This is a genomic window from Stenotrophomonas sp. KH_029 (assembly GCF_057839765.1).
In genome coordinates this window covers 3,878,121-3,934,753 of sequence record NZ_CM174498.1, presented here as the reverse complement: position 1 = coordinate 3,934,753, position 56,633 = coordinate 3,878,121, and the positions used below count along the sequence as shown (strand labels likewise).

Annotated in this window: 49 protein-coding genes, 2 tRNA genes and 1 pseudogene (1 of these 52 only partly in view); 34 read left to right on the top strand and 18 right to left on the bottom strand. The window is 66.6% G+C overall.

What is annotated here, in order from left to right:
• From AC3ITM_RS17690 to AC3ITM_RS17645, 10 genes and pseudogenes are all read left to right on the top strand, one after another.
• Nucleotides 1–78, top strand: the end of a protein-coding gene (locus AC3ITM_RS17690; RefSeq protein WP_489266897.1) for a type I restriction endonuclease subunit R. Its footprint begins 2,907 nt before the window's first position; only the last 78 of its 2,985 coding nucleotides appear in the window; its start codon lies off the left edge, out of view; it ends in the stop codon at nt 76–78.
• 2 nt (nt 79–80) lie between these two features.
• The gene (locus AC3ITM_RS17685) at nt 81–1,316 is read left to right on the top strand and encodes a restriction endonuclease subunit S (RefSeq protein WP_489266895.1); all 1,236 of its coding nucleotides are present in this window, start codon (nt 81–83) and stop codon (nt 1,314–1,316) included.
• Nucleotides 1,313–2,413 carry an AAA family ATPase gene (locus tag AC3ITM_RS17680; RefSeq protein ID WP_489266893.1) on the top strand — a complete coding sequence of 367 codons (1,101 nt, stop codon included), beginning with the start codon at nt 1,313–1,315 and terminating at the stop codon, nt 2,411–2,413. The genes AC3ITM_RS17685 and AC3ITM_RS17680 overlap by 4 nt, the downstream gene beginning before the upstream one ends.
• Nucleotides 2,410–2,898: pseudogene (locus AC3ITM_RS17675) on the top strand (virulence RhuM family protein); the annotation flags it as partial. The gene AC3ITM_RS17680 and the pseudogene AC3ITM_RS17675, both read left to right, overlap by 4 nt.
• Nucleotides 2,899–3,001: 103 nt before the next feature.
• Nucleotides 3,002–3,418: a RhuM family protein gene (rhuM, locus tag AC3ITM_RS17670; protein ID WP_489266891.1), complete on the top strand. Its 417-nt coding sequence runs from the start codon at nt 3,002–3,004 to the stop codon at nt 3,416–3,418.
• Complete coding sequence (locus tag AC3ITM_RS17665; protein ID WP_489266889.1) at nt 3,415–5,028, top strand: type I restriction-modification system subunit M; 1,614 nt, start codon at nt 3,415–3,417, stop codon at nt 5,026–5,028. Before rhuM ends, AC3ITM_RS17665 begins: the two co-directional genes overlap by 4 nt.
• Before the next feature lie 150 nt (nt 5,029–5,178).
• Entirely contained in the window at nt 5,179–5,757 is a 579-nt protein-coding gene (locus AC3ITM_RS17660; protein ID WP_489266887.1) for an anthranilate synthase component II, read from the top strand.
• 32 nt (nt 5,758–5,789) lie between these two features.
• A complete protein-coding gene (gene trpD / locus AC3ITM_RS17655) occupies nt 5,790–6,821 on the top strand; it encodes an anthranilate phosphoribosyltransferase (RefSeq protein ID WP_489266885.1) in 1,032 nt (343 codons plus the stop codon).
• Nucleotides 6,822–6,884: 63 nt separating this feature from the next.
• Nucleotides 6,885–7,679 (top strand): indole-3-glycerol phosphate synthase TrpC, encoded by a 795-nt coding sequence (gene trpC / locus AC3ITM_RS17650; protein WP_489266883.1) that lies wholly within the window; start codon nt 6,885–6,887, stop codon nt 7,677–7,679.
• Nucleotides 7,676–8,392 carry a haloacid dehalogenase-like hydrolase gene (locus AC3ITM_RS17645; protein WP_489266881.1) on the top strand — a complete coding sequence of 239 codons (717 nt, stop codon included), beginning with the start codon at nt 7,676–7,678 and terminating at the stop codon, nt 8,390–8,392. Before trpC ends, AC3ITM_RS17645 begins: the two co-directional genes overlap by 4 nt.
• A 51-nt stretch (nt 8,393–8,443) precedes the next feature.
• On the opposite strand, the gene AC3ITM_RS17640 is transcribed toward AC3ITM_RS17645, so the two are convergent.
• The gene (locus AC3ITM_RS17640) at nt 8,444–9,211 is read right to left on the bottom strand and encodes a sulfite exporter TauE/SafE family protein (RefSeq protein WP_489266879.1); all 768 of its coding nucleotides are present in this window, start codon (nt 9,209–9,211) and stop codon (nt 8,444–8,446) included.
• Between the two features lie 263 nt (nt 9,212–9,474).
• Nucleotides 9,475–10,164 carry a cAMP-activated global transcriptional regulator CRP gene (crp, locus tag AC3ITM_RS17635; protein WP_228885888.1) on the bottom strand — a complete coding sequence of 230 codons (690 nt, stop codon included), beginning with the start codon at nt 10,162–10,164 and terminating at the stop codon, nt 9,475–9,477.
• A 147-nt stretch (nt 10,165–10,311) separates the two neighbouring features.
• Between crp and speD the strand changes: the two genes are divergently transcribed.
• Both speD and sugE read left to right on the top strand, forming a co-directional pair.
• Nucleotides 10,312–11,106 (top strand): adenosylmethionine decarboxylase, encoded by a 795-nt coding sequence (gene speD, locus AC3ITM_RS17630; protein ID WP_228885889.1) that lies wholly within the window; start codon nt 10,312–10,314, stop codon nt 11,104–11,106.
• A gap of 240 nt (nt 11,107–11,346) precedes the next feature.
• On the top strand, nt 11,347–11,664 hold the full coding sequence (gene sugE, locus AC3ITM_RS17625) for a quaternary ammonium compound efflux SMR transporter SugE (protein ID WP_228885890.1): 318 nt from the start codon (nt 11,347–11,349) through the stop codon (nt 11,662–11,664).
• A 117-nt stretch (nt 11,665–11,781) separates the two neighbouring features.
• Here sugE and coq7 read toward each other — a convergent pair whose 3' ends face one another.
• Nucleotides 11,782–12,423 (bottom strand): 2-polyprenyl-3-methyl-6-methoxy-1,4-benzoquinone monooxygenase, encoded by a 642-nt coding sequence (gene coq7, locus AC3ITM_RS17620; protein WP_489266876.1) that lies wholly within the window; start codon nt 12,421–12,423, stop codon nt 11,782–11,784.
• Nucleotides 12,424–12,605: 182 nt separating this feature from the next.
• Here coq7 and rplM point away from each other — a divergent pair, with 182 nt between their 5' ends.
• Nucleotides 12,606–13,034, top strand: a complete 429-nt coding sequence (gene rplM / locus AC3ITM_RS17615; RefSeq protein ID WP_038685795.1) for a 50S ribosomal protein L13 — start codon at nt 12,606–12,608, stop codon at nt 13,032–13,034.
• A gap of 2 nt (nt 13,035–13,036) precedes the next feature.
• Nucleotides 13,037–13,429 carry a 30S ribosomal protein S9 gene (gene rpsI, locus AC3ITM_RS17610; protein WP_017354549.1) on the top strand — a complete coding sequence of 131 codons (393 nt, stop codon included), beginning with the start codon at nt 13,037–13,039 and terminating at the stop codon, nt 13,427–13,429.
• Nucleotides 13,430–13,883: 454 nt separating this feature from the next.
• Here the strand turns inward: rpsI and AC3ITM_RS17605 are convergent.
• A tRNA-Gln gene (locus AC3ITM_RS17605) sits at nt 13,884–13,958 on the bottom strand.
• A gap of 50 nt (nt 13,959–14,008) precedes the next feature.
• Nucleotides 14,009–14,085 (bottom strand) — tRNA-Met (locus AC3ITM_RS17600).
• 119 nt (nt 14,086–14,204) lie between these two features.
• On the opposite strand from AC3ITM_RS17600, the gene AC3ITM_RS17595 reads away from it, so the two are divergent.
• From AC3ITM_RS17595 to bfr, 3 genes are all read left to right on the top strand, one after another.
• The gene (locus tag AC3ITM_RS17595) at nt 14,205–14,825 is read left to right on the top strand and encodes an RNA pyrophosphohydrolase (protein ID WP_489266873.1); all 621 of its coding nucleotides are present in this window, start codon (nt 14,205–14,207) and stop codon (nt 14,823–14,825) included.
• Between the two features lie 126 nt (nt 14,826–14,951).
• Entirely contained in the window at nt 14,952–15,161 is a 210-nt protein-coding gene (locus AC3ITM_RS17590) for a (2Fe-2S)-binding protein (protein ID WP_489266871.1), read from the top strand.
• Nucleotides 15,162–15,434: 273 nt separating this feature from the next.
• Nucleotides 15,435–15,905 (top strand): bacterioferritin, encoded by a 471-nt coding sequence (gene bfr / locus AC3ITM_RS17585; protein ID WP_489266869.1) that lies wholly within the window; start codon nt 15,435–15,437, stop codon nt 15,903–15,905.
• Nucleotide 15,906: 1 nt separating this feature from the next.
• On the opposite strand, the gene AC3ITM_RS17580 is transcribed toward bfr, so the two are convergent.
• Genes AC3ITM_RS17580 through AC3ITM_RS17570 form a run of 3 tightly spaced genes read right to left on the bottom strand, consistent with a single transcriptional unit; the run spans nt 15,907 to nt 20,762 of the window.
• Entirely contained in the window at nt 15,907–18,201 is a 2,295-nt protein-coding gene (locus tag AC3ITM_RS17580; RefSeq protein WP_489266867.1) for an ATP-binding protein, read from the bottom strand.
• Between the two features lie 2 nt (nt 18,202–18,203).
• Nucleotides 18,204–20,075 carry an EAL domain-containing protein gene (locus AC3ITM_RS17575; protein WP_489266865.1) on the bottom strand — a complete coding sequence of 624 codons (1,872 nt, stop codon included), beginning with the start codon at nt 20,073–20,075 and terminating at the stop codon, nt 18,204–18,206.
• A gap of 45 nt (nt 20,076–20,120) precedes the next feature.
• Nucleotides 20,121–20,762 carry a DUF4126 domain-containing protein gene (locus tag AC3ITM_RS17570; RefSeq protein ID WP_489266863.1) on the bottom strand — a complete coding sequence of 214 codons (642 nt, stop codon included), beginning with the start codon at nt 20,760–20,762 and terminating at the stop codon, nt 20,121–20,123.
• Between the two features lie 187 nt (nt 20,763–20,949).
• Here AC3ITM_RS17570 and AC3ITM_RS17565 point away from each other — a divergent pair, with 187 nt between their 5' ends.
• From AC3ITM_RS17565 to ampE, 5 genes are all read left to right on the top strand, one after another.
• Nucleotides 20,950–21,702, top strand: coding sequence for a DUF6776 family protein (locus tag AC3ITM_RS17565; RefSeq protein ID WP_489266861.1), 753 nt, complete (start codon nt 20,950–20,952; stop codon nt 21,700–21,702).
• A gap of 4 nt (nt 21,703–21,706) precedes the next feature.
• Nucleotides 21,707–22,168: a bactofilin family protein gene (locus AC3ITM_RS17560; RefSeq protein WP_228885898.1), complete on the top strand. Its 462-nt coding sequence runs from the start codon at nt 21,707–21,709 to the stop codon at nt 22,166–22,168.
• Between the two features lie 47 nt (nt 22,169–22,215).
• Nucleotides 22,216–22,605 (top strand): iron-sulfur cluster insertion protein ErpA, encoded by a 390-nt coding sequence (gene erpA / locus AC3ITM_RS17555; protein ID WP_489266859.1) that lies wholly within the window; start codon nt 22,216–22,218, stop codon nt 22,603–22,605.
• A gap of 71 nt (nt 22,606–22,676) precedes the next feature.
• Complete coding sequence (gene nudC, locus AC3ITM_RS17550; RefSeq protein WP_489266857.1) at nt 22,677–23,582, top strand: NAD(+) diphosphatase; 906 nt, start codon at nt 22,677–22,679, stop codon at nt 23,580–23,582.
• A 114-nt stretch (nt 23,583–23,696) separates the two neighbouring features.
• Entirely contained in the window at nt 23,697–24,590 is an 894-nt protein-coding gene (gene ampE / locus AC3ITM_RS17545) for a regulatory signaling modulator protein AmpE (RefSeq protein WP_489266855.1), read from the top strand.
• A 50-nt stretch (nt 24,591–24,640) separates the two neighbouring features.
• Here ampE and AC3ITM_RS17540 read toward each other — a convergent pair whose 3' ends face one another.
• The 7 genes from AC3ITM_RS17540 to AC3ITM_RS17510 all read right to left on the bottom strand — a co-directional run bounded on the left by AC3ITM_RS17540 (nt 24,641) and on the right by AC3ITM_RS17510 (nt 37,896).
• On the bottom strand, nt 24,641–25,063 hold the full coding sequence (locus AC3ITM_RS17540; protein ID WP_489266853.1) for a DUF2752 domain-containing protein: 423 nt from the start codon (nt 25,061–25,063) through the stop codon (nt 24,641–24,643).
• Nucleotides 25,063–25,422, bottom strand: a complete 360-nt coding sequence (locus tag AC3ITM_RS17535; RefSeq protein WP_489266851.1) for a CD225/dispanin family protein — start codon at nt 25,420–25,422, stop codon at nt 25,063–25,065. The genes AC3ITM_RS17540 and AC3ITM_RS17535 overlap by 1 nt, the downstream gene beginning before the upstream one ends.
• A gap of 194 nt (nt 25,423–25,616) precedes the next feature.
• A complete protein-coding gene (locus AC3ITM_RS17530) occupies nt 25,617–27,506 on the bottom strand; it encodes an MFS transporter (protein WP_489266849.1) in 1,890 nt (629 codons plus the stop codon).
• A gap of 203 nt (nt 27,507–27,709) precedes the next feature.
• Nucleotides 27,710–29,887 carry a YccS family putative transporter gene (gene yccS, locus AC3ITM_RS17525; protein ID WP_489266847.1) on the bottom strand — a complete coding sequence of 726 codons (2,178 nt, stop codon included), beginning with the start codon at nt 29,885–29,887 and terminating at the stop codon, nt 27,710–27,712.
• A gap of 273 nt (nt 29,888–30,160) precedes the next feature.
• Nucleotides 30,161–33,283, bottom strand: coding sequence for an efflux RND transporter permease subunit (locus AC3ITM_RS17520; RefSeq protein ID WP_489266845.1), 3,123 nt, complete (start codon nt 33,281–33,283; stop codon nt 30,161–30,163).
• Nucleotides 33,284–33,317: 34 nt separating this feature from the next.
• A complete protein-coding gene (locus AC3ITM_RS17515; protein WP_489266844.1) occupies nt 33,318–36,548 on the bottom strand; it encodes an efflux RND transporter permease subunit in 3,231 nt (1,076 codons plus the stop codon).
• A gap of 88 nt (nt 36,549–36,636) precedes the next feature.
• Entirely contained in the window at nt 36,637–37,896 is a 1,260-nt protein-coding gene (locus tag AC3ITM_RS17510) for an efflux RND transporter periplasmic adaptor subunit (RefSeq protein ID WP_489266843.1), read from the bottom strand.
• Between the two features lie 229 nt (nt 37,897–38,125).
• Here AC3ITM_RS17510 and AC3ITM_RS17505 point away from each other — a divergent pair, with 229 nt between their 5' ends.
• The 11 genes from AC3ITM_RS17505 to AC3ITM_RS17455 all read left to right on the top strand — a co-directional run bounded on the left by AC3ITM_RS17505 (nt 38,126) and on the right by AC3ITM_RS17455 (nt 49,833).
• On the top strand, nt 38,126–39,457 hold the full coding sequence (locus AC3ITM_RS17505; RefSeq protein ID WP_489266842.1) for a M20 family metallopeptidase: 1,332 nt from the start codon (nt 38,126–38,128) through the stop codon (nt 39,455–39,457).
• A 327-nt stretch (nt 39,458–39,784) separates the two neighbouring features.
• Nucleotides 39,785–40,603 (top strand): NADPH-dependent 7-cyano-7-deazaguanine reductase QueF, encoded by an 819-nt coding sequence (queF, locus tag AC3ITM_RS17500; protein ID WP_489266840.1) that lies wholly within the window; start codon nt 39,785–39,787, stop codon nt 40,601–40,603.
• 193 nt (nt 40,604–40,796) lie between these two features.
• Nucleotides 40,797–41,090 carry a LysM peptidoglycan-binding domain-containing protein gene (locus AC3ITM_RS17495; RefSeq protein ID WP_259210166.1) on the top strand — a complete coding sequence of 98 codons (294 nt, stop codon included), beginning with the start codon at nt 40,797–40,799 and terminating at the stop codon, nt 41,088–41,090.
• A 43-nt stretch (nt 41,091–41,133) separates the two neighbouring features.
• A complete protein-coding gene (locus AC3ITM_RS17490; protein ID WP_489266838.1) occupies nt 41,134–41,637 on the top strand; it encodes a hypothetical protein in 504 nt (167 codons plus the stop codon).
• 481 nt (nt 41,638–42,118) lie between these two features.
• The gene (locus tag AC3ITM_RS17485) at nt 42,119–44,350 is read left to right on the top strand and encodes an NADP-dependent isocitrate dehydrogenase (protein WP_489266837.1); all 2,232 of its coding nucleotides are present in this window, start codon (nt 42,119–42,121) and stop codon (nt 44,348–44,350) included.
• Nucleotides 44,351–44,650: 300 nt separating this feature from the next.
• The gene (locus AC3ITM_RS17480; RefSeq protein ID WP_489266835.1) at nt 44,651–45,607 is read left to right on the top strand and encodes a hypothetical protein; all 957 of its coding nucleotides are present in this window, start codon (nt 44,651–44,653) and stop codon (nt 45,605–45,607) included.
• A 1-nt stretch (nt 45,608) separates the two neighbouring features.
• Nucleotides 45,609–46,157 (top strand): GTP-binding protein, encoded by a 549-nt coding sequence (locus AC3ITM_RS17475; protein WP_489266834.1) that lies wholly within the window; start codon nt 45,609–45,611, stop codon nt 46,155–46,157.
• Nucleotides 46,150–46,638: a roadblock/LC7 domain-containing protein gene (locus AC3ITM_RS17470; RefSeq protein ID WP_489266832.1), complete on the top strand. Its 489-nt coding sequence runs from the start codon at nt 46,150–46,152 to the stop codon at nt 46,636–46,638. The genes AC3ITM_RS17475 and AC3ITM_RS17470 overlap by 8 nt, the downstream gene beginning before the upstream one ends.
• On the top strand, nt 46,614–46,973 hold the full coding sequence (locus tag AC3ITM_RS17465) for a hypothetical protein (RefSeq protein WP_489266830.1): 360 nt from the start codon (nt 46,614–46,616) through the stop codon (nt 46,971–46,973). Before AC3ITM_RS17470 ends, AC3ITM_RS17465 begins: the two co-directional genes overlap by 25 nt.
• A gap of 222 nt (nt 46,974–47,195) precedes the next feature.
• A complete protein-coding gene (gene aceK, locus AC3ITM_RS17460) occupies nt 47,196–48,908 on the top strand; it encodes a bifunctional isocitrate dehydrogenase kinase/phosphatase (protein WP_489266828.1) in 1,713 nt (570 codons plus the stop codon).
• A 49-nt stretch (nt 48,909–48,957) separates the two neighbouring features.
• Nucleotides 48,958–49,833 carry a TonB family protein gene (locus AC3ITM_RS17455; protein WP_489266826.1) on the top strand — a complete coding sequence of 292 codons (876 nt, stop codon included), beginning with the start codon at nt 48,958–48,960 and terminating at the stop codon, nt 49,831–49,833.
• A 132-nt stretch (nt 49,834–49,965) separates the two neighbouring features.
• On the opposite strand, the gene AC3ITM_RS17450 is transcribed toward AC3ITM_RS17455, so the two are convergent.
• The 3 genes from AC3ITM_RS17450 to trxA all read right to left on the bottom strand — a co-directional run bounded on the left by AC3ITM_RS17450 (nt 49,966) and on the right by trxA (nt 54,200).
• Entirely contained in the window at nt 49,966–51,552 is a 1,587-nt protein-coding gene (locus tag AC3ITM_RS17450; RefSeq protein WP_489266825.1) for a sensor domain-containing diguanylate cyclase, read from the bottom strand.
• Nucleotides 51,553–51,863: 311 nt separating this feature from the next.
• Nucleotides 51,864–53,648 (bottom strand): transcription termination factor Rho, encoded by a 1,785-nt coding sequence (gene rho / locus AC3ITM_RS17445; protein WP_489266823.1) that lies wholly within the window; start codon nt 53,646–53,648, stop codon nt 51,864–51,866.
• Between the two features lie 222 nt (nt 53,649–53,870).
• Nucleotides 53,871–54,200 (bottom strand): thioredoxin TrxA, encoded by a 330-nt coding sequence (gene trxA, locus AC3ITM_RS17440; RefSeq protein ID WP_019183509.1) that lies wholly within the window; start codon nt 54,198–54,200, stop codon nt 53,871–53,873.
• 543 nt (nt 54,201–54,743) lie between these two features.
• Between trxA and rhlB the strand changes: the two genes are divergently transcribed.
• Nucleotides 54,744–56,468: an ATP-dependent RNA helicase RhlB gene (gene rhlB, locus AC3ITM_RS17435; protein WP_489266822.1), complete on the top strand. Its 1,725-nt coding sequence runs from the start codon at nt 54,744–54,746 to the stop codon at nt 56,466–56,468.
• Nucleotides 56,469–56,633: the final 165 nt, after the last annotated feature.

The following is a 56,633-nucleotide window of genomic DNA, read 5'->3' as shown; positions in this document are numbered from 1 at the left end:
ATGCGGGAGCTGCTGCCACTGCTGCGCAAGCGAGCTGGACGGCGCGAGATCGCTGGGCTAAAGGCCTACGAGGAATGACGATGAACAAAGAGAATGCGAAGACGGTCGAACCGAAGTTGCGGTTCCCCGAGTTCCGTGTGGATGGTTGGACTCTCACGTCGGGTGAGGAGCTCTTTGATTCAATTAGCAACCGAGAGGCCGAAGCTGGCCTCCCACTTCTTGCAATTACCCAAGAGTATGGTGCGATCCCGCGGGATCTGATTAATTATCACGTTTCCGTTACCGAAAAGAGCGTCGAAAGCTACAAGGTTGTCGAGCGAGGGGACTTCATCATCAGCCTTCGATCATTCCAAGGTGGTATTGAATACTCCAACTACCGCGGCGTCTGTAGTCCGGCGTACGTGATTCTGCGGCGGAAAGGGGCAGGTTGCGACCAGTACTTCAAGCATTTCTTCAAGTCGCACAGCTTCATTCGGCAAGTAACTCGCAATATTGAGGGACTTCGCGATGGGAAGATGATCACATACAGGCAGTTTTCGGAGCAGCTGTTCGCAGTGCCGTCGCCGGAAGAGCAAATAAAGATTTCGGACTGCCTAGCGTCGCTGGATGAGGTAATTATCGCTCAGGTGCGCAAGGTGGGGGCACTAAAGGCGCACAAGAGCGGCCTCATGCAACAGCTCTTTCCCTGCGAAGGCGAGGCCCGGCCGCGGCGTCGCTTGCCCGAGTTCCGCGATGCACCAGCGTGGGACGTTGTTACGATTGGCGATCTTGGTGAAGTGGTAACGGGAAGCACTCCAGCTACGGCCCAGCAAAACTACTACGGCGGAAACGACATGTTCGTATCACCGGCGGATATTTCTGGTTTTCGTTATGTCGAATCTACGAAAACAACCTTGAGCAAGGAAGGGTTGGCCCAAAGTCGGCCGATCCCAGCGTTCAGTGTGCTATTTGTATGCATTGGATCAACCATTGGAAAGGTTGCTCAAAACTCCAAGGAGTGCGCGACCAACCAGCAGATCAATGCCGTTGTGGTCAGCTCGAGGTTTTCGTCGGACTTCATTTACTACTTGCTGAGCGCGGCGTCTGCAAGGATCGCGAGGATGGCGGGAAGGCAGGCGGTTCCAATCGTCAACAAGAGTTTGTTTTCGTCAGTGACTGTCGTGGTGCCAAAGCTTGGGGAACAACAACGCATCGCCGATTGCCTATCTTCCGTCGACACCAAAATCACTAGCGAATACCATCAGCTCGAAGCAATGAAGGCACACAGGAAAGGCCTTATGCAGCGATTGTTTCCTTTGGGGGAGGGTGAGCTTTGACTCTGAACGAGATTGCCCACACTCTGCGCGATAGTGATGCTCGAGTCACCCTTGTCTATGCATTCAACGCAACGGGAAAGACGCAGCTTTGTGTCGCCTACAAGAACGCGACAAAGCAGGCGGGGGGCGCCCATTCCGGCGTTTACTACAACGCGTACAGCGAAGACCTCTTTGTCTGGAATAACGATGAGGAGAACGAAGGGTCCAACGTCCGGTTGACCGTGTTGCCGAGTAGCCTGAGTCGGTTCCATACATTGCTGACCGAAGACAATATCCGAGACAAGCTAAAAGCTTACGGGCCAAAGTTCGGGTTCGCTCTGAATTTTTACGCTGATAATCCGGAAAGGGGAATTGAGTCAATCGCCTTCTTCGTTCCGAATCAGAATCCGGATATTCCGCAGAAGTCCATCAAGATTTCTCGTGGTGAAGAGCGCATCTTCGTCTGGTGTCTTTTTCTTGCCTTGTTCGAGGTGGAAGGGTGGGCTGACAAGCAGGCAAGTCATTTTTTCATTGATGATCCTGTGTCAAGTCTGGATGATCACAACATATTCGTGACGGCGGCGACACTATCTGGTCTTATCGAAACTCATTTCAATAAGCGTAAAATAATCGTCACCACGCACCATCTCGGTCTCTTTTCAATACTAAGCGATTGGCTCAGCAAAGGCGATCAGAAAGAAAGGTTCGTAAAGAATGGCAGGCCTCTGTACAGGCTCAATATTCTGACCTCCAAGTCAGGCCGGCTTGAATTGGAGAGCTGTCGAAAGGGCGCATTTCTTTATCATCTGCGCATTCTTCAAATGCTCACTGCCGCCCGCAATGCCAACGATGTCGGTGCATACCACTTTGCATTGCTTCGTCAAGTTCTTGAGAACGTGGCGTCGTTTCTCGGTGTTGGGCAGTTCGGGTATGTTCTGAATCAGATTGGAATCATCGAGCCAAATCGTGTCGCAGATATAATCAACTCCCTGTCACACAAGAAGGTTTATTACTACGAAACAAACTTTGTGGTTGAGGACAACTTGCGCATTTTTAATGAAGTAGTGGATGGACTCCTTGCAAAGTACAGCTTCGTATTGCATGAGGCCGAGGCATGAGTAGCCTGATCCTCTACACCAGTGAAGACGGCAAGAGCCGGATCCAGCTGCGCGCCCAAGGCCAGACCGTCTGGCTGACGCAAACGGAGATGGCGGAGCTGTTCGACGTCACCACTGACAACATCAGCCTGCATCTGAAAAACATATTTTCAGACAATGAGTTGCAGCCTGAACGAACTACCGAGGAATCCTCGGTGGTTCAGCGGGAGGGTGGGCGCGCAGTGCGCCGGCCAATCACGCTCTACAACCTCGATGCCATCCTGGCCGTCGGCTACCGGGTGCGATCAAAACGAGGCGTGCAGTTCCGCCGCTGGGCAACCACTGCGCTCAGCGAATACCTGCTGAAGGGCTTCGTCATGGACGACGAGCGCTTGAAACACCCGGACGGCCGCCCCGACCATTTCGACGAGATGCTGGCGCGCATCCGCGACATCCGGGCCTCGGAAAAGCGCTTCTATCAGAAGGTGCGGGAGCTGTTCGCCTTGAGCGTGGACTACGACAAGACCGATCGCGCCACCCAGGCGTTCTTCGCCACCGTACAGAATCTGCCGCTATGCGGTGACCGGGCAGACAGCCGCCGAGCTCATCATGGCGCGCGCCAACCCCGACGATTTGCATTTCGGGCTGCGCGCATGGAGCGGTGGGCGGGTCCGCAAACAGGACATCCAGATCGCCAAGAACTACCTGAGCAAAGACGAGATCGACACCCTCAACCGGTTGGTGGTGATCTTCCTTGAAACTGCGGAGCTGCGCACCAAGAGCCGTCAGGAGATTGCCATGCGCTTCTGGATAGAAAATGTGGGGCAGATCATCAGCTTCAACGGCTTCCCCTTGCTGTCCACTTCCGGCACCGTCAGCCACGCGCAGATGGAAACGGCGACCAACGCGCGCTATGCCGCGTTTGATGAGCAGCGTAAGCAACAGGGCGCGCGGGCCGCCGATGCCGCTGACGAGGCCGAGTTGGCCGCCATCGAAAACAAGATCAAACGACGTATGAAGCCATGACTGAGAACGACCAGAAACAACTTGGCAAGACCCTGTGGGCCATCGCCGATCAACTGCGCGGAAGCATGAATGCGGACGACTTCCGCGACTACATGCTGTCCTTCCTGTTCCTGCGCTACCTGTCGGATAATTACGAGGCGGCGGCCAAGAAGGAACTCGGTCCTGACTTTCCGAAGATCACCAAAGACGAGGCCATTACGCCGCTGCAGTTGTGGTACGAGGCGAACGAGAGCGATATCGTCGAATTTGAGCAGCAGATGCGCCGCAAGGTGCACTACGTCATCGAGCCGCAGTACCTGTGGGGCAACATCGTCCAGTTGGCAAAGGAGCAGAGTGATGAGCTGCTGAATACTCTGCAGAAGGGCTTCAAGTACATCGAAGAGGAGTCGTTTGAAAGCCAGTTCCAGGGCTTGTTCTCGGAAATCAACCTCGCCTCGGACAAGCTGGGCAGGAAGTACGCCGATCGCAACACCAAGCTATGCTCGGTGATCAGCGAGATCGCCCGCGGCATGTCGTTGTTCTCCACCGACATTGATACGCTGGGAGATGCTTACGAATACCTGATCGGCCAGTTCGCTGCCGGATCGGGCAAGAAGGCAGGCGAGTTCTATACGCCGCAGCAGATCTCCAACATCCTGTCCGCTATCGTCACCCTCGACAGTCAGGAGCCGAGCACTGGCCCGCGCGCCAAGTTGGATAGCGTGTTTGATTTCGCTTGCGGCTCCGGCTCGCTGCTGCTCAACATTCGCCATCGCATGAAAGGTGCCGGCGGCACCATTGGCAAGATCTACGGGCAGGAATACAACGTCACCACCTACAACCTTGCGCGCATGAACATGCTGCTGCACGGGGTAAAGGACACCGAGTTCGAGATCTATCACGGCGACACGCTCAAGAACGACTGGGATTGGCTGCGTGAAACTAACCCGGCGAAGAAGCCCAGGTTTGATGCGGTGGTTGCAAACCCCCCATTCAGCTATCGCTGGGAGCCGGGCGATGCGATGGCGCAGGACGCGCGCTTAAAGAATCACGGTGTGGCCCCCAAGAGTGCGGCTGATTTCGCCTTTTTGCTGCACGGCCTTCACTATTTGAAGGACGACGGCGTAATGGCGATCATCCTTCCGCACGGCGTGTTGTTCCGTGGCGGTAAGGAAGCAGACATCCGCCGCAAGCTGCTGGAGGATGGACACATCGATACGGTGATTGGACTCCCGGCCAACCTGTTCTATTCCACCGGTATTCCGGTATGCATTTTGGTGTTGAAGAAATGCAAGAAGCCGGATGACGTTCTGTTCATCAACGCTGGCGATCAGTTCGTCAAAGGCAAGCGCCAGAATCAACTGACCGACGAACACATCCAGCGGATCGTCGGTACGTACCAGAATCGGAACAATCAGGATCGCTATTCCCGACGTGTGTCGATGAAAGAGATTGCCGACAACGACTACAACCTCAATATTTCGCGTTACGTAAGCACCGCCGAGGCCGACAAGGAAATCGATCTCCAAGCCGTGCACGCTGATTTGAAGGCGATCGAGGCGAAGATCCAAGAGGCAAAGAAGCGCCACAACGCGTTCCTCGCCGAGTTGGGGCTGGAGCCGTTGCCGTGACCTTGGATCCTGAATAACGAAGCCTCGGTCGCAAGATGATGCCCCCCACGGCTGCTACACGGCTGGTGAAGTGTGCAACTGAGTGTGCATAAGTATCCATATTGCGGGTTCTCAGAAAAACTCTTTTGAAATCTATTGGATGGTAAAGACATGTTGTTGATGCTCGACAACTACGACAGCTTCACCTACAACCTCGTGCAGTACCTGCAGACGCTCGGTGCTGAGGTGAAGGTGGTGCGCAATGACGCCATGAGCGTCGATGAAATCGCCGCGCTGGCGCCCGAGCGCATCGTGATCTCGCCCGGCCCGTGCACGCCCAATGAAGCGGGCGTGTCGCTGGAGCTGATCGGCCGGCTCGGCCCGACCACGCCGATCCTGGGCGTGTGCCTGGGCCACCAGGGCATCGGCCAGGTCTACGGCGGCGATGTGATCCGCGCCGGCACGATCATGCACGGCAAGACCTCGGCGATCCGGCACGAGGGCAAGGGGGTGTTCGCCGGCCTGCCGGACCGCTACCAGGCCACCCGCTACCACTCGCTGGTGGTGGACAAGGCCACCTTGCCCGACTGCCTGGAAGTCACCGCGTGGACCGAGAACGACGATGGCACGGTCGAGGAAATCATGGGGTTGCGCCATCGCCAGTACCCGGTCGAAGGCGTGCAGTTCCATCCCGAGTCGATCCTCACCGAGCACGGCCACGCCCTGTTGAAGAACTTCCTGCTGCGCTGAGGCGCCGCACCCGTACCGCAAAGGAACCCCGCATGACCTTCTCCCCCCAGGAAGCCCTGCAGCGCACCATCGAGCACCGCGAAATCTTCTTCGATGAAATGGTCGACCTGATGCGCCAGGTGATGCGCGGCGAGGTATCGCCGGTGATGACCGCCGCGATCCTCACCGGCCTGCGGGTCAAGAAGGAAACCGTGGGCGAGATCGCCGGTGCGGCCACGGTGATGCGCGAGCTGGCGCTGGCGGTGCCGGTGGCGGACAAGACCCACCTGGTCGACATCGTCGGCACCGGCGGCGATGGCTCGCATACCTTCAACATCTCCACCTGCGCGATGTTCGTGGTGGCCGCCGCCGGGGCCAAGGTGGCCAAGCACGGCAACCGCAGCGTGTCGTCCAAGTCCGGCAGCGCCGATGCGGTCGAAGCGCTGGGCGCGGTGATCGACCTGCGCCCGGAACAGGTGGCGCGTGCGATCACCGAGACCGGGATCGGCTTCATGTACGCGCCGATGCACCACCCGGCGATGAAGGTGGTGGCCCCGGTGCGCCGCGAAATGGGCGTGCGCACCATCTTCAACATCCTCGGCCCGCTGACCAATCCGGTCGGCGCCACCAATGTGCTGATGGGCGTCTTCCATCCGGACCTGGTCGGCATCCAGGCGCGCGTGCTGCGCGAGCTGGGCGCGCAGCGCGCACTGGTGGTATGGGGCCGCGACAACATGGACGAGATCTCGCTCGGCGCCGGCACCCTGGTCGGTGAACTGCGCGACGGCAAGGTGCGCGAATACGAGATCCACCCGGAGGATTTCGGCATCGCGATGTCGGCCAGCCGCAACCTGAAGGTGGACAACCCCGAACAATCCATCGCCATGCTGCGCGCGGTATTGGACAACCAGCCCGGCCCGGCGCTGGATATCGTGGCGCTCAATGCCGGTGCGGCGCTGTACGTGGCCGGCGTGGCCGACAGCATCGCCGACGGCCTGGCCCGTGCCCGCGCGGCGATCGCCGACGGCAGCGCGAAGTCGCGGCTGGCCCAGTACGTGGCGGCCACCCAGCGCATCCGTGATTGAGTGCGCAATTCGCGCCGTACCCCGGTCTGGCCGATAATGGCCGGCCTGAAGGACCCGAACGATATGAGCGACATCCTCGATACCATCCTGGCCCGCAAGGCCGAAGAAGTCGCCCAGCGCCGTGCCCAGGTGCCGCTGGAGGCGCTGATCGCGCGTGTCGGGCAGGCTCCGCCGGTGCGAGGCTTCGCCGAGGCGCTGCGCGCCTCGGTCGCGGCCGGCAACCCGGCGGTGATCGCCGAGGTCAAGAAGGCCAGTCCGTCCAAGGGCGTGATCCGTGCCGATTTCCATCCGGCCGATATCGCCGTCAGCTACGAATTCGGCGGCGCCAGCTGCCTGTCGGTGCTGACCGACGTGGATTTCTTCCAGGGCAGCGATGCCTACCTGCAGCAGGCGCGCGAGGCCTGCACGCTGCCGGTGCTACGCAAGGACTTCGTGATCGACGCCTACCAGGTGTACGAGGCGCGCGTGCTCGGCGCCGACTGCATCCTGCTGATCGTGGCGGCACTGGACGACCGCCAGCTGGCCGAGCTGTCCGACCTGGCCATGCAGCTGGGCATGGACGTGCTGGTGGAAGTGCATGACATCGACGAGCTGGAACGCGCCATCCAGGTGCCGGTACCGCTGATCGGCATCAACAACCGCAACCTGCGTACCTTCGAGGTCTCGCTGCAGACCACCCTGGAGATGCGCAATGCGGTGCCGCGCGACCGCCTGCTGGTCACCGAAAGCGGCATCCTCGGCGCCGACGACGTCAGCCTGATGCGCAGCGCCGGCGTGCATGCGTTCCTGGTCGGCGAGGCGTTCATGCGCGTGGAAGAGCCCGGCGAGGGCCTGCGTCAGCTATTCTTCAGCGCATGACTGCGATCTACCCGACGCCGCGCGAGGACGCCCCGCTGGTGGTCTTCGATTTCGATCACACCCTGTACGACGGTGACTCGGGCAGCCACCTGTTCGCCTGGCTGATCCGGCGCAATCCGCTGCGGCTGCTGGCCGCACTGCTGGCCACCCCATTGCTGGGCCCGTTGGTGGCGCTGCTGCCCACCCGCCGCCGCGGCATTTCCGGCTATGTGTGGATCGCCACGTTCGGCCTGCACCGCGCGCGCGACTTCAACAAGGTCATCGACCGCTACGTGCTCACCCACGAGGCCGACATCCGCCGCCGGCTGCTGCCGGTGGCCCTGGAGGTGTTCGCCGCGCACCGCCAGGCCGGCGACCGGGTGGTGGTGGCCACCGGCGCCCCACCGGAGCTGGCCCGGGCCATCCTCACCTTCGTCGCCCACCAGGGCGTGCCGGTGATCGGCACCGAGGTCGGTCCGTGCCTGGGCGCGGTGATCGCCACCCGCCACTGCCACAACGAAGAAAAGATGCGGATGCTGCGCGAGCGCGGCTATGCCGGGATCGCCATCGCCTATTCGGACAGCAGCGCCGACCTGCCGCTGTTGCTGGCTGCCAAGGCGCCGGTAGTGGTCAACCCCAAGGCATCGCGGGTGGCCTACTTCCGCCAGGTGCTGCCACCGGGCACGCCAGTGCTCAACTGGGGCTGCGTGGACCGCGCCGGCGACCCGGTCTGAGCAGGCAGGAACCGGACGATTCCGGGTGCGGCGGCCGATCCGGCTGTCGCATCAGGCCTGCACCGCGCGCCATTGCAGTACCGCCTGGCCGATCTGGAACAGGCTGATGGCCAGCACCAGCACGCCCACCCCCACCAGCACCCAGCGTTCCTTGACCCGCTTGACCAGCAGGGCGGCCACCGGGGCGGCCATCATCCCGCCGATCAGCAGGCCGGCGACGATGTTCAGGTACTGCAGGCCCATGCTGAGCAGGAAGGTGATCGATACCGCCAGGGTGACCACGAACTCGGCCGCATTGACCGTGCCGATCGTGGTCCGGGCCTGGCCGCCACGGGCGAGCAGGGTGGAGGTGGCTACCGGGCCCCAGCCGCCACCGCCGCTGGCGTCCAGCAGGCCGGCCACGAAGCCCAGCACGCCCACCCGCCGCACTTCCTGGGCCGGCACCAGCCGCCCGGCCGCGCGCAGCAGGATGAACACCGCCAGCACCAGCAGATAGCAGTAGATGAACGGACGGATCAGTTCGCCGGGCAGCTGGGTCAGCACATAGGCACCGAGCACCCCGCCGGCCGCGCCGGGCAGGGCCAGGCGCAGGAACAGCCTGCGGTCGACATTGCCGGCCACCAGGTGCGAGACGCCCGAGGCGCCGGTGGTGAAGACCTCGGCGGTGTGGATGCTGGCGCTGACCGCCGCCGGCGGCAGGCCCATGCTCAGCAGCACCGACGAGGACACCAGCCCGAAGGCCATGCCCAGCGCGCCATCCACCAGCTGCGCGCCCAGGCCGATCAGGATGAACCAATAGAATTCGCTGCTCAGTTCCATGCCAACAGCCTAGCGGCTACGGGTGAAGAGCGGGGGAAGCGCAAGGTAGTGCCGGCCGCTGGCCGGCAACCCCCAGTGGCACCGGGGCGGAAAGGCGTGATCGCCGGCCGCGCAGTGCCGTCGGGCAAGCGGCGGCGCCAGTGCATCTGCCTGGAGGCATGGCCCCCTTGGCAAAGGGGGGCGCGCCGACGGCGCGGGGATCGGAGGTGGTGCGCCGGGGCCCGGCATTTGCTACGCAAATGCGGGGGATACGTGAATACGTATCAACGCGTGCCGTACAGCACCACGGTCTTGCCGCGGGCATGCAGCAACCCGTCGGTCTGCAGCTTCTTGAGCACGCGGCCGGCCATTTCACGCGAGCAGCCGACCAGCCGGGCCAGTTCCTGGCGCGACACGCGCAACTGGGTGCCCTGCGGGTGGGTCATCGCCTCCGGCTCGCGCGACAGGTCGTGCAGGGTGCGTACGATGCGGTCGGTGACGTCCAGGAAGGCCAGGCGGCTGGCTTTCCTGCTGGTGTCGAGCAGGCGCTTGGACAACTGCTGGCCGATCGAATACAGCAGCCGCGGGGCATCGGCCGACAGCGGGCCCAGGAACAACTGGTGCAGCCGCTCGTAGCTGATCTCGGCCAGCTCGCACGGGGTGCGGGTGCGCAGGATCACCTCACGGCGGTCGGACTCCACGAACAGGCCCATCTCGCCGACGAACTCACCTGAACCGAAGTAGCCGAGGACCAGCTCACGATCGTCCTCTTCCTCAGCAATTATAGAGACCGAGCCGCTGATCACGTAGTAAAGGGTGCCAGCCGGGTCTCCCGGGCGGAACACGTCCGTACGGGCGGGATAGCGGCGACGGTGGCTGTGGGCCAGGAAGCGGTCGATGGTTGCTATATCCAGGGCCAATGGACTTGTGGCAAGGCGCACAGTTGACACGATTGAGGCGCTCCCTTTGCTCATGAACAATTCACGGCTATGTCCCGGGAGCTTAACGATCGGAATTGTTAAGGGCAAACAGAGCACAGCTATTGCTTTCAATGCAAGTTTCGCCCCCGATCACTTTGCCCCATAATTGCGTCTTTCCCACCACACACAGGATCGACCGCCGTGGTCAAGCCGTTGCCTCGCCTGAGGCTGCAGGGTTTCAACAACCTCACCAAGGCGCTGAGCTTCAACATCTATGACGTCTGTTACGCCCGCACCGAAGAGGAGCGCCAGCGTTACATCGAATATATTGATGAAGAGTACAACGCCGATAGGCTGACTCAGATCCTGACCGACGTCGCCGAGATCATCGGCGCCAACATCCTGAACGTGGCCCGCCAGGACTACGACCCCCAGGGTGCCTCGGTGACGATCCTGATCTCCGAAGAGCCGGTGATCGACAAGAAGCAGGCCGGCAAGGAGCTGATCTCCGATGCCGTGGTGGCGCACATGGACAAGAGCCACATCACCGTCCATACGTACCCGGAAACCCATCCGCAGGAAGGCATCGCCACGTTCCGCGCGGACATCGATGTGGCTACCTGTGGGGTGATTTCGCCGCTGAAGGCCCTGAACTACCTGATCGAGAGTCTGGAATCGGACATCGTGATCATGGACTACCGCGTGCGTGGCTTCACCCGCGACGTGAAGGGCAAGAAGCACTACATCGATCACAAGATCCACTCGATCCAGAACTTCCTGGCCAAGAACATCAAGTCGCGCTACGAGATGTTCGACGTCAACGTCTACCAGGAAAACATCTTCCACACGAAGATGCACCTGAAGGACTTCGACCTGGACCAGTACCTGTTCGAAGAGAAGGCCAAGAACCTGTCGTTCAAGGAACGCATGAAGATCGAGGCGCTGCTGCGCCGGGAGATCGAAGAGCTGTTCCACGGGCGCAACCTGGCCGAATAACGCGACAACGCACCCCCGTCCGGGCAACCGGGGCGGGGCTGCACAGGCGGGACGGCCCGCCCTGTGGAACCTTGGTTTTGCGCAAAAGCAGGTTCCACGGAAGCCAACCGACGACGGTCCGGTGTGAAGACACCGGGCCGTTCTGTTTTTCCGGTCCCCGTGGCCGGCCGGGTGGCCGTCACGGCCGACACCCCAGGTTCCCGGCAGCGTTCCCCCACACCCCCATTAGGAGTCTCCCTCATGCCCTGGATCTATCTGCTGCTGGCCGGCCTGTTCGAAATCGGTTTTGCGATCGGAATGAAGTATTCAGACGGCTTCAGCAAGCCCTTGCCCACCCTGGCCACGGTCGCGGCGGCGCTGGTCAGTCTGTACCTGATGAGCCAGGCAATGAAGTCGATCCCGGTCGGCACCGCCTACGCGATCTGGACCGGCATCGGCGCGCTGGGCGTGGCCGTGCTGGGCATCGCCCTGTTCGGCGACAGCGCTTCGCCGGCGCGGCTGGCCTGCGTGGGCCTGATCGTGGCCGGTGTGATCGGCCTCAAGCTCGTGTCGGGGTGAGCGCCGCCCGGCCAACGGTAGGGCGCTACCAGTGGGTCCCGCGCCCCGGGCGGTAGGTATCGACCGTTGGTCGATACGGCTCGCCCGGTAGGTACCCACCGTTGGTGGGTGCGGCATTCAAATCCGGTACGCAATCGTCTTCATGGCCTTGGACGCCAGCGCCATCACCGCCGGGATCGGGAACGGCAGCTTGCGTGCGCCGGCATGTTCGGCGTGGTCGGCATGGCGGGCCTCGTCGACCTTCATCACGGCCAGGATCTCGCGGCTGCGCAGGTCGGCCGCGGGCAGGGTGAGCAGGTGTTCCTCCAGGTGCGCCTCGACCTGGCGCTCGGTTTCCACCACAAAGCCCAGGTTCCAGCCGTCGCCACGCAGGCCGGCCAGGGTGCCGATGGTGTAGCTGCCGGCGTACCAGATCGGGTTGAACAGGCTGGGCCGGCTGTCCAGCTCGCGCAGGCGCCGGGCGCACCAGGCCAGGTGGTCGGTCTCTTCCTGGGCCGCCTCCAGCAGGTGGGCCCGGGTCCGGGCTTCACGGGCCACCGCGGCTTGGCCGAAATACAGGCCCTGCGCGCAGACCTCGCCGACATGGTTGATCCGCATCAGCCCGGCGGCATGGCGGCGCTGCCCCGCATCCAGGACGACCTCGGCGGCCTGCGCCGGGTAGGGGCGGCTGGCCGGCGGGTTGCCGAACACCGTGTCCAGTGCGCGCTGGGCTTGGGTCAGCAGGTGATCGAGCGGGGTGATCTGGCGGGCAGCGGTCATGGGTGGGGTGCGGCGGGGCAGGGGACCGTCGATTCTCGCCCCCGCAGGGCCGTCGTGCCAAGCCGGCCAGGGGGTAGCTTGCATGTGGCCGGGCGGGCCGGTACAATCCCGCCTCTTCACAACGCGTGGCAGAGTTCCGGCCGTACAGCGCCGTAATGAGCCCGACCTACTTGAGTTCTTTCATGAGCACTTTCACTGCAAAGTCCGAGACCGTCCAGCGCGACTGGTATCTCGTCGACGCTTCCGGCAAGACGCTGGGCCGTCTGTCCACCGAGCTGGCCCGCCGTCTGCGCGGCAAGCACAAGCCGGTCTACACCCCCCACGTTGATACCGGTGATTACCTGGTTGTCATCAATGCAGAAAAGATTGTCGTCACCGGCAACAAGCTGCAGGACAAGCTGTACCACCGCTTCACCGGCTACATCGGCAACCTGAAGACCGAAACTCTGGCCCAGGCGCTTGAGCGCCACCCGGAGCGTGTCATCGAGACCGCCGTCAAGGGCATGCTGCCGAAGGGCCCGCTGGGCCGCGCCATGTACCGCAAGCTCAAGGTGTACTCGGGTTCCGAGCACCCGCACGCCGCTCAGCAGCCTCAGGTTCTGGATATCTAATCATGGCTATCACGCAAAACTACGGCACCGGCCGCCGCAAGTCCTCCACCGCCCGCGTGTTCCTGCGCAAGGGTGCCGGCAACATCACCGTCAACGGCCGTCCGCTGGACGAGTTCTTTGGCCGTGAGACTGCACGCATGATCGTGCGTCAGCCGCTGGAACTGACCAAGAACACCGAAAGCTTCGACATCATGGTCACCGCCGCTGGCGGTGGTACCACCGGTCAGGCCGGTGCGATCCGTCTGGGCATCGCCCGTGCGCTGGTCGAGTACGACGAAACCCTGAAGTCCGAGCTGCGCAAGGCTGGCTTCATGACCCGTGACGCCCGTGAAGTCGAGCGTAAGAAGGTCGGCCTGCACAAGGCACGTCGCGCCACCCAGTTCTCCAAGCGCTGATCCATCGCGCCTGGCGTGGGATCCTTCGGGATCCCGCTGGGAGGTACGCAAAAGCCCGGCTTCGGCCGGGCTTTTGTCGTTTGTGGGGTGTGTAATGCACCCGTCGCATTCAATGGGCCGGACGGGGTACCGACCAACGGTCGGTGCCTACCGAATGCGTTCCATTGTCATGCCGCCATCGCACGTGGCCAGCCTGCGTGCAGTCGATCGGAATGCGACCCTGCCAACGCGGGCGTTCCGCGCATTCCAACGGCGCGCAGCGCCCCGTGCGGCATCAGCCGAGGCAGCCCCCTTGGAGTACAAGGGGGCGCGCCGCCAGGCGCGGGGATGTGGAGGCAAACAAGGCTGACCCCAACCTTGCTGCGCAAGGTTGGGGGGCTGGGCGCCATGCGCCCAGCCAGCCGCCCAAATAAACAGAAAAGGCCGATCTTTCGATCGGCCTTTTCTGTTTATTTGGCTGCCCCGGATGGATTCGAACCACCGAATGCCTGAGTCAGAGTCAGGTGCCTTACCGCTTGGCGACGGGGCAATATGTGCGTGCAAGTATTGCACTTTTTCCCTGCAAAACCAAGCATAACTTGGTGGCTATGGGTGGACTCGAACCACCGACCCCAGCATTATGAGTGCTGTGCTCTAACCGGCTGAGCTACATAGCCTAGGGAGCCGGTAATTCTGGCGATGCCGAGCGTATCTGTCAATACCTTTTCACCGCGCTTGTGAGTGGGCAGCCGGCGTGGCACAGTCCCGACCAGTAGATTTTCTAGGAGTCCGCATCGTGATCGATCCGGACGGCTACCGACCGAACGTCGGTATTGTGCTGATGCGGCAGGATGGGCAGGTTTTCTGGGCACGACGTGTGCGCCGGGATGGCTGGCAGTTCCCGCAGGGCGGCATGAATACCGATGAGACCCCGGTTGAAGCCATGTATCGCGAGTTGCACGAAGAAACCGGGCTGCTGCCCGAGCACGTTGAAGTGCTCGGCGCCACGCCGGGGTGGCTTCGCTATCGGTTGCCGGCACGGGCCATCCGCCGCAATGAAAAACAGGTCTGCATCGGCCAGAAGCAGGTCTGGTTCCTGCTGCGCCTGTCCGGCGATGAGTCCCATGTCACCCTGGACCACACCGACAGCCCCGAGTTCGACCAGTGGCGCTGGGTCGATTTCTGGTACCCGGTCGAACATGTGGTGATGTTCAAGCGTGGCGTGTATGCGCGTGCGCTGCGCCACCTGGCGCCGTTGGCGCGGGGGGTGGCCGGGACCGGGGTGGAATCGATGCCCAAGTCCGCGCAGGAGGCCTGGATGCCCGGCAACACCGCCGGCCACGACCGGCCGCGCAAGCGCCCGGCCAACCGGGGCTACTGGCCCAGGAAGGCCAAGGCCGAGCCGGGAACCCCCTGAGCAGGCGCCACGGCCCGGGCGGGCGCTGAACCGTATCGAGAATGATTCAGCTTCGAAATTGACAACCATTCTCGTTTCGATTGGAATAGCGGCAGGCCGTTCCTGGCCTGCCAGCCGAGTCCGCACGTGTACGTCTGCATCTGCAATGGGGTGACCGACCACCAGATCCGCGAAGCCGCGCACAGCGGTGTCGTGAGCGTGTCCGAGCTGACCATGCGCACCGGTTGCGGCGCCACCTGCGGTTCCTGCCTGGACATGGCCGCCGACCTGCTGGCCAAGGCCCGCGCCACCCACGACCTGCCGCTGCCGATTCTCGGTCTGGCCCAGGTCGCCTGAAGGCTCCCTGGCGTCTGCCGGGCTCGACGTTTTCTCCTGCTCCTGAACGTGACCGCCCTACGGGCGGCGCCGCGCATTGTCCCTTCAGCCCTCCGCTTCTGTCGGGTGAGGAGCCCCCTTGGAGTTCAAGGGGGCGCGCCGCCAGGCGCGGGGTTGTGGAAGCATCACCAAGCTCATTTGCGCGGTACGCGCAACTGAGCACGATTCGCGTTCCTTCATGGATCTGTGCAACGCGCTACAGTGCGCGCGATTCCACGCAGCAGGAGCAAGCTCATGAAGGGCGACGCCAAGGTCATCGAATTTCTCAACAAGGTCCTCTACAACCAGCTGACCGCGATCAACCAGTACTTCCTGCACGCCAAGATGCTGAAGAACTGGGGCCTGAAGGAACTGGCCGAGCACGCGTACAAGGAATCGATCCGCGAAATGAAGCAGGCCGATGCACTGGCCGACCGCATCCTGTTCCTGGAAGGCCTGCCCAATTTCCAGGCGCTGGGCAAGCTGCGCATCGGCGAGAACCCGCCGGAAATCCTGCAGTGCGATCTGAGCCTGGCCAATGACGGCGCGGTGGTCCTGCGCGATGCGGTGGCCCATGCCGATGCGATTGCCGACTACGTCAGCCGCCAGCTGTTCGTGGCCTTCCTCGAAGCCGAGGAAGAGCATATCGACTGGCTGGAAACCCAGCTCGACCTGATCGAACGCATCGGCGAACCGAACTACCTGCTGACCAAGCTGGAAGACTGATTCAGCCCTGCAGCGGTGCGTGCAGGCCGGCCTGGTAGCCGGCCAGCGCAATCCGCGCACGCGCGAACTCGGCGATCAGCAGCGCCACCGCCACGGCGGGGCGCTCCAGCGTGCCGGCGCGGGCATCGTGCTCGATCCGGCGCGCGGCCACCGACAATGCGGTGGCCCCGACATTGGCACTGGCCGACTTCAGGCTGTGCGCGAGCGCGCGCAGCTGGTCCAGGTCGGCGGCGATCGAGGCGTCCTGCAGCTGCCGGATCAACGGCGGGGTGTCGTCCAGGAACACGCCGATGATCTGCGCGGTCTCGGTGCCGATCACCTCGAACAATTCATCCAGCACGCTGGCGTCCAGCACCGGCAACGGGTTGTCCGGGCTGCCATCGTCGCCGGCCAGCCCCGCTACCAACTCCGGTGCCGGCGGCGGGCCGTCAACGGCCAGCGCGGCCGCGCCCTGCCAGCGTTGCAGGCAGGCCAGCAGCGAGCTGCGATTGACCGGCTTGGACAGGTAATCGTCCATGCCCGCCTGCAGGCAGCGTTCGCGGTCGCCGGCCATCGCATTGGCGGTCATCGCCACGATCGGCAGGCGCCGCGCGCCCACGGCGGCCTCGTGCGCACGCCACTGGCCGGTGGCCTGGTAGCCATCCAGCACCGGCATCTGGCAATCCATCAGCACCAGGTCGAAGCGTTGCGCGCGCAGGCGCTGCAGGGCCTGTTCGCCATCGGTAGCGGTGACCACCTCGCAGCCCAGTACCTGCAGCAGGCGCTGGGCGACCAGCAGGTTGACGCTGTTGTCCTCGACCAGCAGCAGGCGCAGGCCCAGCGGGGCGGCCTCTTCGCTGTCGACGGCCACGTCGAGCTCGGCCAGCAGCGGCGCCGGCCGCGCACTGGCCACGGCCGGCCGCAGCAGGGTGTGCAGTTCGCTGTCGGCGGCATCGCGTGGCAGCTGCCGGGCCGCGTCCAGCAGCAGCGGCGGCAGCGCCTCGCGGCCCTGCAGCCACAGCAACTGCGGCGCCGGCTGGCGGCCATCGTGCAGCACGGCGCGGTGCAGCGCGGTGGCGCCATGGCGCACGGCGTCGGTATCGGCGATCACCCAGGCCAGCTCCGGCTCGATGCCGGGGCGCTGCGGCGCGCGCAGGATGTCCAGCGCCGCCGATGCGGTGTCGACGGTGTGCAGGCGGATATCGTGGTGCTGCAGCACCCGCTCCAGGCGCTGTACCAGCAGGAGGTCCTCGCTGACCAGCAGGGCGCGGGTGGTGCTGGCCATGGCCGGCAGGTCGCCGATCACCTTCAGCAGCGGAATCTCGAACCAGAACGTGGCGCCGCGGCCGAGCGTGGAACGGACCCCGATACGGCCATGCATCAGGTCGATGATGCGCTTGCAGATCGCCAGCCCCAGCCCGGTGCCGCCGTACAGGCGCGTGGTCGAGGCATCGGCCTGGCTGAAGGACTGGAACAGCCGCGACTGCAGCGCATCGTCGATGCCGATGCCGCTGTCGATCACCTCGAAGCGCAACTGGTGCTGGGCGCTGGTTTCGCCCTGGCGCAGCACGCGCACGCGGATCTGGCCGCGTTCGGTGAACTTGATCGCGTTGACCAGCAGGTTGCCCAGCACCTGGCGCAGCCGCACCGGATCGCCGCGCACCGACAACCGCACCGCCGGGTCCAGTTCCAGCGACAGCTTCAGGCCTTTGGGCTCGGCGCTGCGCTGCATCAGCTGCACCAGCCCCTCAAGCAGTTCGCGCAGGTTGAACGTGGTGATTTCCAGGTCCAGGCCCTTGGCCTCCAGCCGCGAGTAGTCGAGGATGTCATCGACGATGCGCAGCAGCTGCTGGGAACTGACCGTGGCGGTCTGCAGCATCTGCCGCTGGTCGTTGCCGAGCTGGCCGCGCGCGATCAGGTCCAGCATCGGCAGAATGCCGTTGAGGGGCGTGCGGATCTCGTGGCTCATCGTGGCCAGGAACTCGCCCTTGGCCAGCGCGGCCGCTTCGGCGGCCTGCTTGGCGCGCAGCAGCTCCTGTTCCAGCACGCCCTGCTGTTGTACCGCGCGCTGCAACTGGTCGCGCTCGCCGGCCAGCGCCTCGCCGCGCCGTTGCAGCAGCTGCAGGCGCTGCTGGGCATCGCGCCAGTGGCGTACACAGGCCAGCGCGCCGACGATCGCCAGTGCACCCGCCGCGGCAGCGATCAGCGGCCACGGGCCGCGGACGCCGGCGGCGGCCATCGCCCCGCCGGTAGCGGCCACGGCGGCGGCCATCGCCGCCAGCCAGAGCGCCGCAGGAACCCGTCCCTGGGCCGCCATGGTCACAGCACCGCGTTGTGGAAGTCGAAGTTCAGTTCACTGCCGGCCGACTGCACCATGTTGCCCTGGATGAAGTCGACCCCGCCCATCCACATCGCCGCGGCAGCCTGCGGGTCTTCGATCTGCTGGCCGATGATCTGCAGCCCGGCGCGGTGCGCCAGTTCGATCGCACCGCGCAGTTCGTCGCGGGTGGCCTGGTTGGCGTGGCTGCTGGAGAAGCGCGCGGCCATGCGCACGAAACTCAGTGGCAGCTGGGTCAGCAAGGCATCGGCTTCGCTGCCCGGTTCGAACTGGCTCAGGCAGAAGCGCACCCCGGCCGCGCTCAGGCGGTTGCAGAACTGCTGCAGGGTGACGGTGTGGATCAGGGCATCGGGCAGGCGCACATCGATGATCAACGCGCTGCCGTCTATCTGGCGGCGTTCCAGCGATTCCAGCAGCCAGTCGGCAAAGGCATCGCGGGCCAGCGTGCGCAGCGACTGCGATACGAACAGGCTCAGCGGCTGGGCGGCATGGCGGTACAGGTCGAGCAGGCCCAGTGAGTGGTCGAGCACCTGCTGGTCCAGGTCGGCGATGCGCCCGGCCGCTTCGGCGGCCGGAATCACCTGGCCGGCGGCCAGCACGCTGCCATCGGCCTGGCGCAGCCGCAGCAATACCTGGTACTGCGCGGTGTTGCCGCCGGCCACCGCGACGATCGGCTGGTAGGCCAGTTCCAGCTGGCCTTCCAGCAGGGCCAGGTGTTCCTGCGCGGCCACGTCCTCGCGGCGCACGTGCGCGGCCACGCCGGCACTGAGCAGGCGTGCCTGCAGGGTGGTGCGCTCGACCGCTTCCAGTGCCGCGCCGGCATCGCTGAAGCCCAGCGACAGCTGCGCATGGCCGACCACCCCGCGCAGGTGCACCGATTCGTCGTCGCGGATCACGAAGGCGCGCGCGGACAGCTGTTCGCGCAGGTTCCGGGCCACCGCGTCCAGGCCTTCCTCGTCGATGCCGCGGGCCAGCACCAGGAAGCTGTTGTCGTTCAAACGCGCCAGTAGATGCGGGTGCGCGGTGTCGGCCAGGCGCTGCGCGGCCTGGATCATCAACCGTTCGAAGGCGGCATAGCCGTAGCGCTCGCGCAGGCCCAGCGCGCTGGCCACCTCGATGAAGAACAGGCCGCCGTGGTCGCGGTGGGCCAGGCACGCGCCCAACTGCTGCATCACATGGTGGCGGGTGGGCAGGCCGGTCTCGGGGTTGTTCATCGCCGGGGCGCCGTGCGCGCCGGGCTGGGTGGCCGCCTGCGCGCGCGCGCGGCGGATCCGGTTGGAGACCGCCGCGATCAGGTGGCGCGGGCGGATCGGCTTGCTGAGGAAATCGTCGGCGCCGCTGTCGAGCACTTCGAACTGGCGCTCCGGGTCCGGGTCGCCGCTGAGGAACACGATCGGCAGCAGCTGCTGGCCCGGTTGCTGGCGGATCAGCGCGGTCAACCGCATGCCGTCCAGGCCGGGCAGGTGCAGGTCCATCAGGATCAGGTCGGGGCGGTTCTCGGCGATTGCCTGCTGAACGCCTTCGGCATCGCTGTGCACGGTGGCCTGCATGCCGGCGCCATGCAGCACGCTCTGCGCGAACAGCGCCTGCGAACGGTCATCCTCGACGATCAGCACCCGGTACGGCGCATCCAGGCCCAGCGGCGGCAGCGGGGCCTCGTCCACGGCCACCGGGGCGGCCGGAAGCGGCGGCGGCGGGGTGGCGCTGATCGGCGTGCCCGCGGTCAGCGGCACCACATTGCTGGGCGCCGGCTCGGGCGCGGCTGCACCGGCCCAGCGTTGCCAGTGGTCGGCGGGCGGGGTTTCAGCGCGTACGGCGCGGGTGGATGCAACAGCGTTGTCGTGGACGGCCATCAGTACTCCCAGTCTGCGGCGCAATTATGCCGTGCATGAACCAATTTACGGTGGCGGGGCATCACGGTCGGCCAGCACGCCGGGGCTGGGCAGCGGGTTTTCGCCCGCCTGCCGCAGCAGCCAGCGCATGCCCTTCCACAGCGTGCGCCAGACCAGCCAGACCACCAGCGCCCCGGCCAGGCTGCAGCCCACCACCACGATCAGCGCCAGCCAGGGGTGCGCCAGCGCCAGGGCCAGGCCACCGATCACCACGGTGTCCTCGGCGGCCGAGGCGATCCAGTTGCTGGCCGGTTCCGGCGAGGTATTGAGCAGGGCGCGGGTGCCGGCCTTGAGCCCGTGGCTGGCCAGCGCCACCCCCGCGCCAGCGACCAGTGCGGTACCGCCGAGTTCGCCATTGGGCGACAGCGTGGCCGCGGCCAGGAATGCGCCGGCCGGGACCCGGGCCAGGGTCTGGACCAGGTCCCAGACCGAATCCACCCCGGGAATCTTGTCGGCGACGAATTCGGCGATGGCCAGTGCCGCCGAGGTGCCCAGCACCCACCACGACTCGGTGGCCTGCAGTGCCGGTGGCAGCTCGACCCAGCCGAGCAGGCCGGCAAGGCCGACCCCGAATACGGTCAGGTACACGCGGATGCCGGCCAGCCAGGCCAGCAGGATGCCGACAACGAACAAGTGGGCTTCGGTCATGGCACGCGCTCCGGCCGTCAAAAGTGTGCACAGGCCCACACTATCGGGGATGACGTCGATGAACGCCACCGCCGCAGGCCCGGCCGAACACGGAAAACGGGCCGGCCCTGACTTACACTAGCCAGTCGCTCGTTCCAACAGGGGCCGTGGCGGTATCGCCGCAGTGGCGGTGCCGCGGAAATCTGCCATGAACCATCCGACGCCTTCCCGTATCCAGATCCGCCGGCCCGGCACGCCGCCCGTGCAGGACCGCCGACGCCTGGCCATTCTGGCCGGGATATGGCTGTTCAGCCTGGTGCTGGCGGTGTTGCTGGGGCGCTGGACGGCCAGCCCCGGCGGCGATGTCGGCGCCCAGCTGAGCGCCGCCGAACGCCGCGCCGACGCCCTGAACAAGCAAGTGGTCGAGCTGCAGCAGCGCCAGGCCACCCTGCAGGCGTCGGACCGCATCAGCCGCGCCGCCAACAACGAGGTGCAGGCCTCGCTGGGCGAGCGCGACGAGGAAATCGCCGGCCTGCGTGCCGATGTGGCCTTCTACGAGCGGCTGGTCGGGGCGACCAGTCAGCGCAAGGGCCTGAATACCCATTCGGTGGAATTCAGCCCGGAAACCGGCGGCACCTGGCAGTACGCGGTGGTGCTGACCCAGAACCTGAACCGTGGTGCGATCAGCCAGGGGCAGATGCGCTTCACGGTGGAAGGCGTCAAAGGTGGCAAGTTGACCTCGGTCAGCTGGGATGAGCTGCACCAGCGCACCAAGGTGCCGGGCCAGGAGTATTCCTTCCGGTACTTCCAGCAGCTCACCGGCAGCATCATCCTGCCGAAAGACTTCACCCCGCAACGTGTGCGGGTCACGCTGGGATCCGGTGCAGGGGGCGCCACCCAGGTTTTTGATTGGAAGCAGGCCGGAGCACCGGCTGCACCATCGGCGAAAGAAGGGGAGTAAGCCCATGTTTGGCAGCAACAAGTCCAACCGCGACGGACATCTGGTCGTGGACGCGCTGATCGGTGCGCAGGTGGTGATCCGCGGCGACGTGGAATTCAGTGGTGGCCTGTACGTGGAAGGCACCATCCTGGGCAAGGTGATTGCCGCCGACGGCGCGGCCAACGCCACGCTGACCCTGGCCGAGCAGGGCAACATCGAGGGCGAGATCCGCGCCCAGGTGGTGGTGATCAGCGGCCGGCTGGACGGGGATGTCCATGCCAGCGAGCGGGTCGAACTGACTCCCACCGCACGGGTCAGCGGCAACATCCACTACCAGGTGGTGGAAATGAACGCCGGCGCCCAGCTGACCGGTCGCCTGATCCACGGTACCGGCCAGATGGCGGCCCTGCCGCCGCCGGCCGAGGACGCCGCGGACAAGGGCAAGGAAGGCGCGGCCCGCAAGAAGCTCGCCGAGGCCATGGCCTGAACGCGTGAGTGCTTGAAAGCGTGCCCATGCACCCCCATGCTGGGGACATGAGCACGCTTGTTTCCCTGCCCGGCGCACCTGCGCCCGCGCCGAACTACCAGTCGCTGGACCGTCCGCTGAACTTTACCGAGGCCGCTGCGGCCAAAGTGAAGGAACTGATCCAGGACGAGGCCAGCACCTCGCTCGCCCTGCGCGTCTATATCCAGGGCGGCGGCTGTTCGGGATTCCAGTACGGCTTCGAGTTCGACGAGAACCGCGCCGACGACGACCTGGCCGTGGACACCAACGGGGTCACCCTGCTGGTCGACCCGCTGAGCCTGCAGTACCTGATGGGCGCCGAGGTGGATTACACCGAGAGCCTGACCGGTGCGCAGTTCGTGATCCGCAATCCGAACGCCAAGACCACCTGCGGCTGCGGCTCCAGTTTCAGCATGTAAGCAGCGTAGGCATCGGTCCGCACGGATCGATGCCGCTTGCCACTGTCGTCGAACTTGGGCAGGCTTTGCCGATGTCCAGATTTTCTTCGCAGCTTTCCGGTTTCGCCTTCACCACCGACCCGCTGGAACGCGCCGACAGCCTGCGCGATGACGCCGATGCGTTGTCGCGGCTGTGGCCGCAGGCGCAGGTGCTCGTCCTTGAACCCGATGGCCGCGCCCTGGCCGACGCCGACGGCCAACCACTGGCGCTGACCGGCGCGCAGCTCGGCGGTGGCCCGGGCACCGCGATCTTCCTCGGGCTGCGTGGCCAGCAGGCCTGGTTCTCGCTGGAAGCGGCCGCGGTGGATGTCACCGCCCCGCAGCGGGTGGACCTGCGCGAGTCGGCCACCACCTGGTCGGCGGCCGATGCCAGCGCGTTCTGCTATGCGCGCGGGATGTCGTACTGGCAGTCGCGCACCCGCTTCTGCGGGGTCTGCGGCGGCGCCATCACCTTCAGTCGCGGTGGCTTTGTCGGCCGCTGCGGGCAATGCGGCATCGAGCACTACCCGCGGGTCGACCCGGCGGTGATCGTGGCGGTGGAAAACAATGGCCGCCTGCTGCTCGGCCGCCAGGCCAACTGGGCGCCGCGCCGTTATTCGGTGCTGGCCGGTTTCGTCGAACCGGGCGAATCGCTGGAACAGACCGTGGTGCGCGAGGTGTTCGAGGAGAGCAAGGTGCGCGTGCGCCACTGCCACTACCTGGGCACCCAGCCGTGGCCGTTCCCCGGTGCGCTGATGCTGGGCTTTGCCGCCACCGCCGAGGATGATGTGCCGACCGTGGACGGCGAGCTGGAGGACGCGCGCTGGTTCACCGCCGAGGAAGTCGGCGCGGCGCTGGCCCGGGATGTCGAAGACGACGGCCAGGGCATCCGCCTGTCGCCGCCGATTTCGATTTCGCGCAGCCTGATCGAGCACTGGTACCGGCAACAGGTCGGCTGATACCGGCCCGGCGTTGCCACTGGCTGAACACGCGGCAGCGTACATTACCAACGGCCCGGGGAATTGCCGGGCCGCAAGGCATAGTAGCGGGCAGAAACCGAGCCGGAGGCTTACATGTTCACCACCCTGGTCGCCGTGCTGGTCGCCTTGGCCCTGGGCCATGTGGCGCCTGCCGTGGCGGTGGCGTTGCGCCGGTTCGCGCTGTACCGGCGCTGGCTGCAATGGCTGGGCGCGCACGCGGCCGAGGCCGGCTTCTGGCGGAGTGGCCAGGGCTGGCTGCTGGCGGTGCTGCCGTTGGTTGTCGTGCTGGGACTGGTGCAATGGGCGCTGGACGGCCATCTGTTCGGCCTGCCGTTGCTGCTGCTGGGCATCGCCACGCTGGCGATGTGCTGGGGCCCGCGCGACCTGGACCGCGACGTGGAGGCGGTGATCGATGCCGATGACGCACCGGCCCGGCATGTGGCGATCGCCCAGTTGCAGTCGGCCGGCGGCAGCATGCACCAGGACGTGCCGTCGCTGGTCGAGGCCACGGTACTCAACGCGCTGCGGCGCTGGTTCGCGGTGTTGTTCTGGTTCCTGCTGCTGGGCCCGGTGGGCGCGCTGGCGTACCGCCTGCTGGCGCTGTTGGCCGAGGGCCCGATGCGTGCGCTGGCGGCAGTGGACACCGTGGCCGGGGCGCGGGTGGCGTTGTCCTGGGTGGAGTGGCCGGTGGCGCAGCTGATGTCGTTGTCGATGGCGCTGGTCGGCAATTTCGATACGGCCTACAAGGCCTGGCGCCAGGCCCATGGCCATCAGTGGGCGGCATCGACGGTCTTCCTGGGGGCAGTGGCGCGGGCCAGCGTGAGCGCCGAGCTGCGCGAGGAGGCGCACGATTACAGCGATGCCGGGATGGTGCCGGTATGGCGCCGGCTGCCCGAGCTGCGCGATGCGATGAGCCTGGTATGGCGGATGCTGTTGCTGTGGATGGCGGCGCTGGCGTTGCTGGTGATCGCCGGTTGGGTGACCTGACCGGGAACGGCGCTGTGGCGCCGATTGTTAGTCGGCTCTACTTGGCCGAATTACCCGCCAGGTGCCAGCCAGGTAAACGGTACCCAGGGCAGGTTGCGCGCGACCCAATACAGCGGCAGCAGGGTCAACCAGAACGCCGGTTTGGTCAGCAGGGTGATCAGCGGCTGCAGCCAGCGCGGGCGCCAGCCCAGCGCCCAGCCCAGCACCAGCGGTGAAATGGCCAGCATCACCATCGCCAGCGGGTTCATCGAGAACGCCGTGGCCAGATCGCCGTGGGCCAGGGCATGCAGCGCGCGGGTCAGCCCGCAGCCGATGCAGTAGTAGCCGGTGACGGCCAGGAAACTGCACGGCGGGAACGGGCTGTGCGCACTGTTGGGATCGTAGTGCCGCAGCACCCAGAACCCCGCACCGACGGCGATAGCCGCCGGTGGAACCAATGCCAGCAACCAGCGCCTGCCGTGCAGCATGGCCATCAGCTGGCGCTTTCGATCTGCTGCTGGAACTGCTGCATCTGCTGCATGTAGCCATCAACGCCCATGGTGGCCAGCGAGATCACGAACAGCAGCACGCCGGCAATCAGGAAGCCGGTGGTGACCCAGGCCCAGATCTTGGCGTTCTTGGATGCGCGGCGCGCGCCTTCCAGGTCGCCCTGGTTGAGCAGCCCGTTGACCTTGCTGGAAAACACGATCGCCACGATGCCGGTGACGATGCCCGGGAAGCTCAGGCACGACAGGCAGCACACGAAGAAGGCCAGCACGGTGGCGACGATCGACCAGATCAGGTGGTTCGGGATGCTGCCCGAGGCGGGCGGCAGGGGGGCGGTGGCATTCATGGGGCAAGCTCCAGGGTCTAGGGTGGGTTTTCGTTCAACAGGGTGGATCCGGTGCGGCGCATGCTGGAACACCGATCCCCGCACGCGGCATCACCGGCGGGTGACGGCCCACGCCGGCCAGCGTGGGCGGGATGGCTGGACGGTAATCTAACCGATGTCGTCGCAGCGATGTATGCGATTACAGCCTCGGCGGCTCAGCCCTGCTCGCCGCGCAGCTGCCTGACCAATTGTTCCAGTTGCCCGGCACTGGCGCCCTGGCCCGGCACGGCAGGGGCTGCGGCGACCTCCAGGTGCGCGCGGAAGCGGCGCGGGACCCGCATCCGGCCCAGGCGGGTGTCGCGCCGGCTCCACATGCTGGCCCACATCCCACGCAGCGCCATCGGCACCACCGGCACCGGACGGCGCTCCAGGATTTTCTCCACGCCGGACTTGAACGGGCCCATCTCGCCGTCGCGGGTCAGCGCGCCCTCCGGGAAGATGCAGACCAGCTCGCCATCGGCCAGGGCCCGGTCCACTTCATCGAAGGCGGCCTGCATCAGCGCCGGGTCCTCGCGCGCACCGGCGATCGGGATCGCCTTGGCGGTGCGGAAGATCCAGCGCATCACCGGGATGTTGAAGATCTTGTAGTACATGACAAAGCGCACCGGGCGCGGGATCGTCGCCGACAGGATCAGCGCGTCCATGTAACTGACGTGGTTGCACACGATCAACGCGGCGCCTTCATCGGGTACGTTGGCTTCAACGCCATGCACGCGCAGCCGGTACAGGGTGCGCACCATCACCCAGCTGAGGAAGCGCATCAGGAATTCGGGGACGATGGTGAAGATGTAGAGGGACACCACCGCATTGGCGATGGCCAGCGCCAGGAACAGTTGCGGGATGGTCCAGTGCAGGAACTTCTGGGTGGCCAGGGCGATCAACGCCGCACCGACGATGAAGCCGGAATTCTGGATGTTGAGCGCGGCGAACACGCGCGACATCTCCGACTTCGGGGTGCGGCTCTGGATCAGCGCGAACAGCGGCACCACGAAGAAACCGGTGAACAGCCCGATGCCGACCAGGTCGATGATGATGCGCAGGCTGCCGGGCGCGGCGGCGAAGGCCGACACGCTCAGTCCGGCCGCGGTGGCGGTGCCGGCGCGGGCGAAGTACAGGTCCAGCATGAAGGCGGTCATGCCGAATGCGCCCAGCGGCACCAGGCCGATTTCCACCGTGCGCCCGGACAGCTTCTCGCACAGCAGCGAGCCCACGCCGGTGCCCACCGAGAACAGCGCCAGGGCGAAGATGTACAGGTTGGAGCTGCCACCGAGATTGACCACCGCATAGGTGGGCAGCTGCGAGGTCAGCATGGTGCCGACGAACCAGAACCAGGACACGCCGAGGATGGCGTTGCGCACCGACTTCTTTTTCCTGGCCAGGCGCAGTACCGCCAGCGACTCGGGGATGGGGTTCCAGTGGATCTTCAGGTCCGGCGCGCCGGCATCGACCTTGGGGATCATCCGCGCGGTGATGTTGCCGGCGATCGCCAGCGCGATCACCGCCGTGGCCGCCACCACCGGCCCATAGCTGCTGGCCAGCAGGAAGATGCTGCCGCCGCTGATCATGCCGGTCAGGATCGACATCGAGGTGCCCATCTCGACCAGGCCGTTGCCGCCGGTCAGCTCTTCGGGCTTGAGCACCGAGGGCAGCACCGAGTACTTGACCGGCCCGAACAGGGTGGACTGCAGGCCGGTGCAGAACAGCGCCACCAGCAGGACCGGCATGCTCTGGGTCAGGAAGCCGACCGCGGCCAGCGACATGATCGCGATCTCCATGCCGGTGGTGATCACGATCAGCCGCGACTTCTCCAGCTTTTCGGCGATCTGGCCGGCCAGGGCCGAGAACAGGAAGTAGGGCAGGATGAAGATGGCCGGGGCCAGCGTGGTGTACAGCGACTGTTCTTCCTGGCTGACGCCCAGGTAGAACAGCAGGCCGATGATGGCTTGCCGGTACACGTTGTCGTTGAAGGCACCCAGCGACTGGACGATGAAAAACGGCAGGAAACGACGCTGTTTGAGCAGGGCGAACTGGCTGTGGCCGGACATGGGAACTCCTTGCGGACCGCCGCAGCCTAGCACTGTCGGGGCTGGCGCCGCATGGCAACGGCGCGCGCCGCCCCGGGGCGGTAGCTCACGACCATTGGCCCGGCAGGTCACGGCCGTTGGCCCGGTAGCTCACGACCGTTGGTCGTGAGAACGTTCAGTGGTCGTGAGAACGTTCAACATCCGTATCGACCAACGGTCGATACCTACCCCAAGGTGCGTGCGGCCTCGTTGGCGGCGTCGCGCAGCTTGGGCAGCAGGCGCAGCATCAGCCCCATCTGGGTGCGGATCAGCTGCAGCTTGGGCGCCATCGCGTCGGTGATCTGCTCCAGCTGTTCGGCCAGGGCGCGGTCGCCGTCGTTGTCGGCCTCGTCCACCGGCTGGCGCTGCTCCAGCGCGGCGGCGATCTGCTGCATGGCCTGTTCCACCCGCTCCCCGCCGGACAGCGCCAGCGGATCCTGTGCATAGCTGTCCAGCTGCGCGCGGTGCGCACCCAGGGCCGACAAATGCCCGAGCAGGGTGTTGGACAAGGCCAGGAAGCGGAAGCCGGCGTCCAGGTTGCGGCGCACATGGCCCGGTTCGCGCAGCATGTTCGACAACGCGGTGGACAGCGCCGCGTCGGCGTTGTGCATGTCGCGGCGGGCGATGCGGTAGGCCAGGTCGTCCTGCATGCCGCTGCCGTACTGGCCCAGCACCGCATCCAGGTAGCGCGCGCAGTTGGCCAGCACCCGCGCCATCACCAGGTGCAGGCGCCGGCCCTGCCAGTCGGGCAGGATCAGGAACGCGGCCGCCGCGGCGATCGCACAGCCCAGCAGGGTGTCCACCAGCCGTGGCCAGATCAGCAGGAAACCATCGCCGATCAGGTTGAAGCAGGTCAGCGCCATCACCGTGATCGCCGCCGAGGCGACCAGGTAGCGGTCGCTGCGGGTGAAGAAGAACAGCAACGCCGACAGCAACGCGATCAGCAGCTCGATGCGCAGGTCCTGGAACAGCTGCATCAGCGCCCAGGTCAGCACCAGCCCGATCAGGGTGCCGGCGATGCGTTGGGCCAGCCGTTGCCGGGTAGCGCCGAAATGCGGGCGGCACACGAACACGATGGTCAGCAACACCCAGGAGCCGTTCTGCGCATCGAACAGGGCGATCACGGCGAAGCCGGCCACCAGCGCCAGTGCCATGCGCAGGCCATGCCGGAACAGCACCGAGCCGGGGGTGAGCTGCTGGCGGATGCGCACCGCCATTTCGCGCAGGGTGTGCGGGTTGGTATCGCGCAGGCGCGTATCGACATTGTCCAGGGTGGATTCGGACTGCGCCGCGTCCGACAACCGGCGCTCGATACTCTGCAGGTTGTGGCCCAGCAGCTCCAGCGAGGACAGCAGCCGCTGCCATTGCGGGTTGTGTTGTGCGCGCAGCCAGGTGAGCGAATCGGTCAGATCGGCGGTGGCCTGCTTGGTGCGTTCCCCGTACTGGAACGGGCGGCGCAGGCGGATAGCCAGGCCGAGGTTGGCGCAGGCCTCGCCCTGCAGCGCGAGCAGGCGCTGGCAGCGGTACAGCACGTCGCTGTGGAAGAACGCCTCGGTCAGCGCGCCGTAGGGGTAGTGCGAGGAGCTGGCGCGTTCGTGGAAATCCTGGGCCATGTAGTACAGGCGCAGGTACAGGCCGGACTGCACGCCGGGCCGGCCGGAGCGGCCGAAGCGGGCCAGGATCGCGGTCTTGGCGATGTTCAGGGCCTCGACCACGCGCCGGTTCTGTTCGGCCAGGGCCAGCTGGCGCTGCTGCACGTCGGCCTCGCGCACCGGTTCGAACAGGTCGGCCTTGAGCTGCAGGTAACGGCCCAGTTCCAGGTACAGCCGGGCCAGCCGTTCGCGCACCGGGCGGTTGGCGAACAGCGCCGTCCACAGGATCGACAACAGGCCATACCAGAGCGCGCCGGCCAACAGGTGGCTGACCGCGGTGATGGCCTGGGCGCGGTCGCTGGCGCCGTGCTGCTCCAGCCCGATCATGGTGTAGATGGCCAGGGTGACGGTGGCCTGGGCGATCGAGGCGTAGCGTTCGCCCAGCGCGCCGAGCAGGGTCAGGCCGAAGGTGGAGGCGGCCAGCGCGGCGATGAACAGCCACGGCCAGGCGAACAGTTCGACCACCGCCGCCGCCGCAGCGACAAAGCACAGCAGCGACAGCGCCACCGACTTGGTCCGGCCCCACCAGTTGTCGTCGGTCTCGGCGATGGCGCTGGCGATGATGCCCAGGAACACCCCCGGCAAGGCCGGCAGCTGGTCCAGGTGCCAGCACACCCCCATCGCCACCGACAATGCAATGAACACCCGCAGGCCATAGCTGGCCTTTTCATGCGCCCACAGGCGGCTCAGGCGGGATTCTCGGGCAGTCATGCGGGCTCGGCGTGCAGGGCGGCCCCATTATTGCCGGTAGCGGGTGAAGGGGACAGCGTCGAACGTTCAACGTCAAAAAGCGTCGCGTCGCGCCGGATGGAGCGCAGTACCCGGTAGTGCCGGCCGCTGGCCGGCTCTCATGATCCCGGACCGAGGTGCGAGGAGCCGGCCAGCGGCCGGCACTACCAAGGGGTGGACAAGATCGTGGGGAGCCGGCCAGCGGCCGGCACTACCAGGGGGGACAGATCGTGGGGAGCCGGCCAGCGGCCGGCACTACGCGCTGGCTGCGCGCTTGGTCAGCTTCTTCTCGCGCCGGCGCGCGCGGCGCGCCACCCAGCGTTCGCGCAGGCACGAGAAGATCACATACAGCGCCGGGGTGCTGAGCAGGGTCAGGCTCTGCGAGAACAGCAGCCCGCCGATCATCGCGATGCCCAGCGGGCGGCGCAGTTCCGAGCCTTCGCCCAGCCCGATCGCCAGCGGCACCGCCGCCAGGATCGCCACCATGGTGGTCATCATGATCGGGCGGAAGCGCACGATGCTGGCCTCGCGCACCGCATCGCGCGGGCTCTTGCCGTGCTCGCGCTGGGCCACCACGGCGAAGTCGATCATCATGATCGCGTTCTTCTTGACGATGCCGATCAGCAGCACCAGCGCGATCATCGAGATCACCGACAGCTCGGTGTTGGTCACAAACAGCGCCAGCAGCGCGCCCACGCCGGCGGCCGGCAGGGTGGACAGAATGGTCACCGGGTGCACCAGGCTTTCGTACAGCATGCCCAGCACCAGGTACACGGTGATGATCGCGGCCAGCACCAGGATCAGCATCGAGTTCGGGTTGAGCTGCACGTTGAAGCCGCCGCCGTCGCTGATGCGGATGTCGCCGGGCAGGCGCAGCCCGTCCACGGTGGCCTTGATGATCGCCTCACCTTCGCCGGTGCTTACCCCCGGGGCCAGGTTGTAGCTCAGGTCCATGGTGGTGTACTGGTTCTGGTGGGTGATCTGCGGCGGCGCCAGCCCGGGCACCTGGTGGGCCACCGCGGTGAGCGGGATCATCTGGCCGTTGCCGGCGCGCACATGCACTTCGTCCAGCGCGCGCGGGGTGGCGGTCTGTTCGGGCAGGGCGTTGACCACCACCGAATACTGGTTGATGTCCGAGTAGATGGTCGATATCTGGCGCTGGCCGAACGCGCCGTACAGCGCACCGTCGATCGCGCCCACCGACACGCCCAGGCGCGCGGCCTGGGCGCGGTCGATCACGATGTTCTGGCGCAACCCGGCGGTGTCCACGTCGGTGCCGACATCGCGCAGCTTGGGGTTCTTCTTCAGTGCGGCCTGCACCCTGGGCAGCCATTCCTGCAGCTGGGCCAGGTCGTTGCCCTGCAGCGACACCCGGTACTGCGCGCCCTGGCTGTTGCCACCGCCGCCATCGCTGGGCAGGTCCTGGATCGCGCGCAGGCGCAGCTGCAGGTCCGGGTAGCGGTCGGCCTTGGCGCTCAGCCGGGCCAGTGCCAGCGCGGTGGTTTCCCTGCGGCCTTCCTTGCGCGTCTTCAGTTCGATGTTGAACTGCGCGCTGGAACCCTGGCGACCGCTGCCCAGGCGCACGCCGACGGTCTTCACCGCCGGGTCGGCCATCAGCATGTCGGTGATCCGGCGCTGGCGGTTGACCATGTCCTCGAACGACACGGTGGCGCTGGAATTGGCCCGGCCCCAGATCAGGCCGGTGTCCTGCGGCGGGAACGAGCCCTTCTTGACCGCGCCGGCCAGCATCACCGTGGCCACGATCAGCAGGATCGGGGTCAGCGACAGCAGCAGCGCGTGGCGCAGCGAGAAGTCCAGGCACACGGTATAGGTGCGCAGCATGCGGTCATGCATGCCGTCCAGGAAGCGACCGATCCGCGATGGCTTTTCCGGCGCGGCGTGCGCGCTCAGGAAGCGGCTGCACAGCGCCGGGGTCAGGGTCAGCGAGACGATCATCGATACCACGATCGCCGCCACCAGGGTCACGGTGAACTCGCGGAAGAACGCACCGACCATGCCGCTGGCGAACAGCAGCGGGATGAACACCGCCACCAGCGAGGCGGTGATCGAGACGATGGTGAAGCCGATTTCGCGCGCACCGGTCAACGCCGCCTGCATGCGTGGCATGCCCTCGTCGAGGTGGCGCATCACGTTCTCGATCACCACGATCGCATCGTCGACCACGAAGCCGATCGCGATCACCAGCGCCAGCAGGCTGAGGTTGTTCAAGGTGAAGCCGAACACGTACATCACCAGCGCCGCGCCGGCCAGCGACAACGGCACGGTGACCGCCGCGATCAGGGTCGGGGCCAGCCGGCGCAGGAACAGCGCCATGGTCAGGATTACCATCGCCAGGCTGATCAGCAGGGTGATCTGCACTTCATGCAGCGACGAGCGGATGGTCGGGGTACGGTCGAAGTACGGCGTCATCACCGTGCCCGGCTGCAGGTAGTCGCGCAGCATCGGGATCTGCGCCTTGACCCGGTCCACGGTCTCCACGATGTTGGCCCCGGCACGGGTGAACACATACATCACCACCGCCGGCTTGTGGTCGAACCACGCCGCCTGGTAGGCATCCTGCTGGCCGTCGTAGACGTTGGCCACGTCCTTGAGGCGGATCACCCGGCCATCGTCCTGGGTCTTGATCACCAGGTTGGCGAAGTCGGCCGCGCGCGCCACCGAATCGTTGGCGATGATCGCCGTGGTGGTGTTGCCATCGGTCAGGAAGCCGGTCGGCGAGGTCACGTTGGCGGCGCGTACCGCGTTGCGCAGGTCGTCGGGGGTGAGGTTGAGCGCGTTGAGCAGGCGCAGGTTGACGTCCACCCGCACCGCCGGGGTCGACGCGCCGGCGATATCCACCGAGGACACCCCGCCGATCTGGCGGATGCGCTGGGCCAGCAGCGAATCGGCGGTGTTGTACAGCTCGTCGGCCGACTGCGTCTGCGAGGTCAGCGCGATCGCGATGACCGGGTCGTCGTTCGGGTTGGCCTTCTGGAACATCGGCGAGCCCAGCCCGGAGGGCAGGTCGGACTGCGCCGAGTTGATCGCGGTCTGCACGTCCAGCGCGGCCGAATCGATGTCCACCCCGCTCTGGAAGACCATGAACACCAGCGAGCTGCCCTCCGAACTGGACGAGCGCATCTGGTCCACGCCCGGCAGCTGGCCCAGGTGGCGCTCCAGCGGCGCGGTGACCGTGGAGGCCATCGTGGTGGCATCGGCGCCGGACTGGCTGGCATGCACGAAGATCACCGGAATCTGGATGTTCGGCAGCGCCGACACGCCCAGTTTCAGGTAGCAGAACAGGCCGACCACGAACAGGCCGATGGCCAGCAGCGCGGTGCCGATCGGACGGCGGATGAACGGCCCGGAGATGTTCATGCGCGCACCGTCGCGGCGGCCGTGGACGGGCCGGTCATGCCGGGTCCCGGGCGCTGGGGTGCTCCAGCGCGGGCTGCTGGCGGCGCTGGCGCAGCCATTCGGAGAACCGCTCCATGTACAGGTAGATCACCGGCGTGGTGTACAGCGTGACCAGCTGCGACAGCAGCAGGCCGCCGACGATGGCGATGCCCAGCGGGCGGCGCAGCTCCGAGCCGATGCCGGTGCCCAGCGCCAGCGGCAGCGCGCCGAGCATGGCCGCGGCGGTGGTCATCATGATCGGGCGGAAGCGCAGCAGGCAGGCGCGGCGGATCGCATCATGCGCGTTGGCGCCGGCACGGCGTGCCTCGATGGCGAAGTCCACCATCATGATGCCGTTCTTCTTGACGATGCCGATCAGCAGCACGATGCCGACGATGCCGTCCACCGACAGGCTCAGCCCGCACACCATCAGCGCCAGCAAGGCGCCGACGCCGGCCGGGGGCAGGGTCGAGATGATCGTGATCGGGTGGATGTAGCTTTCATACAGCACGCCCAGCACGATGTAGATCAACACCAGCGAGGCCAGCAGCAGCCACACCACGTCGGTCTGGCTGCCGGTGAACTCGGCGGCCTTGCCGATGAACTGCGCATGCACCTGCGAGGGCATCTTCAGTTCGGCACGGGTGTCCTCGATCGCCTTGACCGCATCGGACAGCGAATAGCCCGGGGCGATGTTGAACGACACCGTCACCGCCGGCAGCTGCTGCTGGTGGCTGATCACCAGCGGGGTGCTGGTGATCCTGCCTTCGGCCAGCGCGGCCAGCGGAATGATGTTGCCCGCCCCGACCGGGATGCCGGTGTTCTGCGCGCCGATGCCGGTGGCGGTGGAGGAGTTGGACGAGGTGACCTGGCCAAAGTTGGTGGCGTTGCTGCCGGTCAGCGCGCCGGCGCCGTTGGAGGCCACCGCCAGTTGGTTCATCAGCGCGGTGCTGGTGCGGAACTCCGGCGCCACTTCCAGCACCACCCGGTACTGGTTGAGTTCGGTGAAGATGGTCGAAATCTGGCGCTGGCCGAACGCGTCGTACAGGGTGTCGTCGATGGTCTGCATCGGCACGCCGAGCACGCTGGCCTTGTCGCGGTCGATGGTCAGTTCCAGTGCGCGGCCCTGGTTGGACAGGTTGTTGTCCACGTCGGCCAGCTCCGGGCGCTGGCGCAGCGCCTCGGTCAGGCGGGTGGCCTGCAGCGCGACCTGGGCGCTGTCCACGTCCGACAGCGAGTACTGGTATTCGGTGGCGGCCACACGGGTATCCAGGGTCACGTCCTGCACCGGCTTGAGGTACAGCGCCACGCCGGGAATGCCCGCCACCGCCTGCTGCAGGCGCGGCAGGATTTCATCCAGGCCGTCGCGGTCGCCGCGTTCCTTCAGCACGATCGCCAGCTGGCCCTGGTTGAGGGTGGGGTTCATGCTGCCGGCGCCGATGAAGGCCGACACGCCGGTCACCGCCGGATCCCTGCGCAATGCCTCGGCCACCGCCTGGGTGCGCTGCTGCATCTGCGGGAAGGCGATGTTCTGGTCGGCCTGGACCACGCCGGTGATCAGCCCGGTGTCCTGTTCGGGCAGCAGGCCCTTGGGGATGACGATGTACAGCACCACGGTCAGCACCAGCGCGCCGGCGGCCACCGCCAGGGTCAGGCGCTGGTGGTCCAGCACCCAGTCCAGGCTGCGCTCGTAGGCACCGACGGTACGCGTCCACAGGTTTTCCTTGCCGGCCGCCGCGGCGCGCTCGTGCGCGTCTTCGCCCTCGGGCAGCGCGTCGGGCTTGAGCAGGTAGGCGCACATCATCGGGGTGAGCGTCAGCGAGATCAGCATCGACAGCGTCACCGCGATGCTCAGCACCCAGGCGAACTCGTGGAACAGCCGGCCGGTGACCCCGGGCATCAGCAGCAGCGGCAGGAACACCGCCACCAGCGAAATGGTCAGCGACAGCACGGTGAAGCCGATCTGGCGCGCACCGATCTCGGCCGCTTCCGGGCCGCTCTTGCCCTGTTCGATATAGCGCACGATGTTCTCGATCATCACGATCGCATCGTCGACCACGAAGCCGGTGGCCACCACCAGCGCCATCAGCGACAGGTTGTCCAGCGACATGCCGGCAAAGGCCATCACCCCGAAGGTGCCGGCCAGCGACAACGGCACCGCCACCGAGGGAATGATGGTGGCCCACAGCCGGCGCAGGAACACGAAGATCACCGCCACCACCAGGCCGATGGTCAGGATCAGCGTCATCTGCACTTCATGCACCGAGGCGCGGATGGTTTCGGTACGGTCGGAGAACACCTCCAGGTGCACGTCGGCCGGCAGCACGTTCTGCAGCTGCGGCAGCAGCGCACGGATGCGCTCGACGGTCTGCACGATGTTGGCGCCGGGCTGGCGGCGCACTTCCAGCAGCACCGCCGGCTTGCCGTCGGCCCAGGCGGCAAGCTGGTCGTTCTCCACCCCGTCGACCACGTTGGCCACGTCCGACAGCCGCACCGGGCGGCCGTTCTTGTAGCTGATGATGGTGGCGCGGTAGTCGGCCGCACTGGTCAGCTGGTCGTTGGTGCCGATGCTGTAGGACTGGGTCTTGCCGTTGAGCGAGCCCTTGGGCGCGTTGACGTTGGCCTGGGTCAGCGCGCTGCGCAGTTCTTCCAGGGTCAGGCCCATGTTGGACAGCTGCGCCGGGTTGACCTGGATGCGCACGGCCGGGCGCACGTTGCCGGCGATGGAGACCAGGCCCACGCCCTGCACCTGCGACAGGCGCTGGGCCAGGATCGAGTCGGCGTAGTTGTTGACCTCGCGCAGCGGGCGCGTGTCGGAGGTGAGCTTGAGGGTGACGATCGCCGCATCGGCCGGATTGACCCGGTTGTAGACCGGCTGGTAGGGCAGCGAGGAGGGCAGGGTGGCCTGTCGGATCGCGGCCTGCACGTCCTGGGCGGCGATATCGATGTCGCGGTCCATCGAGAACTGCAGGATGATGGTGGACAGGCCGGCCGACGAATCGGAGGTCATCAGCTCCAATCCGGAGATCTGCCCGAACTGGCGCTCCAGCGGGGTGGTCACCAGTGCGGCCATGGTGGTGGCATTGGCGCCGGGGTACTGGGTGGTCACCACCAGGCTGGGCGCGTCGATCTCCGGCAGCGCCGACACCGGCAGCTGGCGGTAGCCGAGGATGCCGAGCAGCAGCAACCCGGCCATCAGCAGCGAGGTGGCGATGGGACGGCGGATGAAGATCGTCGAAAAGCCCACGGGCGGATCCTTGCTGTTGCGTCATGTGGCGTTGGAGCGGGCAGACGCCGGCCGGCGGGCCGGCGTCAGGAACAGGGGCGCGGCGCGGTCAGCGCGGGCCGCCACCGCGGCGCCCACCACCACTGCCACCCTGCTGCTGGGCAGCCTTGAGTTCGGCCTCGGTCGGGGCGGCCGGGGTCTGGCCGGGCTTGAGCGCGGTGACCTTGCTGCCCGGCTTGAGCCGGAACTGGCCCTCGCTGACCACGCGCTCGCCGCCCTTGAGGCCGGTGGCGATCTGTACGCTGCTGTCGCCCACTTCCACCCCGCTCTTGACCGTCTGCATCGTGACCGTGTTGTCGGCCTGCACGATGTACACGTACTCGCCATCCGGGCCGCGCATCACCGCCTGGGTTGGAATCACCACGCCGCCGGCGATGTTGCGCAACTGCATGCGCACATTGACGAACTGGCCCGGCCACAGCGTGTTGTCGGTGTTGTCGAACAGCGCGCGGGCGCGGAAGGTGCCGCTGTCGCTGCTGATCTGGTTGTCGACCACGTCCAGCGTGCCGCCATCGGTGAGCACGTGCGAATCGCTGCGGTCCAGCGCGGCGATGGTCACCGGGCCGGCCTGCTGGGCCTGGCGCACGTCCGGCAGCTGGCGCTCGGGCAGGTTGAACACCACGTGGATCGGGTGGACCTGGGTCAGGGTGACCAGGGCGGTACCGGCGCTGACGATATTGCCGGCGTCCACCGCACGGATGCCGGCGATGCCGCTGATCGGCGCGGTGACCCGGGTGTACTGCAGCTGCACCTGGGCGGCGCGCATGCTGGCTTCGTTGGCGGCCACCGCGCTTTCGAACTGGGCCACCTGGTTGCGTTGGGTGTCCAGGTCGGTCCTGGCCACGTACTGGCGGTACTCGGGCGAATTGGAACGCTGGTAGTTGGAGCGCGCGGTGGCGAGCTGGGCCTGGTTCTGGCGCTTGGCCGCCGCCGCCTCGTCATAGCTGGCCTGCAGCGTGCGCGGGTCGATCTGGGCCAGCAGGTCGCCCTGCTTCACTTCCTGGCCTTCCTTGAAGTTCAGGCTGATCAACTGGCCGCCGACCTGCGGGCTGACCGTGACGGTGTTCATGGCCGCCACCGTGCCCAACGCGCTGGCGTAGACCGGTACGTCCTGGCGCAGGGCCTGGACCACGGTGACCGGAACCGGCCCGGCGTCGCGTTCCCGGCCGTCCTTGCCGCCCTTGCCGGCACCGGCCGAGGTTGCCGCTGCATCGCCCTTGGGCTTGTCGCCGCCGAGCATGCGCATGCCGACAACGGCCACCACCAGCACTACGGCCACCAGCAGCACGATCTTCCAGAAACGCGACATTCAAAACTCCTGAGGCTGGCGAAGGGCAGGGACGGCCCGGTTGGCTGGATGCAAAGCATACCCGTGCACCGGTACCTTTCATGCATGACCGATGGGACGGTCGATCAGACCGGATGTGACCGGCCAGGTTCCATGCAGCAACGCCTGCGGGCGCAGAAAGTTACAGCGCCGGGCGCGCCGATGGCCTACATTCAGATTCGACCGTCCCGAACGCCCGTGGAGATCCGCAATGCCCCGTCTGCCGCTGCTGCTGTCCGCCCTGCTGCTTGCCTGCCCCGCGCTGGCCGCGGCCGCCCCTGCCGAACGCCCGGAAGTCACCGCCGCGGCGGCCCGCTTGAAGGCCAAGGTGGTCGACTGGCGACGTGATTTCCACCAGCACCCGGAACTGTCCAACCGCGAGGAACGCACCTCGGCCAAGGTGGCCGAACAGCTGCGCGCGATGGGGCTCAAGCCCATGACCGGGATCGCCCGCCATGGCGTGGTGGCGATCATCAAGGGCGGCAAGCCCGGCCCGCGGATCGCGCTGCGCGCGGACATGGACGCGCTGCCGGTGACCGAACAGACCGGCCTGCCATTCGCCTCCAAGGCCACCAGCACCTACCGCGGCGAGACCGTGGGGGTGATGCATGCCTGCGGCCATGACGCCCATACCGCCACCCTGCTGGGGGTGGCCGAGGCGCTGGTGAAGATGCGCGACGACCTGCCGGGCGAAGTGATGCTGGTCTTCCAGCCCGCCGAGGAAGGCGCGCCGCCGCCGGAGGAGGGCGGTGCGGCGCTGATGCTCAAGGAAGGCCTGTTCAAGGACTTCAAGCCGGAGGCGGTGTTCGGCATGCATGTGTTCTCCAGCGTGGCGGCCGGGCAGATCGCGGTGCGTGGCGGCCCGCTGATGGCGGCTTCGGACCGGTTCGGAATCAAGGTGATCGGCCGCCAGACGCATGGCTCGGCGCCCTGGAACGGGGTGGACCCGATCGTGGCCACCGCCGACCTGGTCGGCACCGCACAGACCATCGTCAGCCGCCGTGCCAACCTGTCCAAGCAGCCGGCGGTGCTGACCTTCGGCGCGATCAAGGGCGGTATCCGCTACAACATCATCCCCGACGAGGTGGAGATGGTGGGTACCATCCGCACCTTCGATGAAGGCATGCGCCAGCAGATATTCGCCGACCTGCGCAACGTCGCCGAGCACACCGCCGCCGCGCACGGGGCCAAGGCGGTGACGGACATCTACGAGTCCGAGGGCAACCCGGCCACGGTCAACGACCCGGCGCTGACCGCCAGGATGCTGCCCAGCCTGCAGGCGGTGGTGGGCAAGGACAATGTGTACGAGCCGCCGCTGCAGATGGGCGCCGAAGATTTCTCGCTGTACGCCAGGGAGGTGCCGGGGCTGTTCTTCTTCGTCGGCGCCACCGGCGCGGGGATCGACCCGGCCACCGCACCGGCCAACCATTCGCCGAAGTTCCTGCTCGATGAAAAGGCGTTGGACGTGGGCCTGCGGGCGCTGCTCCAGGTGAGCCTGGATTACCTCAATGGCGCGCCGGTGGTGGCACCCGCGGTGGGCTGAGGCAGGATCAGCGGCAACAGCATCGTTCGGCTCTGCGTTGCCATGCGCGGGGGCGGGCCGGGGTGGGTTGGCGGGACACGCCGTAAACCCCTCCCTGGGGGCTCGTGGGCACCATCCATGGTGCCCAACGGTCCCACCAACCCACCCCGGCCCGCCCCTGGACGTACGGCAGGTGACGGAAGGTTGGGCTCAAGCTGACCGGTGCACCATGCGGATAGGTTCAGCCAGTGGTGGGGCGATAGTCGGTGCGGCCGGACCGGCAACGCAGGCCTGATGATGGTTGTTTCGATGCAGGACGCGGCTCGCCCACCGGCGTAAAATATCCAGATGAATACCCCCCAGGACTCCAGCCTCGGCCGCGAGGTTGCTTACCCGTCGCAGTACGATCCCGCGCTGCTGTTCCCCATCCCACGCCGCGGGGCCCGCGAGGAGATCGGCCTGGACGAGGCGGCGTTGCCGTTCGTCGGCCATGACCGCTGGCAGGCCTATGAGCTGAGCTGGCTGGACCGGCGCGGCAAGCCGCGGGTGGCGGTGGCCACCATCAGCGTGCCGTGCACCTCGCCGAACCTGATCGAATCCAAGTCGTTCAAGCTGTACCTCAACTCGCTCAACAGCACCCGCTTCGACGATGACGAGGCCGCGCGGCGTTGCATCGGCGCCGACCTGTCCGCCTGTGCCGGGGCCGTGGTGACGGTGCGCTTCGGGGTGCCGGTGCTGGTCGAGGACGCCGAGGGCCAGTCGCTGGACGGGCTGGAGGTGGCGATCGAACGCTATGGTCCGCCGGCACCGGAGTTCCTCAGCGCCGATGCCGACCAGCTGGTGACCGAGACCCTGAGTTCGGCGCTGCTGAAATCCAACTGCCCGGTCACCGGCCAGCCGGACTGGGCCAGCGTCAGCATCCGCTACCACGGCCCGCGGATCGACCGCGAGGGGCTGCTGAAGTACCTGGTCAGCTACCGCGAGCATGCCGAGTTCCACGAGCAGTGCGTGGAGCGCATCTTCAGCGAGATCACCCAGCGTTGCGCCCCGCAATGGCTGGAAGTGGAGGCGCGCTACACCCGCCGCGGCGGCCTGGACATCAATCCCTGGCGGGCCAGCCCGGGCATCGCCCATCCCACCCGTACCGTACGCGACCTGCGCCAGTAGGCATCGACCGTTGGTCGATGCAGGCACCCCGCCCGGCCGATCAACCCCGGCTCCGCCCCCCCCCGGCCGCGGCGCCGGACGGCCCGGCCACGTCCGGCGGACGTTGGCGCGTCTTCACATCCACGCCATGCCCCATTAACACCGGCTGTGACACCGTGCCTCCCATGTCGTCAATGAAGACGGGAGCGTGTGGATGAGTACCGATAAGAAAGCCGATTTTTCCGGGGTCACCTCCAGCGTGGACAGCACCGCGCAGAAGGTCGAGAAGGCCGATTTTTCCGGTGTGACCTCATCGGTGGATACCACCGCCGAGAAGGTCGGAGGCACCTACACCGTGCAGAAGGGCGACTCGCTGTCGAAGATCGCCAAGCAGGAACTGGGCGATGCCAACGCCTGGCAGAAGATCTTCGAGGCCAACCGCGACGTACTGGACGACCCGGACAAGATTTTCCCCGGCCAGACCCTCAAGTTGCCGCCGAAAGGCTGAGCCACCCTTGCTTGTAGTTCACTGATTCCCAGGGAGGAATTTCATGAAGAAGACGTCCATCAGTACTGCCGTACTCGCTGCCCTGCTGGCCACCGTGGCATTGGCCGGTTGCAAGAAGAAGGAAGACACCGCCGACAACAATGCCCAGCCGGCCGCGACCACCCCGGCCGAACCGACACCGGCACCGATGTCCGCGCCGGAGCCGATGGCTGCCGCTGCGGCGGTGAGCGTGACCGGTGTCACCGTGGGCAAGACCGCCGCGGCCGACAAGTCGGTGGCGAGCACCGCACTGTTCGCGCCCAAGGACGACATCATCGTCTCGGTGCGCACCGACGGCACGGCGACCAACGCCAACGTCGGGGCCAAGCTGACCTACCAGGATGGCCAGGTGGCCGGTGAGAACTCCCAGACGCTGAACACCACCGCGGCTGATACCACCAACATCACGTTCAAGAATGCCAAGGGCTGGCCGGCGGGCAAGTACCGCGCGGAAGTCATGGTAGATGGCAAGGCGGCCGGAACGCCGCAGGAGTTCGAGGTCAAGTAAGCCCGCGCCGACTCTCTCCCGGCAACTGGCTCACGATGGACGCAGCCGCGAGGCTGCGTCTTTTTTATGGGCGCTGGTCAACGAGAACATCGGCAGGCCGACCCACGGTCGGATGCAGGGCGCCGGCACCGTGTGGCCCAGGCAGGGGCGGGCCTGCTCCCATTGGCGATTCCATCCTGGCGCGCCGGCCGGGTGGTTGCAGTCGATACCGTCCAGGCCAGCCCTGGGGCGATCGTGCGCAGGGCAAGCCCCATCGGTGCGCACCATAGCGTTCCAGTACGTTCGCGTATGGCCCGGCTTTGCTCCGGGGGGCTGAAAACGCGACAATGCCGGGGTTTCCCGCAGCGCGCGCCGGCCGGCGCGATCCACGGGGAAAGTGCGGACCGGCACCCTGCGTGGCCCGCACGCGACACGGTTGCACGCGGGCCGGCATCGCCGCCGGCCATCACTCATCAGATCTGCAAGAGAGCACCAGTCCCCCATGTCGAATACGCCCAAGATTCTCTACACGCTTACCGATGAAGCCCCGTTCCTGGCCACCCAGTCGCTGCTGCCGATCGTCGAGGCCTACACCGCCACCGCCGGCATCGCCGTTGAGACCCGTGACATCTCGCTGTCCGGCCGGATCCTGGCGCTGTTCCCGGATTACCTGAAGGACGAGCAGAAGGAAACCGACCACCTGGCCGAACTGGGCCAGCTGGCGACCACCCCGGACGCGAACATCATCAAGCTGCCCAACATCAGCGCCTCGGTGCCGCAGCTGAAGGCGGCGATCAAGGAACTGCAGGACCAGGGCTTCGCCCTGCCGAACTACCCTGACGTGCCCACCGATGACATCTCGCGCGACATCAAGGCGCGCTACGACAAGGTCAAGGGCAGCGCGGTCAACCCGGTGCTGCGCGAAGGCAACTCCGACCGCCGCGCGCCGCTGTCGGTCAAGAACTACGCGCGCAAGCACCCGCACCGCATGGGCAAGTGGTCCACCGAATCCAAGTCGCATGTCTCGCACATGGACGGCGGTGACTTCTACGGCAGCGAAAAGTCGGCCACGCTGGCCAACGCCGGCAGCCTGAAGATCGAGCTGTTCAAGGCCGATGGCAGCAGCGTCGTGCTCAAGGAAAAGACCGCGGTCAAGGCCGGTGAGATCGTCGACGCCGCGGTGATGAGCCGCAATGCGCTGGCCTCGTTCGTGCAGGCGCAGATCGCCGATGCCAAGGCCCGTGGCGTGCTGTTCTCGCTGCACCTGAAGGCGACCATGATGAAGGTCTCCGACCCGATCATGTTCGGCGTGGTCGTCGAAGAGTTCTACAAGGATGTGCTGGCCAAGCACGCCGACGTGCTCAAGCAGGCCGGTTTCGATCCGAACAACGGCATCGGCGATCTGTTCGCGCGCCTGCCGCAGCTGCCCGAAGCCACCCAGGAAGCGATCAAGGCCGACCTGGCTGCCGAATACGGCAAGCGCCCGGGCCTGGCCATGGTCAACTCCGACAAGGGCATCACCAACCTGCACGTGCCCAGCGACGTGATCGTCGATGCGTCGATGCCGGCGATGATCCGCGACTCCGGTGGCATGTGGAATGCCGACGGCAAGCTGCAGGACACCAAGGCGGTCATTCCCGACCGCTGCTACGCCGGTGTGTACCAGGCGGTGATCGACGACTGCCGCACCCACGGTGCGTTCGACCCGGCCACCATGGGCTCGGTGCCCAACGTCGGCCTGATGGCGCAGAAGGCCGAGGAATACGGTTCGCACGACAAGACCTTCCAGATCCCGGCCGACGGCAGCGTGCGCGTCACCGACGACACCGGCAAGGTGATCTTCGAGCACGCCGTGCAGGCCGGCGACATCTGGCGCATGTGCCAGACCAAGGACGCCCCGATCCAGGACTGGGTCAAGCTGGCGGTCAACCGCGCCCGCCTGAGCGGCACCCCGGCCGTGTTCTGGCTGGATGCGGCGCGTGCGCACGATGCGCAGGTGATCGCCAAGGTGGAGACCTACCTGAAGGACCACGACACCACCGGCCTGGACATCCGCATCCTGGCCCCGGTGGAAGCCACCGCGTTCTCGCTGGACCGCATCCGCAAGGGCGAGGACACCATCTCGGTGACCGGCAACGTGCTGCGCGACTACCTCACCGACCTGTTCCCGATCATGGAACTGGGCACCAGCGCCAAGATGCTGTCGATCGTGCCGCTGATGTCCGGTGGCGGCCTGTTCGAGACCGGTGCCGGTGGTTCGGCGCCCAAGCACGTGCAGCAGTTCGTCGAAGAAGACTACCTGCGCTGGGATTCGCTGGGCGAGTTCCTGGCCCTGGCCGCGTCGCTGGAGCACCTGGGCAACCGGTACGACAACGCCGGCGCCAGCGTGCTGGCCCGTACCCTGGACCAGGCCAACGGCCAGTTCCTGGACAACGACAAGTCGCCCTCGCGCAAGCTTGGCGGCATCGACAACCGCGGCAGCCACTTCTACATCGCGCTGTACTGGGCCCAGGCCCTGGCCGCGCAGGACGACGATGCCGCGCTGAAGGCCCGCTTCGCCCCGCTGGCCAAGGTCCTGGCCGACAACGAGCAGGCCATCGTGGCCGAACTGGCTGCCGTGCAGGGCAAGCCGGTCGATATCGGCGGCTACTATCGCCCGGACGTGGCCAAGGCCAGCAAGGCGATGCGCCCGAGCAGCACGTTCAACACCGCGCTGGATACCCTGAAGGGCTGATCGGCACGTCCCTGTTGCAGCGAAGACGAACCCGCGCCCCGGCGCGGGTTTTTCTTTGCCTGCCGCGGTGCGAAGGCAAGGGTGCGCAAAGTGTGATGTCCGTCAGCGACTGTCATCGGCGTGCAACGCCCAACTTTATGTCAAGAGGGCATGAAACTTGCCTGTCGCGTCGTACTCTGTCGGAAAATGCCCCTGCCTCGTGTAGTCCCATCCAATCTGTGCAACCCATCACTATCGGCCCGGAGGCGTTCACATAGGCTGTGGGTCTGGAGGGGTGAATCCAGCAACAGGGGAGCAGTCATGGCCAGGGTGTTGGTGGTCGGATCGGATATCCAGGGAGAGCACGCCCTGCTGCAGCGGCTGCGCGATGCGTCCTCGTTGCCGGCCGGCAGCGTACGCAGCTGCCGCGATCTGGACGACTGCGACCTGCTGGTCATCAAGGACACCCCGGCACTGCGCAACGCGGCGCTGCGCATGGTGCGCGAACATCCGCGCATCCAGTTCTGGGTTGAAGACCAGCGCGGCGATCTGCGCATGGGCCAGCGCGACGACGCCCCGGCGATGGACGACAGCGCGATACGGCAGGCGCTCTGGCATATGCCCGCATCCCCGGGCCCGCTCGAAGAACCCAGCCAGGCCCGCGGTGCCAAGGCGGTGACCGGCGCGTTGCGCGGCAGCCTGCAGAGCCGCCAGGGCCACGCGCTGCTGGCCCTGCGCGGCGAACCGCTGGTACTGATCGACTTCATCCGCGACCAGATGGTGATGCCCACCGGCGGCGACGCCGGCGGGCTGGCACAGACCCTGGCCGACGCGTTCGAGGAACTTTCGCTGCACGGGCTGTCCGCACGCCGCTACGAGCAGCTGGCGGCCGAACAGCAACGCCTGCCGCTGCGCCCGCTGTTGTGGCAATGGGGGCAGCTGGGGACCGCCTGGCAGGACCTGGACAGGAAGCTGCAGCAGCACGCGCGGGTCAAGCTGCTGCGCTGGCCGGACTTCCGCGTGCTGGCCCACCAGCACGACAGCTTCCGGCTGTGCTCGCTGCTGCTCAAGCGTGCCTGCAGCGTGGACGAATGCAGCCGCCTGCTCGACATGACCGGCGCGGCCGTGCGCGAGTTCGTGCACCCGGCCTTCCTGTGCGGCTATGCCGCGCTGGAGGCACCATCATCGGGAAGCTGGGCGGCGCGCGATGCCGGCGCGGCCGGCGGTTCGTTGCTGGCACGCATGTGGCGCGGGCTGCGCCGACGGGGCGGGGAGTAACGTGCGCGAATACAAGATCGTGGTACTGGGCAGCATGGGCTGCGGCAAATCGACCCTGGTCCGGGCCATCGCCGAAGGCGCGGTGATCGACACCGACGTGCCCAACAGCGACCGTCGCGGTGCCGACAAGGCCTCCACCACGGTGGCGATGGACTATGCCGACATCGACCTGCCCAATGGCGACCGCCTGCGCCTGTATGGCACGCCGGGCCAGCAGCGGTTCGATTTCCTATGGCCGATCCTGCTGCAGGGCGCCAGCGGCGTGGTGCTGCTGCTCGATGCGCGGCGCGAGGCGGCGGTGGCCGAACTGGACACCTATCTGGACGTATTGCGGCAACACGCGGTGCAGGTGCCGGCGGTGATCGGGGTATCGCACCTGGACCTGGCGCCGGGCTTTGAGCTGGACGTCTGCGCCGAACACGCCGCAATCGGCGAGCGGGCATTGCCGGTGGTGCCGGTGGACACCCGCGAGCGTGACCAGGGCCTGTGCCTGATGGATGTGCTGATGAGCGAAATGGAAACGTCCGAGCTGGTGATGGCCCATGGCTGATGGACACCATTTGCGGCACCTGGACGAGGCATTGCGCGAACGGCTGGTTGGCCACCTGCGCCACTTCACTGCCGAGCTCAACGGTGTGCGCAGTGCGGTGCTGGCCAGCGTCGATGGCTTTGCGGTGGTGCCGGCGGTGGGTGGGCATGGCAACGGCGAACGCCTGGCGGCGATGACCAGCGCGATGCTGGCCCTGGCCGCCGCAGTGGGCCGCGAGTTGTCGTTGGGCGAACTGGAAGTCCTGATGCTGGAGGCAGGCGAGGGCAAGGTGCTGATGCTCGCGCTGCCGACGCTGCCGGTACCGCTGTTGCTGATGACCGCATGCGATGCGCGTTGCGTGATCGGCAAGGTGCTGTGGAGTGCGAAGGAATGTGGCCGCAACATCATGGCCGAATTCAGCGGATCACGAGCCGACCCGCCGGGACACAACGGGCTCGACAACCAATGGGGTGCAACATGGCAGGACTCGACGAAACCTTGAACGCGCTGATGACCATCGACGGTGCGCAGGCAGTGGCACTGGTGGATTACGAAAGCGGCATGCTGCTGGGGGAGGCCGGTTCGGGGATGGACATGGAGGTGGCGGCGGCAGGCAACACCGAGGTGATCCGGGCCAAGATGAAGACGGCCGCGTCGCTCAACCTCAACGATACGATCGAGGACATCCTGATTTCGCTGGGCAAGGCGTACCACATCCTGCGCCCGGTCTCGCGCAAGAAGGGCCTGTTCCTGTATCTGGTGCTGGATCGCAACAAGTCCAACCTGGCGCTGGCACGGCGCAAGGTGCAGGACGTGGAAGGCGAACTGGCGCTGTAAGGTTCCCTCCGCCGTCGGTCGCTGTGTGGTGGCGGCCGGCGGCTTTTTTTCTTCGCCCATGTACCGCGCTATCGCTCGTTATGGGCGACGGGTTGGCGGTGGTCGCCGCAGGCCCTGTGCAAGCCGCCAGCCGCTGCCGTATGGTGGGGGCCGGTCATGTGGATGCCGATGCATGCGTGGTCCCGGTTGCCCCTGTCGAACCTGCCTGCGGCGAGGTCTGCGATGACCGCGCTGGCCGCTGGCCTGGCGATGCTGATCCGCGATGGTTTCGAGGCCTACCATGCGCGCTTCGCGGCGGTGACACGGCGCGCGCGCGAGCGCTTCCAGGCCCGTGACTGGGCCGGGGCGCGGCAGGATGCGGTGGAGCGCATCGGCCTGTACGACCGCTGCATCGCCGAGACCGTGGATGCCCTGCGCCGCGCCGCGGGCGATGCGGTCGGCACCCGCGCGCTGTGGCGGCAGGTGCACCCGGCCTATGCGCTGCTGCTGGACGGGCTGATCGATGCCGAGCTGTACAAGACCTTCTACAACACCCTGGCCCGGCGCCTGTTCGCTACCCAGGGCGTGGATGCGGCGATCGAGTTCATGGCCATCGACGTGGAGCCCTCCGATGCGATCACCCATCCGGTGGCGCGGCGCAGCTATACGTTGTCGCCGACGCGGCCGGCCGACGCCCTGATGCGGGTACTGGGCGACTACCGCTTCGATGTCCCGTATGCGCACCAGCTGCGCTGCGCCGCAGCGATCGCCGTGCGCCTGCAGGACGACCTGGCGCACTGGGGCGATTACCCGGCGCGCAGCATCGAGCTGCTCGATACGGTGTTCTACCGCGAACGCCGCGCCTACCTGGTCGGCCGTGTGTTCGGCGAGCATCGCTTCTCGCCATGCGTGATCGCGCTGGTCAATGATGACAAGGGCCTGCGTGCCGACGCGGTGCTGACCCGGCGCCGCGATGTGGCCCATCTGTTCGGGGTGTCGCGCAGCTATTTCCAGGCTGACCTGGCCACCGTCGGCGATGCGGTGGTGTTCCTGCGCAGCCTGCTGCCGGCCAAGCCGATCGATGAAATCTACACCGTGCTGGGCCGCGCCAAGCAGGGCAAGACCGAGCGCTACCGTACCTTCTTCCGGCATTTCCACGACCACCCGGATCAGCAGCTGGTGCACGCCGACGGCACCCCGGGCATGGTGATGGCGGTGTTCACCCTGCCCAGCTACCCGCTGGTGTTCAAGCTGATCCGCGACCGGTTCGCCTGGCCCAAGCGCATGACCCGCGACCAGGTCGAGGAAAAATACGCGCTGGTGTTCAACCTGGACCGCGTTGGCCGCCTGCTGGATGCCCAGCTGTACCGGCACCTGCGTTTCCCGCGCGCCCGGTTCTCGCCGATGCTGCGCGAGGAACTGCTCAGCCAGTGCAGCGGCAGTGTCCGTGAAGAGGGCGATGAGCTGGTGATCGCGCTGTGCTACGTGCAGCGCCGCTTCCGCCCGTTGAACCTGTACCTGCGCGAGCAGGCGGCAACGGCGCGGCGCGGCGCGGCGTTGGACTATGCCCAGGCGATCACCGACATGGCGCGCAACAACATCTTCCCCGGCGACATGCTGCCGAAGAACTTCGGCGTCTCGCGGCATGGCCGGGCGGTGTTCTACGATTACGACGAGCTGTGCCTGGTGGCCGACTGCAACTTCCGCGCCTGGCCTGCCGCACGCGATGCGCAGGAGGCCCTGGCCGACGAGCCGTGGTTCGAGATAGGCCCGCGCGATGTCTTCCCCGAACGCTTCTGGATGTTCATGGGCCTGCCGGCGGCAGACCTGGCCGCGGTGCGTGAACATTTCGGGTACCTGTTCGACCCGGCATGGTGGCAGGGCCTGCAGGCCCGCTTTGCGGCCGGCGATTTCCCGGACACGCCACCGTACGCGGCCAGCCATCGCTTGGCTTGATCGGCAGGGCTGCGTTAGGCTTGCTGTCATCACACAAGGAGCAGGTGCGATGCGTTCATCCCATATTCTTGCGCTGGCCCTCGCCTTCGGCGGTGCCGGCATGGCCGTGGCCAACGATGCGGCGGCGCAGAACCGGCGCGCGGTGCGCGCGCAGGCCGAGGCCGCCATGGTACTGAGCGGCCAGATCGAGATCGGCACGCAGGGCCAGGTCGAGAGCTTCCAGCTGGACCGGCGCGACCAGGTCAACCCGGCGATTGCCCGGTTTGTCGATGCGCAGGTCCAGGCTTGGCGCTTCGAGCCGGTGCTGGTCGACGGTCGCGCGGTGCGCGCGCGCAGCCCGGTCAGCATCCGCCTGGGCGGCAAGATGCTTGCCGATGGCGGGCAGCAGATCAGCCTGCTGGCGGCCAGTTTTGAAGAATACGATGCGGCTGCTACCGATGAGGTGACCCGGCTGAAGTCGGCGCCTCCGTCCTACCCCGAGGCAGTCTATCGATCGGGCGGGCGCGGTGATGTGCTGCTGCTGGTGCAGGTGGGTCGCGACGGCAAGGTGATCGATGTGGCCACCGAGCAGGTCAACCTGCGCACGGTGGCCAATGAAGCGATCATGCGCCAGATGCGTGATGCGCTTTCCCGGGTCTCGATGGCGGCCGCACGCAAGTGGACCTTCAAGCCGCCCACCACCGGCCAGAACAAGGACGATGCCAGCTGGACCGTGCGGGTGCCGGTGACATTTGCGCTGCATGGCGACCAGATGCGCTACGGCCAATGGGATGCCTACATTCCCGGCCCGCGCCAGCAGGCGCCGTGGCGCGCCGACAAGGCGCTGGGCGCCGATCCCAATGCCGACCTGCTGCCGGCCGGTGGCGTGTTCATGGCCGATGCGGCCAGCAAGGGGCCGCAGCTGCTGACCCCGCTGGGCGGCTGATCCGCACGGATCTTTTTTCGCAAACCGGCCAGGGCCGTTTTGCCAGGCTGGCCCTCCGTCAGCACGAGGAATCGTACCTGGCGGCGGCAACGGTGCTGCCGGTGATGGGCCTGCGGGCGGTGGCTGCCGCCCTCAGCCGGCGCCGGAATGCCCGGCGGCCGGATACACCACGGTGCGGTTGCGGCCCTGCTCCTTGGCCATGTACAGCGCCTTGTCGGCCAGCCGCAGCGCCTGCAGCGGATCGTCGTGGTAGCTGGGGTAGTGGGCCACGCCCAGCGAGACGGTGACCGAGCCCACCTCGTCGAACATCTCGGCGGCTATCTGCACGCGCAGGCGCTCGGCGATGCGCGCGGCGGTGGCGGTGTCGATGCCCGGCAGCAGGATCAGGAACTCCTCGCCGCCGTTGCGGCACAGCAGGTCGGTATCGCGTGAGTCGTCGCGCATCAGCTGGGCGATGCGCAGGATTACCGCATCGCCCACGGCATGTCCGAAGCGGTCGTTGATGGTCTTGAAGCGGTCGATGTCCAGCGCGATGATCCCGAATGGCTGCCCGCGCGCCTGCCAGTCCTCCAGGCCCTGCTGCAGCCCGCGGCGGTTCTGCAGGCCGGTCAGCGGGTCGGTCATGCTGGCGCGGTTGAGCTTGCCGATCCGGTCCTGCAGCAGGTTGAAGCTGTACAGCAGCGCCTGCTTGAGGTGGGCCACTTCGTAGTACCAGGCGCGGATGCCGGTGACGTGGCGGATGGCGATGGCGGTATCGCGGTTCTGCACGTTGCGCGCCAGCTGCCACAGCGGCAGCGAGATGCGCCGCGCGCACCACCAGGTGACCAGCAGCGACAGCACGCCCAGCGGGATGGCATTCCAGATCACCGCCGACATCAGCCGCGACAGCGGCGCCAGAGTGGCCGCGGTCGGGCGCTGGGCGACCACGCCCCAGCCCACGCTGGGCACCGGCGCATAGCCGGCCAGCATGGGCACGCCGCGGCTGTTACGCACCTGCTGCGCACCGCTATGGCCCTGGCTGACCGCCTGCACCACCGGGTTCTCCAGCGCGAACTGGCCGACCCGCTGCGGATCGATGTGGTACAGGATGCGGCCGTCGCGGTCGACCACGTACAGGTAGGAGCCGTCGCGGTAGTGATGCTTGCCCAGCAGCGTCTGCAGGATGCTGCGCTGGCGCAGGTAGATGGTGCCGCTGACGTAGCCCTGGTACGCGCCCTGGGTATTGAAGATCGGGTGCGAGATCGCCACCAGCAGGCGTCCGGTGGCCGACCGGTAGGGGTTGCTGATGTAGGGTTCGCGGCGCTCCAGGGCTTCGGCGTTGCCCTGGCTGTTGAGCACCACGCCCTGCAGCGCCAGGCTCTGCGGCGAGGTGGCCAGCACGGTGCCGGCCGCATCCACCACCAGCACCGAATTGAAGCTGTTGGTCTGCAGCTGCAGGCGCGCGGCCTCCGCTGCCAGTTCGCCGCGGTCGTGCGCGCGCCGGCCCAGGGTGGTGGCGCTGTAGGCCAGCTGCTGCTGTGCCGACAGGATGAAATTCTGGGTGGTCTCGGCCAGCTTGCCGGCGTACACCCGGTTGGCTTCCAAGGTATTGCCGATCAGCTGTTCGCGCTGCACCCGGTAACTGGCGTGCAGGGTATTGGCCAGGGTCACCACGGCGCTGAGCAGGGCCAGGCCAAGGATCAATTTTCCCAGGTTCAGGCGGGATGACAACGGAGGCATGCGGTCGAGTAGCCGGCAGGTGCTGCGCCAACCGGGAATGCGGATGGACGGCAACGATGGAGCGGTCAGGAGCGCACTGCGTGGCGTCGATCCGGCGCGCCTGCGCGCCCGTTCCACGACGACCCCGCCCCCGGGCGGACAACAGATCTTGCCGCGGATTATTGCGGATTCCGCGCACGCGTGGGTGAAGCCGTGGCCACGGGCCGGCCCGCAATCGTAGTGCCGGTCGCTGGCCGGCAAGCTGGGCAATCCAGCAAACAAAAACCCGCCATTCGCATGGCGGGTTTCTGAAGGTGTCGCGTTCGATGGGTTTACCGCTTCATCGAACCGAAGAACTCGTCGTTGGACTTGGTGTTCTTCATCTTGTCGAGCAGGAATTCCATTGCGGCCATTTCATCCATCGGATGCAGCAGCTTGCGCAGGATCCAGATCTTTTGCAGCAGTTCCGGTTCGATCAGCAGGTCTTCGCGGCGGGTGCCGGAGCGGTTGATGTCGATGGCCGGGAACACGCGCTTTTCGGAGATGCGGCGGCTCAGGTGCACTTCGCTGTTGCCGGTGCCCTTGAACTCTTCGTAGATCACCTCGTCCATCTTGCTGCCGGTATCGACCAGCGCGGTGGCGATGATGGTCAGGCTGCCGCCTTCCTCCACGTTGCGCGCCGCGCCGAAGAAGCGCTTCGGACGGTGCAGGGCGTTGGCGTCCACACCACCGGTGAGCACCTTGCCGGAGCTGGGCACCACGTTGTTGTAGGCACGCGCCAGGCGGGTGATCGAGTCGAGCAGGATCACCACGTCCTTCTTGTGCTCGACCAGGCGCTTGGCACGCTCGATCACCATTTCGGCGACCTGCACGTGACGGGCGGCGGGCTCGTCGAAGGTGGAGCTGATGACTTCGCCGCGCACGGTGCGCTGCATTTCGGTCACTTCTTCCGGGCGTTCGTCGATCAGCAGCACGATCAGGTGCACGTCCGGATGATTGGTGGTGATCGCCGTGGCCACCTGCTGCATCATCATCGTCTTGCCGGCCTTGGGCTGGGACACGATCAGCGAACGCTGACCCTTGCCCTGCGGTGCCATCAGATCGAGGATGCGGCCGGTGATGTCCTCGGACGAACCGTTGCCGCGTTCCAGGGTGAAGCGCTTGCGCGGGAACAGCGGGGTCAGGTTCTCGAACAGCACCTTGTTCTTGGATGCTTCCAGCGGCTCACCGTTGATGGTGTCCACGATCGACAGCGCGAAGTAACGCTCGCCGTCCTTCGGGAAGCGGATGCGGCCGGACAGGTGGTCGCCGGTGCGCAGGTTGAAGCGACGGATCTGGCTGGGCGAAATGTAGGTATCGTCCGGGCCGGCCAGGTAGCTGGCTTCGGCCGCGCGCAGGAAGCCGAAGCCGTCCGGCAGGATTTCCAGCACGCCGTCGGCGGCCACGCCGTCGCCATGGCGGGTCAGCACCTTGAGCAGGGCGAAGATCACGTCCTGCTTGCGGGCGCGCGCCACGCCTTCGGAGATCTGCAGCTGCTCGGCGATTTCCAGCAGCTTCTGCGCCGGCATGCGCTTGAGGTCGCTCAGCGAATAGACCGGGAAGCCTTCGGGCACGTTGGCCTGCTGGCTGCGCACGAACGGCTGCTGCGGCTCGTTGTTGTCCTGCGGCATGCCGTCGTCGTTGTAGCGATCGCCACCGCGGTTGCGGTCGCGGCGATTGCGGAAACGGTCGCGGCGGTTGCCCTGGCCCTGGCCCTGGCCTTGGCCTTGGCCTTGGCCTTGGTTCTGGCCTTGGTTTTGGCCCTGGCCCTGGTACGGGTTCTGCCCGCCCTTGGGGGCGTTGTTGCCATTGGGGTTGCGCTGGCCACCGTCGCCGGTGTCCTGTTGTGCGCCGCCCTGGCCAGGCGAGGCATCGCCGGCCGGAGCCTGCTGCTGCGGCGCCGACGAAGCGGCGACCGGCGCCGGCGCGTCAGGCGCGGCAGCCAGGGGCAGGCCATGTTGTGCGGGGGGGGAGCCTGCGTCGGTAGCGTTGGCGGCCTTGGCAACGCGGGGCTTGCGCACGCGCTTCTCGGCAGGCGCGTCGGCGCTCCCGGGTTCGGAAGTAGTGATATCGGACAAGTGCTGGATTCCTCGCTAGAAGGTGCGAGCGCCCGGCAGGGCAGCGAACGTTGGGAAAGGATCTGGAGAGAACGGCGTCCAGAAGGTGCGGCGCGCGAATGCGGCCGGATATGCCGACACTAACACCGGCTCGCGGCGGCGCGCAAGCTGGGTGGGGCAGGGTCATTCATGCGGGCGATGGGCCCGCGTGGCAGCCGGGGGTGGGCCGGCTGCCTGCGTCGATCAGGCCAGGGCCTTGTCGAGCATGCCGGCCAGCTGGGCCTTGCCGACCGCGCCGATCTGCTGCGCCTGGACTTCACCGTCCTTGAACACCAGCAGCATCGGGATCGAGCGCACGTGGTACTTGGCGGCCAGGGCGCGGTTCTGGTCCACGTTGACCTTGGCGATCTTGGCGCGGCCGTTGTAGGCGTCGGCCAGTTCGTCCAGGGCGGGGGCGATCATCTTGCACGGGCCACACCATTCGGCCCAGAAATCGACCAGCACCGGTTCCTTGGAATTCAGCACTGCGCTATCGAAGTCGGCGTCGCCGACATGTACAACCTTGTCGCTCATCTTGGTCTCTCGTTTGGAGTGCACCCGGCCGGGCCGGAGGAGGTTGAACCTGGACGACGCCGACCGGCGCCATCTTCGTCTGCTGCCTCTTGGCCGCGCGGGCGGCCAGCGGTGCGTCAAGGGGCTGCCCCGACGCTCACGGCGGGCAGTGTACCCCTATCGTCGCGGGCGGACAGGCGTGCCCTGGAAAGAAGCATCCTGCCATCGCCACCCCGCGTGCCGGTAGCTGGCAGGCTCTATATAGGGGGCGATGGCGACCGCTTCCAGCGCCTCCGGCCGGCCTGTTCAACTGCCGGCAGGCGCGGTGAATACGCCGCCGGAGGCGCGCATCGGGAGCGTTGCCGGCTGTCTCGCCAGGTTTTGAGACGCCTGACAGCGGTTTGCCGCCGACATTGCGCTAAACTGGGACATTGTGCGGCGCCCCAGGACCAGCGAGGTCCGGCGCCGCCTTCCCCGGCGCAGGGGCCGCTAAGGCGACGGTGCCCTCCCCAAGATTGCAAGCCACCCGCACCTCTGCCGGGCTGGCCTTACCAAGACGGACACATGAGCGACAAACCGCTGACCGATTTGACCTTCTCCACTTTCGACCTGCATCCGACCCTGCTTGCGGGCCTGGGGGCGGCTGGTTTCACCCGCTGCACGCCGATCCAGGCACTGACCCTGCCGGTGGCACTGCCCGGCGGCGACGTCGCCGGCCAGGCCCAGACCGGTACCGGCAAAACCCTGGCGTTCCTGGTCGCGGTGATCAACCGCCTGCTGACCCGCCCGGCACTGGCCGACCGCAAGCCGGAAGATCCCCGCGCGCTGATCCTGGCCCCGACCCGCGAGCTGGCCATCCAGATCCACAAGGATGCGGTCAAGTTCGGCTCGGACCTGGGCCTGCGCTTTGCGCTGGTCTACGGCGGGGTGGACTACGACAAGCAGCGCGAGATCCTGCAGCAGGGCGTGGATGTGATCATCGCCACCCCCGGCCGCCTGATCGACTACGTCAAGCAGCACAAGGTGGTCTCGCTGCACGCCTGCGAGATCTGCGTGCTCGACGAAGCCGACCGCATGTTCGACCTGGGCTTCATCAAGGACATCCGCTTCCTGCTGCGGCGCATGCCCGAGCGCAGCACGCGCCAGACCCTGCTGTTCAGCGCCACGCTCAGCCACCGCGTGCTGGAGCTGGCCTATGAGCACATGAACGAGCCGCAGAAGCTGGTGGTGGAGAGCGAGTCGATCACCGCCGCGCGGGTGCGCCAGCGCATCTACTTCCCGGCCGACGAAGAGAAGATCCCGCTGCTGCTGGGCCTGCTGTCGCGCAGCGAAGGCGCGCGCACCATGGTGTTCGTCAACACCAAGGTGTTCGTCGAGCGCGTGGCGCGTTCGCTGGAAAAGGCCGGTTACCGGGTCGGCGTGCTGTCCGGCGATGTGCCGCAGAAGAAGCGCGAAAGCCTGCTCAACCGCTTCCAGAAGGGCCAGCTGGAAATCCTGGTGGCCACCGATGTGGCCGCCCGCGGCCTGCACATCGACGGCATCAAGTACGTCTACAACTACGACCTGCCGTTCGATGCCGAAGATTACGTGCACCGCATCGGCCGTACCGCCCGCCTGGGCGAGGAAGGCGATGCGATCAGCTTCGCCTGCGAACGCTATGCGATGGGCCTGCCGGACATCGAGGCCTACATCGAACAGAAGATCCCGGTCGAGCCGGTCACTAGCGAAATCCTGACCTCGCTGCCGCGCCCGGAGCGCGCACCGGCCGAGCCGGGTGAAGAAGGCGACGAGAACGAGAGCGTCGGCCAGATCTTCCGCGAGGCCCGCGAAGCGCGTGCCGCCGAAGAACAGCGCCGTGGCGGCGGCAGCAGCAGCGGCCGCGGTGGCAAGCCGTCGTCGGCCGGCCGCGGCGAGCGCCGCGGTCCGGGCGAGCGCAGCGCCGGCACCGGTGCCGATGGCAAGCCGCGCCGTGAGCGCAAGCCGCGCGCGGAAGGCGAGCAGCCGCTGGCCGAAGCAGCCGCCAAGCCGCAGGACGTGGTGGCCCCGGTCGACGCGCCGAGCGCGGCCGACAGCCCGGCGGTGGAAGGCGAGCGCGCACCGCGCAAGCGTCGCCGCCGTCGCCACGGCCGCCCGGTCGAAGGCGCCGAAGGCGCGGCAACCACCGGCCCGGTAACCCCGGTGCAGGTCACCGCCAGGCCGATGCGCGGCACCGCACCGCCGGCCGACCCCAGCACGTCGTTCCTGACCCGCATCGGCCGCAAGATCCGCCGGATGCTGTCGGGCCAGTAAGCCGAAGCACCCGACCGTTGGTCGGGTGACATCCCCGATCAGCGGGTAGCAAAGCCCCCTTGGTAAGGGGGCGGCCGCGAAGCGGCGGGGGTTCGGGTGCCGATAAGCCGGGGCCCACGGTTTGCGCAGCCAACCGTGGGGCGACAGCGCGAATGCGATGTCGCT

What these genes read in the sequence shown, in the direction of transcription:
- AC3ITM_RS17510 (WP_489266843.1), bottom strand. Translation starts at nt 37,896, where the DNA reads ATGTCGCGTTTCTGGAAGATCGTGCTGCTGGTGGCCGTAGTGCTGGTG.
- AC3ITM_RS17535 (WP_489266851.1), bottom strand. Translation starts at nt 25,422, where the DNA reads ATGAATGCCACCGCCCCCCTGCCGCCCGCCTCGGGCAGCATCCCGAAC.
- AC3ITM_RS17495 (WP_259210166.1), top strand. Translation starts at nt 40,797, where the DNA reads ATGAGTACCGATAAGAAAGCCGATTTTTCCGGGGTCACCTCCAGCGTG.
- AC3ITM_RS17560 (WP_228885898.1), top strand. Translation starts at nt 21,707, where the DNA reads ATGTTTGGCAGCAACAAGTCCAACCGCGACGGACATCTGGTCGTGGAC.
- AC3ITM_RS17505 (WP_489266842.1), top strand. Translation starts at nt 38,126, where the DNA reads ATGCCCCGTCTGCCGCTGCTGCTGTCCGCCCTGCTGCTTGCCTGCCCC.
- AC3ITM_RS17565 (WP_489266861.1), top strand. Translation starts at nt 20,950, where the DNA reads ATGAACCATCCGACGCCTTCCCGTATCCAGATCCGCCGGCCCGGCACG.
- AC3ITM_RS17520 (WP_489266845.1), bottom strand. Translation starts at nt 33,283, where the DNA reads ATGAACATCTCCGGGCCGTTCATCCGCCGTCCGATCGGCACCGCGCTG.
- AC3ITM_RS17465 (WP_489266830.1), top strand. Translation starts at nt 46,614, where the DNA reads ATGGCAGGACTCGACGAAACCTTGAACGCGCTGATGACCATCGACGGT.
- AC3ITM_RS17530 (WP_489266849.1), bottom strand. Translation starts at nt 27,506, where the DNA reads ATGTCCGGCCACAGCCAGTTCGCCCTGCTCAAACAGCGTCGTTTCCTG.
- aceK (WP_489266828.1), top strand. Translation starts at nt 47,196, where the DNA reads ATGACCGCGCTGGCCGCTGGCCTGGCGATGCTGATCCGCGATGGTTTC.
- erpA (WP_489266859.1), top strand. Translation starts at nt 22,216, where the DNA reads ATGAGCACGCTTGTTTCCCTGCCCGGCGCACCTGCGCCCGCGCCGAAC.
- AC3ITM_RS17645 (WP_489266881.1), top strand. Translation starts at nt 7,676, where the DNA reads ATGACTGCGATCTACCCGACGCCGCGCGAGGACGCCCCGCTGGTGGTC.
- coq7 (WP_489266876.1), bottom strand. Translation starts at nt 12,423, where the DNA reads ATGACCGCTGCCCGCCAGATCACCCCGCTCGATCACCTGCTGACCCAA.
- AC3ITM_RS17480 (WP_489266835.1), top strand. Translation starts at nt 44,651, where the DNA reads ATGGCCAGGGTGTTGGTGGTCGGATCGGATATCCAGGGAGAGCACGCC.
- trpC (WP_489266883.1), top strand. Translation starts at nt 6,885, where the DNA reads ATGAGCGACATCCTCGATACCATCCTGGCCCGCAAGGCCGAAGAAGTC.
- queF (WP_489266840.1), top strand. Translation starts at nt 39,785, where the DNA reads ATGAATACCCCCCAGGACTCCAGCCTCGGCCGCGAGGTTGCTTACCCG.
- AC3ITM_RS17485 (WP_489266837.1), top strand. Translation starts at nt 42,119, where the DNA reads ATGTCGAATACGCCCAAGATTCTCTACACGCTTACCGATGAAGCCCCG.
- AC3ITM_RS17640 (WP_489266879.1), bottom strand. Translation starts at nt 9,211, where the DNA reads ATGGAACTGAGCAGCGAATTCTATTGGTTCATCCTGATCGGCCTGGGC.
- rhlB (WP_489266822.1), top strand. Translation starts at nt 54,744, where the DNA reads ATGAGCGACAAACCGCTGACCGATTTGACCTTCTCCACTTTCGACCTG.
- AC3ITM_RS17490 (WP_489266838.1), top strand. Translation starts at nt 41,134, where the DNA reads ATGAAGAAGACGTCCATCAGTACTGCCGTACTCGCTGCCCTGCTGGCC.
- bfr (WP_489266869.1), top strand. Translation starts at nt 15,435, where the DNA reads ATGAAGGGCGACGCCAAGGTCATCGAATTTCTCAACAAGGTCCTCTAC.
- AC3ITM_RS17580 (WP_489266867.1), bottom strand. Translation starts at nt 18,201, where the DNA reads ATGGCGGCCCAGGGACGGGTTCCTGCGGCGCTCTGGCTGGCGGCGATG.
- AC3ITM_RS17470 (WP_489266832.1), top strand. Translation starts at nt 46,150, where the DNA reads ATGGCTGATGGACACCATTTGCGGCACCTGGACGAGGCATTGCGCGAA.
- ampE (WP_489266855.1), top strand. Translation starts at nt 23,697, where the DNA reads ATGTTCACCACCCTGGTCGCCGTGCTGGTCGCCTTGGCCCTGGGCCAT.
- AC3ITM_RS17575 (WP_489266865.1), bottom strand. Translation starts at nt 20,075, where the DNA reads ATGGCCGTCCACGACAACGCTGTTGCATCCACCCGCGCCGTACGCGCT.
- AC3ITM_RS17660 (WP_489266887.1), top strand. Translation starts at nt 5,179, where the DNA reads ATGTTGTTGATGCTCGACAACTACGACAGCTTCACCTACAACCTCGTG.
- yccS (WP_489266847.1), bottom strand. Translation starts at nt 29,887, where the DNA reads ATGACTGCCCGAGAATCCCGCCTGAGCCGCCTGTGGGCGCATGAAAAG.
- AC3ITM_RS17540 (WP_489266853.1), bottom strand. Translation starts at nt 25,063, where the DNA reads ATGGCCATGCTGCACGGCAGGCGCTGGTTGCTGGCATTGGTTCCACCG.
- crp (WP_228885888.1), bottom strand. Translation starts at nt 10,164, where the DNA reads ATGAGCAAAGGGAGCGCCTCAATCGTGTCAACTGTGCGCCTTGCCACA.
- trpD (WP_489266885.1), top strand. Translation starts at nt 5,790, where the DNA reads ATGACCTTCTCCCCCCAGGAAGCCCTGCAGCGCACCATCGAGCACCGC.
- AC3ITM_RS17570 (WP_489266863.1), bottom strand. Translation starts at nt 20,762, where the DNA reads ATGACCGAAGCCCACTTGTTCGTTGTCGGCATCCTGCTGGCCTGGCTG.
- nudC (WP_489266857.1), top strand. Translation starts at nt 22,677, where the DNA reads ATGTCCAGATTTTCTTCGCAGCTTTCCGGTTTCGCCTTCACCACCGAC.
- trxA (WP_019183509.1), bottom strand. Translation starts at nt 54,200, where the DNA reads ATGAGCGACAAGGTTGTACATGTCGGCGACGCCGACTTCGATAGCGCA.
- rhuM (WP_489266891.1), top strand. Translation starts at nt 3,002, where the DNA reads ATGGCGCGCGCCAACCCCGACGATTTGCATTTCGGGCTGCGCGCATGG.
- AC3ITM_RS17450 (WP_489266825.1), bottom strand. Translation starts at nt 51,552, where the DNA reads ATGCCTCCGTTGTCATCCCGCCTGAACCTGGGAAAATTGATCCTTGGC.
- rplM (WP_038685795.1), top strand. Translation starts at nt 12,606, where the DNA reads ATGAGCACTTTCACTGCAAAGTCCGAGACCGTCCAGCGCGACTGGTAT.
- rpsI (WP_017354549.1), top strand. Translation starts at nt 13,037, where the DNA reads ATGGCTATCACGCAAAACTACGGCACCGGCCGCCGCAAGTCCTCCACC.
- sugE (WP_228885890.1), top strand. Translation starts at nt 11,347, where the DNA reads ATGCCCTGGATCTATCTGCTGCTGGCCGGCCTGTTCGAAATCGGTTTT.
- AC3ITM_RS17665 (WP_489266889.1), top strand. Translation starts at nt 3,415, where the DNA reads ATGACTGAGAACGACCAGAAACAACTTGGCAAGACCCTGTGGGCCATC.
- AC3ITM_RS17455 (WP_489266826.1), top strand. Translation starts at nt 48,958, where the DNA reads ATGCGTTCATCCCATATTCTTGCGCTGGCCCTCGCCTTCGGCGGTGCC.
- AC3ITM_RS17685 (WP_489266895.1), top strand. Translation starts at nt 81, where the DNA reads ATGAACAAAGAGAATGCGAAGACGGTCGAACCGAAGTTGCGGTTCCCC.